Consider the following 57,671-nt stretch of genomic DNA (forward strand, 5'->3'; position numbering starts at 1 on the left):
GGTTTCGGCTGGGCCAGACCGAGTTGCTCATCTATTACGGGGAGCCTAGTCCGTCCAGCAAAGCCCAGGAAATTTATATAGACTTTTTACCCGTCGCGGATTACCTGGATGCGGGCATCTGGCGGATTCAGCTCCTGCCGAAGCGGATCGTCCAGGGCAATTATGACCTGTGGATGCCGTCTGCCGCTGCTCTGGGGGCGGACACGGGCTTTCTCTTTCCGATGCCGGAGACCACGCTTACCATTCCTTCCACTGCGGAACGCGTCATCTCTGTCAGCGCCTACAACGCTGCTACAGACGCCTATGCGGAATTCTCCGGCCGCGGTTACACCCGGGAATTACAGGGCATCAAGCCGGATCTTGCTGCTCCCGGTGTAGATGCCACCACCACAGCCGTTGGCGGCGGTTATCGCAGCGTCACCGGCACTTCCTTTGCGTCACCTTTTGTGGCCGGGGCGGCAGCCCTTCTCATGCAGTGGGGCATCGTGGACGGCAATGATCCTTATATGTACGGGGAAAAAGTCAAGGCACAGCTCATCTTCGGTGCCAGGAAGCTGCGAGGGGAAGCGGAGTATCCCAATTCCCGGGTAGGGTGGGGCGCACTGTGCGTGGAAAATAGCATCCCCTGATTTTGCGTCATTTTTATTGCAAAAAAGTCGCATATTTTTTTGCTTTTTGGTATACTGGACAGGAGAAAGGAAGCGGCGAGCATTGTTGGAACAATTACGGGAACTGGGGATCCGGGAGGATCTGATTGAGGAGATAAAGGCTTTCCGGGAGGCGTATCCGGTGGCGAAGGATGACTGGACGAGGATTCCTGAGCCGGAGCAGTTTTATTACGGAAAGGATGTGTGGGAGCAGGCGATCACGGCACTTCTGTGCGGGGAGAATCTGCTGCTGGTGGGACACAAGGCGACGGGCAAGAACCTGTTTGCGGAGAATCTGGCAGGGGTTTTTGGAAGGCCGCGCTGGGATGTGTCTTTTCATGTGAATATGGATGCGGCGTCGCTGATCGGCATGGATACGTTCCGGGGCGGCGAGGTGACGTTTCGGCCGGGGCCGGTGTATGCGGCGGCGAAGTCCGGGGGATTTACGGTGCTGGATGAGGTCAACATGGCGAAGAGCGAGGCGGTGGCGGTGCTACACGCGACGCTGGATTTCCGGCGGGTGATCGACGTGCCGGGCTATGAGCGGATCGAGCTGCATCCGGCGACCCGGTTTATCGCCACGATGAATTACGGATATTCCGGGACGAAGGAGCTGAATGAGGCGCTGGTATCGCGGTTTGCGGTGATCCAGATGCCGATGATCTCTCAGGAGAGCCTGATCCGGCTGATCCGCAAACATGCGCCGAAGATCCGGGAGGAGGCAGCCGGGGAGCTGGCGGCGGTGTTCTTGGATCTGCAGAAGAAATGCGAACATGCGGAGATTTCTTCGAAGGCGCTGGATCTGCGGGGGCTTCTGGGATCGGTGGGCCTGATGGAGAAGGGACTGGATGTCCACACGGCGCTGGATATGGGCATTACGAATAAGTCGTTTGATCCCTATGAGCAGACGCTGATCCGGGATACGATCCGGGCGAGGATCCCGCGGAAAACACAGAGGCAGGATTTTTTCGAAAAAGAATAAAGTCAGATACAGGAAATGCAATGAAAAAATAGCAGAGTAAGCGGTAGTTGCATGACACCCGGAAAAGCGACCTGCAGAGTGCAGGGATCGTAATTTTCAGGGCGTTGGGGAGAAAGATTTACAGAATGGAAGAGCAGGCGTTAAGGGAAGCGAAACGTGCACACAATTTCATATGGGCAGCAGCGGAGGATTATGGATTTGAACCGCTTTTTCTTGCATTTTCGCCGGACGGAATGGCGGATCTGTATCTGAATCTGATCATCGGGCTGGCGCACAAATGGTGCGAGCAGGAGAAGCTGGATGCGTTTTTTGAACAGCTAGGCGGAAAAGACGAGGAGCTGTATGAGGGACTGCTCTGGATCGGCCTGGAAAATGCATTGTATGAAAAGGAGCAGAAGGTGCGCCCGGCGCTGACGGCGCTCCGGCAGGAGTATGCCCGGGAGAGCCTGCAGCGATACCAGCGTTACAGGGAGTATGCCAGGATCGAGCAGCTGCGAAACGGGCACTGCCGGGAGATCCTGGGGGAGCCCTCGGGCCTGCCGGAGGAGGAAGAGCGGATTTTACACGCATTTTCCTATACGGGGGACATGACGACGGAACAGCTTCTGGAGCGCACCCGTGACAATCTGTGGCAATATTTTTCCTATCGGCCGACAGCGGGCAAAACGCAGGACGGCATTTATTTTCTGCAAAAGGTGGCAGGCGCTTTTCATTCGGTGGGCAAGGTGAGCAACACCTATGTCCGGGCGAAGCAGTATGAAGATGAGAATGCATCTACAGACGGAAAAGCGGGGACGATGGAACAGGCCAGACACTATCTGCTGCAGTTTTCTGTGCACCGGGATCCGGAGGAGACAAAGCGGTATGTGGAAGCCTGTTTTGGAAAGAGCATGTACACGGAACAGCAGCAGGAGGAAGTGGAGCGCCAGCTGTGCACGGGCAATCATAAGAACAGTCATCTATTGTTTACGCGGGGACGTACCATCATACCAAAACACACGACATCCGTGCAAAATACAATTACACCGGTATCATCAAGAACAGCAGCGGCTATGGGGGCAGAACATCCATCAGCAATGCGAAATGAGGGCCTCGAGGATGAATCGGCACACACACCGATGCCTTGGAACATGTCTAAGGCAAGTATAACGGAAGATATACAGGAATCACAGGGCGCAAAGCCCGAAACAATGCCCGAGCAGGAGTCCACCATTGCTGCGCACGGCTTTCATGAAAAAAGGGAAGCCCGCGAGATCCGGGAATTTCAGACGGAATGCGCCGAACAGTACCGGAAAAATAAAGCGCATTTCGAGCAGAACCGCGCCATTTACCAGAACAGCATCCGCAAGCTGACGGAGAGCCTGAAAGTCTGCCTGGAGACGCAGGACGAGACATTTCCGACCATGGCCACGCACGGGAGAATCCACGCCCCCAGCGTCTGGAAGGCGGTGTATCTGGACAATCCCCGGGTATTTGCACACAGGGAAGAGGTGGAGATCCCGGGATTTTCGGTGGATATTCTCATGGATGCTTCCTCCTCGCGGAAACAGATGCAGGAGCAGATCGCAGCCCAGGCGTATGTCCTGGCGGAGAGCCTGGGACAGTGCGGGATCCCGGTCCAGATTTATTCCTACTGCAGCATCCGCGGCTTCACCGTGATGCGGCTGTTCCAGAGTTACGACGAGACGGTCAGGAGCGATGCGCTGTTTCACTATGTGGCGGCCGGAAACAACCGGGACGGGCTGGCGCTGCGGGCGGCAGGCCATCTGATGGAGACGGGAAGCAAAGCCAGGAAAATCCTGCTGGTGCTGACGGATGCCAGCCCTCAGGATGACCAGGATGCCGGGGAGGGTGCTTTCTATAAAAATAAAGAATACACGGATCTGCTGGCGGTGCAGGACACGGCAAGGGAAGTGCGGGCGCTGAAGCAGAAAGGCATCCAGGTGATCGGTATTTTCATGGGAAGTCCCCGGGGCGGCCAGGTGGCCGGTGAGATTTTCGGACGGGAGCTGGTGAAGATCCGGAACATCGGTGAATTTTCCGGCGCGGTGGGAAGAATTTTGCGGGAAGTAATTCTTTCCTGAGCTTGCGCAGCGGGAGAAAACTGGTTACAATAGGGCTAAAGGAAATTTGGTCGAAAAGGCGATGAGACTGGTGAAAAATACGAAGAAAACAGACAAGAGAATGGCATATATCATGCGTGGCAGCATGTCCGTGCTGACGGCGGTACTCATTGTTTTATTTTTTGGCATTATGTCCATGGTGAGCAGCATTCAGGGTACTGCCCGGGTAGTAAACTACGCCGGTCTGGTGCGGGGCTGCACCCAGCGGATCATCAAGCTGGAGGATGCCGGACAGCCTCAGGACGGCCTGATCGAAAGTGTCACTTCTTATATTCAGGGACTGCGCTATGGCAGCGAAGATCTGAATCTGGTGCGGCTGGATGATCGCGCTTTTCAGGAAAAAATGGAGGAGCTGGATGCCTATTTCCAGGAGCTGAAGGCGGAGATCCTGCTGGTGCGGGAAAAGGGCTACGAGAGCACGCAGATCATTGAGAAAAGTGAGCATTTCTTCGGCGTCTGCGATGAGGCCACAGGCCTTGCGGAGGCGTACTCTCAGCGAAAAGCGTCTGCCCTGAGCACGCTGGAGAAAATCGTGGTGGCGGATATCATCGGCCTGGTGCTTCTGCTGGCTTTTGAGCTAGTGAAGGCGCTGCGGTATGCGGCCCAGAACCGGATTTTGCAGAGCAAGGTTTATCTGGACGAAGCCACCGGACTGCCGAATAAAAATAAATGTGAAGAAGTTCTGGAGCAGCCGGTGCCCGGCACGGACGGACCGGGTCTGGCGGTGTGCTCTTTTGACCTGAACAATCTGCGGACGATCAACAACAACTGCGGCCATGAAAAGGGAGACGAGTACATCCGTGCCTTTGCGCAGCTGCTGCGAAAAGTGGTGCCGGAGTCCTGCTTTGTGGGCCGCAATGGCGGCGATGAGTTTCTGGCGGTGCTGCGGGGCATGAACCATGTGGGCGTGCGGGAATGCCTGCGGGAGCTGCGGCATCAGGCGGATCTGTATTCCGCGGAGCACCCGGATCTGCCCATCAGCTATGCCAGCGGGTATGCCCTGTCCGGCGACCATGAGGGCAGCGATATGCGGGAGCTGTTCCGGTTTGCCGACAAAAATATGTACGTGGACAAGAACCGGGCGAAGATGGAGGAGGCTGCCAGACAGCAGCATTTTGATTCCCGTCTGCTGGAAGAGCTGCGCAGGCAGAGCTTTCATTTTTCGGACTGTATTTACTGCGACGCCCTGCTGGATCAGTACCGGGTACTGCGGGCAAGCTCGGATTTCTTTCTGGCGGAGGACGGCAGCTATTCCGGCGCGGTGGAGCAGATCGCCCAGGAGCTTGCCACCATGGACAACTGGCAGAGCCTGTGGAAAAAGCTGCAGCTGTCTTTTCTGAAGGAACATCTGTGGAAAGATGCGCGCAGGCTGGACATTCCGTTTGTGTATGAGGATGGGGCGTGCACCCATCAGGGGCGGCTGACGGTGCTGTTCCACGATGCCACTGCAGACGGGCGGCTTCATCATTTTGTCCTCGGCATGGAAGAGTATCACGAAAACGCAGGCGGCCGCGTGGATGAAAAACAGCAGCTGATCCGCTATTATGACCAGCTGAAGCAGTCGGTGCTGGAAAACAGCAACTACGTAGATGCGCTGATGGATTCGGCGGAGGCGGTGTATTCGGTGGATCTGACCAATGACCGTCTGGAAAATGTATTTTATCATGTGGCGGTCAGGTCTTTTGATCTGCAGGTGGCGACGCCCTGTTCCTATGATGCCTATTGCCGGGAGCGCAGCGCGTTTGTGACGGAGGAGACGCTGGAAAATTACCGGATCACGGATTCGGCTTACAAGCTGCTGGAACGGTTTGCCGGCGGGGACAAGCAGGTGACGGTGGAGTATCAGGAAAAAGCGGACAGCGGCGAACTGCTCTGGCTGCAGAAGACGGTACTCATGTCCCGCAATGTTTTTTATCATCAGGAAACGAAACAGGAGAGCGAGGTCATCCGGGCGATCATTCTGTTCAAAAATACTTCGGCCTTTCATGAAAAGGAAGAACGGGAAAAGGAGCGGCTGCAGGAAGCTTATGCGTCGGTGGATTCGGCCAGCAGGGCAAAGACGGAGTTCCTGCACCGGCTCAGCCACGATGTGCGCACGCCCATCAACGGCATTCTGGGCATGCTGGAGATCATCCGCAAAAACCGGGAGGACGGGCAGAAGGTGGACGAATGCCTGGACAAGATGCGGGTATCTGCCAGCCATCTGCTGGATCTGGTCAATGATGTGCTGGATATGAGCAAGATCGAAGCAGGACAGGGGCAGGCCGGGCAGGAAGCCTTTTCCCTGCCGCAGCTGATGGATGAGGTGGCGGCGCTGATGAGCGCCCAGCTGACCCAGACGGGGCTGACTCACCGGCGGCATCGGGAGGACATGCACCACACGGCTTTGCTGGGCAGTCCGGTGCTGCTGCGGCAGATCATGGTCAATCTGTTCAGTAATGCGGTGAAATATAACCGGCCGGGCGGCTGCGTGGACACCAGTGCCCGGGAGATTTTCTCGGACGGCACGACGGTATTTTATGAATTCCAGATTACAGATACGGGCATCGGCATGAGCGAAAGCTTTGTGAAAGAGCAGCTGTTCCAGCCCTTTACCCAGGAGAAAACCGATGGCGGCAAAGTGCCATATCAGGGCAGCGGCCTTGGCATGTCCATTGTGAAGGGGCTGCTGGAACAGATGCAGGGCTCCATGCAGGTACACAGTGCGCTGGGCGTGGAAACGACCTTTACCTTCCAGATCCCGTTTTTGATTGACAAGGAGGCAGAACCTCAGACGGATGAAAGTGGGGAAACGGCCGGAAAGGAACTGTCTGGTATCCGGGTTCTTCTGGAGGAGGATAACGAGATTAATATGGAGATCGCCCAGTTTTACCTGACGGATCACGGCGCCCAGGTGGCGAAAGCGACCAACGGGCGGGAGGCTGTGGCGCTGTTGGCGGCGTCTGTGCCGGATACCTACGATGTGGTGCTCATGGATCTGCAGATGCCGGTGATGGGCGGCCTGGAAGCGTCCCGCCGGATCCGGGAACTGGAGTCCGCCGATGCGAAGACATTGCCTATTCTGGCAATGACTGCCCAGGGAAGCGAAGGCACCGCGCAGCAGTGTAAGGATGCGGGAATGTGCGGGTACATTCTCAAACCGATAGAGCCCCATGATCTGATCGGACAAATTTTACGGCATCGGAAAACCATCGTTTTCCGTTAAGAAAAAGCAGGTGATATCGCCTGTTTTTTCTTTTGTAAAAGGAATTAGATTTAACGCAAATCCAGTTGATTTTTTGAAAAAAAGTGTTTAGAATAATCACAGGAATTCTAAAATAAATTTTCAAAGGCAGGTGGACAGAATGGACAGTTGTGATGCTCACGGGCGAAGTAGAGGCATAGAATGGGAAGCAAACGCACAAAAGGGGAATCACAGCCGGACATCTGTCCCTGCTTTTTTCTGATGCGCATTTCTTCCTATTCTATGATTCTATGAGAATCCCGGAAGGACCGTATTTTGCAGACGGATAGAATGGAGGGAAAACGGAATGGAAAAGGGTGTACAGGATCACAAACAGGAGATCCTCAACATTATCAGAAGCAACGTTTCACCGGCGGCCATGACGAGCCGCCTGGAAGATTTCCACGAAAACGACCTGGCGGACGTGCTGCCGGATCTGACCGTGCCGGAGCGGTGCAAGCTGTACCGGATCATGGATCTGGACATGCTGTCTGATATTTTTGAATACACAGATGAAGCGGGTGCGGCAGAGTATCTGCAGGAGATGGACATCAAGAAAGCGGCGGCGATCCTGTCCCGGATGGAGACGGATTTCCTGGTGGATGTGCTGCAGAAGATCGACAAAGGCAGACGCAAGCTGCTGATCGAGCTGATGGACGATGACGTGCGGCATGACATTGAGGTGATCGCGTCTTTTGATGAGGATGAGATCGGCAGCCGTATGACGACCAACTGTATCATCATCCGGGAAAATCTCACCGTCAAGCAGGCTATGAGCAGCCTCATCGGACAGGCGGCCAAGAATGACAATATTTCCACGCTGTTTGTGGTGACAGAGGGACAGAAGTTTTACGGTGCCATTGATCTGAAAGATCTGATCATTGCCCGGCAGGATCATTCCCTGGAGGAGCTGATCGTGACTTCCTATCCTTATGTATATGCGGAGCAGGAGATCGATGACTGTATCGAAGATCTGAAGGACTATTCCGAGGACTCCATTCCCGTGCTGGACAACGACAACCGGCTGCTGGGCGTCATCACCTCCGCCAGCATCATCGATCTGGTGGACGATGCTATGGGCGAGGACTACGCCATGCTGGCAGGTCTTACCGCGGAGGAGGATCTGAAAGAGCCCCTGCGGGAGAGCATGAAAAAACGTCTTCCCTGGCTGATCGTGCTGCTGGGACTGGGCATGGTAGTGTCCTCTGTGGTGGGCATGTTTGAGCATGTGGTGACGGAGCTGCCCATTATCATGTGCTTCCAGTCGCTGATCCTGGATATGGCCGGAAACGTGGGTACCCAGTCGCTGGCTGTGACCATCCGGGTGCTGATGGACGAGTCCCTTACCGGCAAGCAGAAGGCGGAGCTGGTCGTCAAGGAAATGAAGATCGGTTTCTGCAATGGCGGTCTGCTGGGACTGTTGTCCTTTGTATGTATCGGCTTATATATTTATCTGTTTAAAGGAAAATCGCTGCTGTTCGCTTATGCGGTGTCCGGCTGCATCGGCGCGGCTCTGCTGCTGGCCATGGTCATTTCCAGCGCCGTGGGTACGTGTATCCCGCTGTTTTTCAAGAAAGTGAACATTGACCCGGCGGTGGCTTCCGGCCCGCTGATCACCACGGTGAACGACCTGGTGGCAGTTGTCGCGTACTATGGGCTGAGCTGGATATTCCTCATTCAGATGTTACAGCTGGTGGGATAGGGTCAATATACGTCTTCACCAGATCCATGTGCAGAACGTATTCTTTCTTCAGTGCGGCCAGCTTCTGGTAGTGGGGCGTGGCGCCGTGGATCTTCTGCGCTTCGGTATCGGTCCATTCCTCAATGAGGCACATGGCGTCGGCGTCATCCTCGGGGCAGAAATAGTCGTAGCGCAGATTGCCGGGCTCTTTCCGGGAGCATGGCGCTGCTTCGATCTCCTCAAACTTTTTCAGAAATTCCTCCCGGGTGCCGGGTTTCAGCGTGTAGCGGACGTTCACCAGCAGATGGGCGTCCATGGCCTCCTCATGCACTTTTTCTGTTTTCAGTTCTTCCAGGCTGTGGGGCGCCGGAGTGGCTGCCGGCATGCCGAGAGAGAGGATGGCTTCCAGACGGAGACGCTGGGGAAAATGCAGCAGCTCCCGCAGGTATTCCTCGGAGCTGCTGCCGTCAGCGGCCTCCCGGTTTCGGCCCTGGATCCAGCAGCTGCCGATGCCCAGGCTGCTGGCCATGAGATGCATGCTTGCCATGACGATGGAGCAGTCCTCTGTCCATACGTCTGTGACGGTCTCATCGCCCAGAACGACAATGGCTGCCGCTGCGCCGGTGAGCATGTTGGCTGCGCCGGTGCGGGCTGCGGCCATCTTTTCCAGTGTCTCTTTATTTTTCGCAACGATCAGTTCCCAGGGACGGCGGTTGCAGCTGGACGGGGAAAGAAGACCCGCCTGTACGATCTTTGTCATTGCGTCTTCCGGGATCGGGGCGCCGGTATACTGTCTGATACTGCGCCGGTTCTGCATGATTTCCAGTAATTCCATAAATAATCCCTTCCTTTCTTTTGCACACATTATAACCCCGAATAATCAAAAAAGGAAATGGATTCTTAAGAATATTTAAGAATAAATTCTTTGACTTTCCCCAAAGCTTGTGGTGTACTAGTGTTAAGGTTATGTAAAATTGAGAGAGAATTTCAAAGAGGAGGATGTATTTATGAAAAAGAACAGTCACAAACGATGGTCATTTTTCCTGTGCCTGCTCATGGTGCTTTCCCTCACAGCTGTTGGATGCGAGAAGAAATGTTCTGATGACGAGATATTTGTTCCTGACCAGGAGCAGACGGAGGGCGAAGGCGACGCTGCAGATACACAGGATACAGCAAATGCAGAAGAACCGGCCGCAGAGCCGGAGACACAGACCCCGGACAGCGTGCCGGAGGCGTCCGGATATACCGCGCCGGAGGCAGATACCAATGTAAGCTATGTGGTGCTGGGCGTGGGCAGTGATCAGTCCCAGGTGGTGCTGACCTGGTATGGTCTCAGCGGCAACGCGGGCAAGGCAGTGGTAGCCAAGGCTTCCGAGATGAGCGGCAACACTTTCCCGGTGACGGCTCTTCTGGCAGATTCCACGATATATTCTGCCAATTACAACGGCTATAACGTGAACACAGCGACGGTGACCGGGCTGGAACCGGACACGACCTATCAGTATATGGTAGGAAATGAAGAAGGATGGTCCGCCATGCACAGTTTCCGCACGGCCAAGAGCGGAGAGACGAACATCCTTGTGACCGGAGATATTCAGTTGGGTACCGGTGATGATGATGCGGCCAGTATCGAGAACTGGAAGCGGATTTCCCGGGAGACGAAGGAAAAGTTTCCGGAATACAATCTGCATCTGAACATGGGCGATGTGACGACGATGCCCTTTGAGGATCATTACATCAATGTGCTGACTTCCCCTATGTTTACCGACTATCCTACGGCGGTCGTGCTGGGCAACCATGACTATGCCAATCTGTACCAGATGCATTTTTCCAGACCGAACCAGAGTGATTTCGGCGCCCGGAATGAACTGCAGAACGGCAACTTTTGGTTCCGGTACGGGGATACGCTGTTCATGGAACTGAATTATATGATCGAGACCGATGACATTCTCATTGAGCATGGTTACTTTATCAAGCAGGCGATCGAGGCCAATCCGGACTGCAAATGGAAGGTTGTGATGATGCATTATTCTCCGTACAGCAGTGTGGAGAAATATCAGAAGTATTCCAATGAGAACCGGGAATACTGGCTGAAAGTGTTTGATGAGAATGATATCGATGTGGTGCTCAATGGCCATGACCATGCATATACAAGAACGTATATCATCAAGAATGGTCAGCCTCAGGTGACAGACGCATCATCTGTGACGAACCCGGACGGCACGCTTTATCTGACATTCGGATCTGCCAGCGGCAGTCAGTATCATGACGTGAGTCCTTTGTCTGTGGCAGCCAAGTGCATTCAGAACAATCATCCGCAGATGTCTACACTGAATATCACAGACAGCAGCTTCAAGATGACTTTGTACGATGCAGATACATGGGAAGTACTGGATCAGTTTGAAATCGTGAAAAATTAATGATATACTGTAAGAGCATCCGGGCCGACAGCGGAACCGGGTGCTCTTTTGTGAATACGCGAGAGCAGAAGTATCGAAGCAGAAGAAAACAGCGAAAGTAAAAAAAATAAATAGTGAAATAGTAGAAGAATGATATAAAGGAAGATAGGAGAGACGACCGGAATGAGGAAACAGGCAGTTCTGATCGCCCTTCTGGCGGCAGCGTTGGTGCCGGGAGGATGTGCAAAAAAGAATACGGAAAGTCAGGAGCAGGCCGCGGCGACGAAAAACGAGGCAGCAGCCGACATCAGCGGCCAGACCGGAGCCGACATCAGCGGCCAGACCGGTCAGGATACCCAAAGCACCGGGGCCGACAACCAGACCGGAACGGAAACACAGAGCAGTGGAGCCGACACCCAGAGTACTGCCGCCGACAGCCAGACGGGGACAGATACTCAGAATACCGAGGCAGGAAGCCAGGCCGGAACGGACAACACTGTTGCCGCATCAGTAGCAACGGTCTCTGCGGAGGACGCCGCGGCAGCCCTGACCCAGGGGAATACCCTGCTCACCCAGGGCGAGTATGAGTCCGCCGCCACAGCTTTCAACCAGGCCATCGCAGGCAAGGCTGACCTGGAAGCAGCATACCGGGGACTGGGGATCGCCAGACTTGCCATGGGAGAGTATGAGGATGCCATCACAGCCTTTGACGCGGCACTGGCCAACGCGGGAGCGGACGCCCAGGAGATGGAGTACGATATTTCCTATTATAAAGCGTCTGCACTGGTGCGTCTGGATCGGCTCAACGATGCACTGGACGTGTACAACAATCTGGAGGCTTACAAGCCGGAGGTGAAGACGTACACTGGCCGGGGCGCGGTCTATGCCCGCATGGGCAATCTGGACATGGCCCGGGCGGATTTTGACAAGGCCGTATCCATGGACAGCAAGAACTATGAGCGTTACATGGAGATCTATCAGGTGCTGGCGGCGGCAGGCCGTGCAGATGTGGGACAGGAATATCTGAAAAAAGCGCTGGACATCGACAAGGACAAGAATAAGAACCGGCTGGAAAAAGGCAAGGTTTACTATTATATGGAGCAGTACGATAAGGCGAAGACCGAGCTGGAGCAGGCGGACAGCAGCCAGAACCCGGAGGTGACGCTGTTCCTGGCGAAAACCTACGAGGCACTGGGAGATCCGTCCTATGCCCAGAACCTGTACCGACAGTATCTGGATCAGGACGGGTCGGACGGCAGCATTTACAATCTGATCGCGGTTTCCCAGATGAAGGCCGGGGATTACGAGGGTGGTCTGGCTACGATCCAGGAGGGGCTTCAGAAGGCTTCCTCCGGCAAGCAGGAGCTGTACCGCAACGAGATCGCCGCCTACGAGTATCTGCTGAATTTTTCAGAGGCAAAGACAAAGATGGAAGCCTATCTGGCCGCTTATCCGGAGGACAGTGAGGCGGCCAGGGAATATATATTTTTAAAATCCAGGAGTAAATAATGCAGGAATTTTTTAAAACAGAGACAATCCAGGAGCGGGTGCTCCTGATCGGCGTGCGGACGGGGGAGGCAGATGATACCGACGGCTCGCTGGATGAACTGGAAGAGCTGGTGAAGACCGCCGGGGCGCTGACGGTAGGGCGGGTGATCCAGAACCGGGAAGCTGTCCACCCCACCACCTACATCGGCAAGGGCAAGATCGACGAGGTGCGGGCGCTGGCAGCAGAGACGGATGCCTCCGGCGTGGTGTGCGACGATGAGCTTTCCCCGGTGCAGCTGCGGGAGCTGGAAGACGAATTACAGATGAAGGTCATGGACCGGACGCTGGTCATTCTGGATATTTTTGCCGGGCGGGCCACCACCAGCGAGGGCAAGATCCAGGTGGAACTGGCCCAGCTGAAATACCGGCTCACCAGGCTCACCGGCCTGGGCCGTTCCCTGTCCCGTCTGGGCGGCGGCATCGGCACGAGAGGCCCGGGCGAGAAAAAGCTGGAGATGGACCGGCGGCTCATCCGCGACCGGATCGCCCAGCTGAACCGGGAGTTAAAGGAAGTGAAGCGGCACCGGGAGGTGACCCGGACGAAGCGGGAGAAGCAGTCCGTGCCGGTGGCGGCCATCGTGGGCTATACCAACGCAGGCAAATCCACCCTGCTTAATACGCTGACGGACGCCGGGGTGCTGGAGGAGGATAAGCTGTTTGCCACGCTGGATCCCACCACCAGAAGCCTGACCCTGCCGGGGCGACAGGAGATCCTGCTCACCGATACGGTGGGATTTATCCGCAAACTGCCCCACCACCTCATTGAAGCGTTCAAGAGCACGCTGGAGGAAGCCAAATATGCGGACATCATTCTGCACGTGGTGGATGCCTCCAATCCCCAGATGGACGTACACATGCATGTGGTGTACGAGACGCTGCGGGAGCTGGGGGTGAAGGACAAGAAGATCATCACCCTGTTTAACAAACAGGATGCCCGGACGGAGAACGGCATTCTGCGGGATTTCAAGGCAGACCGGACACTGCCCATTTCGGCCAGGACGGGCCAGGGGATGGACGAACTGAAGGAACTGCTGGGAGAGCTTCTGCGGGAAAACAAAGTATATGTGGAGCGGATCCTTTCTTACGCGAACGCCGGGCTGGTGAATCTGATCCGGGGAAAAGGGGAACTTCTGTCGGAAGCATATGAGGAAGACGGCATTCATGTGAAGGCGTATGTGCCCATGGAAATTTACCATCTTCTTTAGGCTGCCGCATGTTTACATTCCATGTAAAAAATGCTATGATAGTAAAAATGTTTTGGAAAAAGAAGCACTGATACAGGAGAAGCGTCGGGGAGATCCCCGGCCAGGAGGAGGATATACGAATGGTTGACAAGATGATACGAAAGATTCGCCAGACAAATGCACCGATTGTGGTTGGTCTGGATCCGATGCTGAGCTACATTCCGCACCATATCAAGCGGGAGGCTTACGAGGAGTTCGGCGAGACGCTGGAGGGGGCAGCTGAGGCAATCTGGCAGTTCAACCGGGAAATCATTGACAAGACCTACGATCTGATTCCGGCGGTGAAGCCGCAGATCGCCATGTATGAGCAGTTCGGCATTGAGGGCCTCAAGGCGTTCAAGCGGACGATCGACTATGCGAAGGCAAAGGATCTGATCGTCATCGGCGATGCCAAGCGCGGAGATATCGGTTCCACATCCGCAGCCTATGCGGTGGGACATCTGGGCCGCGTAGAAGTGGGCAGCAAGAAATATGCGGGCTTTGATGAGGATTTTGCAACGGTGAACCCGTATCTGGGAACCGATGGCATCAAGCCTTTTGTGGACGTATGCAAGGAAGAGAACAAGGGCATCTTTATTCTTGTAAAGACCTCAAATCCGTCCAGCGGAGAATTTCAGGATCGGCTCATCGACGGCAAGCCGCTGTATGAGTGGGTCGGCGAGATGGTAGACAAATGGGGTCAGGATCACATGGGCCAGGAGGGCTACAGCTATGTGGGGGCCGTAGTCGGCGCTACTTATCCCGAGATGGGTAAGATCTTACGGAAAATTATGCCGAAGTCCTATATCCTTGTGCCGGGTTACGGTGCACAGGGCGGCAAGGGCAAGGATCTTGTAAACTTCTTTAATGAGGATGGACTGGGTGCCATCGTCAATTCTTCCCGCGGCATTATCGCGGCATACCGGCAGGATCAGTACGCCAAGTTCGGACCGGAGAATTTCGGTGACGCATCGAGACAGGCCGTACTGGACATGATTGCAGATATTAATCAGGCGCTTGGCCATTAATTTCCATAGACAACGAAGGAGACATGACAATGTCAGAGAAATATAAAGAACGGGTAACCGTAGTGTACCAGAGCTGTATCGCCGCAGGCGTGTACAGCATCTGGCTGCAGACTGCCCAGATCGCAGCAGCGGCTGTGCCGGGACAGTTTGTGTCTGTATACAGCAACAACGCCAGCCGGATCCTGCCCAGACCCATCAGCATCTGTGAGATCAATAAGAATTCCGGCATGATCCGCCTTGTTTACCGGGTGGTGGGCGAAGGCACGGAAGAGTTCTCCCATCTGGTGCCGGGAGACAGCGTAGACATCATGGGCCCGCTGGGCAATGGCTTTTCCCTACAGGAGAAGTCCGCACTGCTCATCGGCGGCGGCATCGGTATTCCGCCCATGCTGGAGCTGGCAAAGCAGTGGCCGGGGGAGAAGGCTGTGGTGGCCGGTTATAAGGATGAGACATTCCTGCTGGACGATTTTGCCCAGTATGCAAAGGTATATACGGCAACAGAGGATGGCAGCAGCGGTGTGAAGGGAACGGTCATTGATGCGATCCGCGCCAACCAGCTGCAGGCAGACGTGATCTGCGCCTGCGGCCCCACCCCCATGCTGCGTGCCCTGAAAGCGTATGCCCAGGAGAACGGCATCGAGTGCTGGATTTCCATGGAAGAGCGGATGGCCTGCGGTGTCGGCGCCTGTCTGGCCTGTGTCTGTCAGTCTACAGAAGTGGACGGACACTCCCATGTGCACAACAAGCGCATCTGTAAGGACGGCCCGGTATTCCGGGCAGAGGAGGTGGAGCTGTGATGAACACGAAAGTAAATCTGGCCGGTGTGGAACTGAAGAATCCGGTGATGACCTGTTCAGGCACCTTCGGCTCCGGTATGGAATATGCGGAGTTTGTTGACTTAAGCCGTCTGGGCGCTGTGGTGACCAAGGGCGTGGCAAACGTGCCCTGGCCGGGCAATCCGACCCCGCGGGTGGCAGAGGTGTATGGCGGCATGCTCAATGCCATCGGTCTGCAGAACCCGGGTATCGATGTATTCTGTGAGCGGGATATCCCGTTTTTACAAAAATATGACACAAAGATCATTGTCAATGTGTGCGGACGCACGACGGAGGACTACTGTGAGGTGGTGGACCGTCTGGCAGAGCAGCCGGTGGATATGCTGGAGATTAACATTTCCTGCCCTAACGTGAAGCACGGCGGCATTGCCTTCGGCCAGGATCCGAAGGCGGTGGAGGCCATCACCAAAGCAGTGAAGGAACGGGCAAAACAGCCCATCATCATGAAGCTGAGCCCTAACGTGACGGATATCGCAGAGATGGCGCGGGCGGCAGAGGCCGGCGGCGCGGATGTGATCTCCCTGATCAACACCATCACCGGCATGAAGATCGATGTGAACCGGCGGAAATTCGTGCTGGCCAACAAGACCGGCGGTATGTCCGGCCCGGCAGTGAAGCCGGTGGCACTGCGCATGGTGTACCAGGTGGCCCAGGCAGTCAAAGTGCCTGTCATCGGTATGGGCGGCATTTCCACGGCGGAGGACGCGCTGGAATTCATTCTGGCAGGTGCCACAGCAGTGTCTGTGGGAACGGCCAATTTCGCAGATCCGCAGGCGACGGTGAAGATCATCGAAGGCATTGAGGCCTATATGAAAGCACAGGGGGTAGCGGATATCCACGAGCTGATCGGTGCAGTGCAGTAGACATCCGTTTTGATAAAAGGAGGAAGAGAAACAATGGAAAGTTATAAGCAGGAGTTTATTGAGTTCATGGTGGAATCTGACGTGCTCAAATTCGGTGAGTTCACGTTAAAGAGCGGAAGAAAATCTCCGTTTTTCATGAACGCAGGTGCCTATGTGACCGGTTCCCAGTTAAAGAGACTGGGCCAGTATTACGCAAAGGCCATTCACGATAAATATGGTGATGATTTTGACGTGCTGTTCGGACCCGCATACAAGGGCATTCCGCTGGGCGTTGTGACAGCCATCGCTTTCAGTGATCTGTACGGCAAGGAGATCCGTTACTGCTCCGACCGGAAGGAAGAGAAGGATCACGGCGCAGACAAGGGCAATTTCCTGGGAAGTGCTCTGAAGGACGGCGACCGCGTGGTGATGATCGAGGATGTGACCACTTCCGGCAAATCCATGGAGGAGACCGTGCCCAAGGTAAGAGGCGCAGCCAACGTGGAGATCGTGGGCCTGATGGTGTCCCTGGACCGGATGGAGGTCGGCAAGGGCGGACAGAAGTGCGCGCTGGAAGAGGTGCATGACCTGTACGGCTTCCCCACCAATGCCATCGTGACCATGGCTGACGTGGTAGAGCATCTGTACAACCGGCCGTGTCAGGGCAGAGTGCTCATCGACGACACGCTGAAAGCTGCCATTGATGCATACTATGAACAGTATGGTGTAAAATAATCTCGTCTGTCTGCAATAAGGAGGGAGTGCTTACATGAGTGAAAAAGCATATAAGACCATGGCCCAGACCGGGGCTGCCAATCTTGTGCTTGGAATTGTAGTTCTTGTTACAGGAATCACAGCAGGTGTGCTTCTGCTCGTGCAGGGCGGGCGTCTGCTGAAAAACAAGTCGGATCTGACCTTTTAAGGGTCGGTCCGACTTCCTTGGATTTAAAAGGAAGAATCATATTGGAGATCAGAACAGCAAACAAAATTCGAAAGATAGGGAAGATCCTGTTTTTGCTGTATATGCTGGCGGTCGTTTATCTGATGTTCTTTTTTGAAAAATACGACCGGACACTGGCAGACCGGCAGTACCTGTTCAATCTGGTGCCGTTCCGGGAAATCAGGAGATTTATTGTGTACAGGGATGTCCTGGGGACATCCGTCGTGATAGAGAATCTAATCGGCAATATTATTGGATTTGTGCCATTTGGCTACATCCTGCCGTTGATATACAAGAATAAGAGAAAGTTCTGGCTGATCACACTGCTGACGGCAGAGTTCAGCCTGTTCATTGAACTGACCCAGCTGATGCTCCGGGTAGGAAGCTGCGACATTGATGATATCATCTTAAATACGTGCGGCGGCATGCTGGGATACGGGCTGTTTTTTATCAGCAACAGAATAAGGAGAAAAATCGATGGATGACAGACCGATTATTTTGAATCGAGATCCGAAAGAGAAGCAGATCTATGTCGGCAACGCCAACTACAGATTTGACAATAAAACCAATGCGAGAGGCGGCATTCTGTCCATCATCCTGGGCGCGGTGTCGGCGGTGGCTTTTGGGGCCTGTATCTACGGTGCTTACCGGGTGAAGGGAGAAGGATCCCTCGTTCTGGGGGCTGCCGGGTTTATGGGGCTGCTTATTGCCCTGGCCGGTTTTATCATCGGGATCATGAGCTTCCAGGAGGAAGACCGGCATTATGTGCTGTCTCGGATCGGCGTGCTGCTGAACTTTGCCATCATGCTATTGTGGGGCAGCATGTATTTGATCGGGATCTAAAAACGGACTGGAAACGCAGGAACAAATGTCCTGGACCGGTGTGACCGGGATCAGGGCGTGTTGACAGAAATAGGAAAAATAGAGGAAGGAAACCTGGAATTGGATTATCGGAATTTGTTGCAGGAAGAAAATGAAGCGGTAAGAGAGCGGTACGTTCTGGCGGCAGAGCGGATCCGGCAGATCGCCGGGGAGCAGGAATGTGATGTTGTGGAGCCGTACCGGACATATTTTCAGCGGACGGCGGCGTTTCTCGTACAGATGCAAAAGCTGCTGCAGGACAATGACGAACATCGTTTTGACGGCATGACACTGGAAGAACTGCAGACGTATAACCGGGCGCTGTATGCGGATATTTTGCCGGAAAATTATGAGAACAGCTATGCCAACCCGGTGTATGCGGTGCAGACGCTTGGCGAGGAATATGGCCCTCTGCTGAGCTTTCTGTACACGGAGCTGCGGGGCGAGATCGTCTACGCCTACGAGTACCGGCTCACGGATCTGACCATTTTAGACGAACTGTTTATCGAAGTGTACAACTGCTTTGAGCAGCCGGTGCTGCCCACCGGAAAAGAATTAAAGGAGACGCTGTACTGGTTTGTCAGCGATTACAGCGACGTGACGGTGGAGTGGCGCACGAGAGAGCAGGTAGATCCGACGCTGTCCTTTGCGGTGGATATCATCGAGGAGGCAGATCTTTCCGACCTGCGGTATCTGTACCGTTTCGGCGAGTATATCACGGAAAATGAGCTGGAGACGGCCCGCTTCCTGAACACGCTGCCACAGGAAGAGATCGATGCCATGGCTTCCACCTATACGGAAGGGTACCGCATTGGTTTTGTCCGGGCAGGCAAGGATCTGTCCATCAAGAAGACGGTGAACATCCGGTATACCCTGGGTTTTGAGCGGATCGTGAAGCAGGCCATTGCCAATTTCCGGGCCATGGGGCTGGAGCCGGTGCTTTACCGGGCGGCGGTGAACAGCATCAACAAAAAGCAGCAGATGAAGATCGGCTATTTCGGCGGCGCGGCCAACAAGCAGTACGAGTACGACCACAAGGATGACTGTGCCATTTATCTGGATAAACCCTTCGTGGAGCGCAAGCTGGGCGTCCTGAAGGTGAGCTATGAGAAATATAAGGAGCTGGCCAAGGGGCACGCGGGCCCGGCGGTCATGGAGGTGTTCGGCGAGCAGCCTTTTGTGCCGGAGAACCGGCCGGAGGCCTTTGCCCTGAGCGAAAAGCAGCAGAAGCTTTCCGTGCAGCTTGCCAGTGAGGCGGGCAGGCTGACCAACACATACATTCCCGGAGAGGAGCGCAGCTTTACGATCATCGCCTACCCGGTGCCGGAGATCGGCCCGGATTATGCGGAGATTTTCCGGGAGACGGTGAAGGTCAACACCCTGGATTACCGGCAGTATGAGCGGATCCAGCAGACGATGATCGATGCCCTCAACGAGGCGGTCTATATGCGGGTGCTGGGAACGAACGGCAACCGGACAGACATCCGGGTGTCCCTCTATCCGCTGCGCGACCCGTCCAGAGAGGCCATTTTTGAAAACTGCGTGGCAGATGTGAACATCCCGGTGGGGGAGATTTTTACATCACCGGTGCTGGCGGGCACAGAAGGCATCCTTCATGTGAGCCAGGTATATTTAAACGAACTGAATTATGAAAGTCTGGAGCTGCATTTTACCGATGGCCGGGTCACCGACTATACGTGCAGCAATTTTGAAAAAGAAGAGGACAACCGGAAATATATCCAGGACAACGTGCTCTTCCACCACGACACCCTGCCGCTGGGCGAGTTTGCCATCGGCACCAACACCACGGCGTACCGGATGATGAAAACGTATCAGATCGGTGCCAAGATGCCCATTCTCATCGCGGAGAAGACGGGCCCCCATTTCGCCGTGGGCGATACGTGCTACAGCTGGGAAGAGGATGTGAAGGTGTATAATCCTGACGGGAAGGAGATCGTCGCCAGAGAGAACGAGATTTCCGCCTGCAGAAAAAGAAGATCCGGGCAAGGCGTATTTCAACTGCCACACAGACATCACCATTCCCTACGAGGAGCTGGGCGAGCTGTACGGCGTTCGTGCGGACGGATCGAAGATCGTGATCATCAGCAATGGAAAGTTCGTTCTTCCGGGGACGGAGGAGCTGAACCGGGCGCTGGAGAAATAATCAATCACAAACCACAAGAGAAAAGGAGAATCGCAATGGCAAAAGTAGGTATTGTAATGGGCAGTGATTCCGATATGCCGATCATGGCAAAGGCTGCCGACATTCTGGAGGAGCTGGGAATCGACTACGAGATGACAATTATTTCCGCACACCGGGAGCCGGATGTATTTTTTGAGTATGCGAAAACCGCAGAGGAAAAAGGCTTCAAGGTGATCATCGCAGGTGCGGGAATGGCAGCCCATCTTCCGGGTATGTGCGCGGCAATCTTCCCGATGCCGGTCATCGGTATCCCGATGCATACCACATCCCTTGGCGGAAGAGATTCCCTGTACTCCATCGTACAGATGCCCTCCGGCATCCCGGTGGCAACCGTGGCCATCAACGGAGGCACCAATGCGGGTCTTCTTGCGGCAAAGATCCTGGCCACCTCGGACGAGGCATTGCTGGGCCGCCTGAAAGCTTATTCTGAGAAAATGAAATCCCAGGTGGAGGCCAAGGATGCCCGCCTGAAAGAGATCGGTTACAAAGAGTACATGAAAGAAAAATAATGCAGCCGTTTCCGGTGCATAAAAACATATGGAGGAGAAACAATGGATTACAAGAATGCAGGTGTGGATATCGAGGCCGGATACCGGTCTGTAGAACTGATGAAAAAGCATGTACAGGGAACGATGCGTCCCGAGGTGCTGACAAACCTTGGCGGATTTTCCGGTGCATTTTCCATGGAAAAATTCAAAGACATGGAGAAACCGACGCTGGTATCCGGCACGGACGGTGTGGGAACGAAGCTGAAACTGGCTTTCCTGCTGGATCGTCATGATACCGTGGGAATCGACTGTGTGGCAATGTGCGTCAACGATATTGCCTGTGCAGGCGGAGAACCCCTGTTTTTCCTGGACTATATTGCCTGCGGCAAAAATGATCCGGAGAAGATCGCAACCATCGTCAGCGGTGTGGCAGAGGGCTGCAAACAGTCCGGCGCTGCCCTCATCGGCGGTGAGACCGCAGAGATGCCCGGCTTCTATCCGGTGGACGAGTACGACCTGGCCGGTTTTGCTGTGGGCATCGTGGATGAGAAAGATCTCATCACCGGCAAAGACCTGAAAGCTGGCGATACCCTCATCGGCATTGCTTCCTCCGGTGTGCACAGCAATGGATTTTCCCTTGTCCGCAAGGTGTTCAGCATGAGCAAAGAAGCACTGGATACCTACTACGACAAGCTGGGCTGCACCCTGGGCGAGGCGCTCATCGCACCTACCAAGATTTATGTGAAAGCACTGAAATCCATCAAAGAGGCAGGTGTGACCGTGAAAGCCTGCAGCCATATCACCGGCGGCGGTTTCTATGAGAATATCCCGAGAATGCTGCCCGACGGCATCCGTGCGGTGGTGAAGAAGGACAGCTACCCGATCCCGCCGATTTTTGGCATGCTGGCAGAGGACGGCGAGATCGAAGAAAAAGTGATGTACAATACGTTTAACATGGGACTTGGTATGGTCATCGGCGTGGATCCTGCCGATGCAGAGAAGACTATGGAAGCCATCCGCGCAGCCGGAGAGACCCCGTATATCGTGGGCTACACCGAGGCCGGAGAAAAGGGAGTAACCGTATGCTGAAAATAGCAGTGCTTGTGTCCGGCGGCGGCACGAATCTGCAGGCCATCATCGATGCCATTGCAGACGGCACCATCACCGACACCCAGATCGTGACGGTCATCAGCAATAATGCAGGCGCTTATGCACTGGAACGAGCAAATGCAGCCGGAATTGCAGCCAGCTGTATTTCTCCGAAAAACTATGAGAGCCGGGCGCTGTTTAACGAGGCGCTGCTGGAGGCGGTACAGGCTTCCGGGGCGGATCTCATCGTGCTGGCAGGCTTCCTTGTGGTGATCCCGGAGCAGATGATCCGGGCGTATCGCAACCGCATCATCAACATCCATCCGTCCCTTATTCCGTCCTTCTGCGGCACCGGCTATTATGGCCTGAAGGTACATGAGGGCGTGCTGGCAAGAGGGGTGAAGGTCACCGGCGCCACCGTCCATTTCGTGGACGAGGGCACGGACACAGGCCCCATCCTGCTGCAGAAGGCTGTGGAAGTGCGTCAGGATGACACCCCCCAGAGCCTGCAGCGCAGAGTCATGGAGGAGGCGGAGTGGAAGCTTCTGCCCCGGGCCATTGACCTCATCGCCCATGACCGGGTGCGGGTGGAAGGCGCGAAGACTGTCATTTTATAACACTTTTTGGTGACCGTGAAAAGGAGATTTTGCATATGAACATACTGATTGTAGGAAGCGGCGGCCGGGAGAATGCCCTGGCATGGAAGGCTGCCCAGAGTCCGAAAGCAGATAAGATTTACTGTGCGCCCGGCAATGCCGGTATCGCGCGTTACGCAGAGTGCGTGGACATTCCGGCCATGGAATTCGACCGCCTGGCTGCGTTTGCCAAAGAGAAGAGCATTGATCTGACCATCGTGGGCATGGACGACCCGCTGGTGGGCGGCATCGTGGATGTGTTTGAGGCCCAGGGCTTGCGGGTATTCGGCCCCAGAAAAAATGCGGCCATCCTGGAGGGCTCCAAGGCTTTTTCCAAGGATCTGATGAAAAAATACCACATCCCCACGGCTGCCTATGAGAATTTTGACGACCCGGAGAAAGCGCTCGCTTATTTACAGACCGCCAAATATCCCATCGTGTTAAAGGCTGACGGCCTGGCACTGGGTAAAGGCGTGCTCATCTGTAATACAAAAGAAGAGGCAGAGGCAGGCGTGAAGGAGATCATGCAGGATAAGAAGTTCGGCAGTGCCGGCAACCGGATGGTCATTGAAGAATTCATGACCGGCCGGGAGGTATCCGTGCTGTCCTTCGTGGATGGCAAGACCATCCGCACCATGACCTCCGCCCAGGATCACAAGCGGGCCCAGGACGGCGACCAGGGACTGAACACCGGCGGTATGGGAACCTTTTCTCCCAGTCCCTTCTATACAGACGCAGTGGATCATTTCTGCCGCCAGTACATTTACCAGCCTACGGTTGACGCCATGGCAGCAGAGGGCAGACCGTTCCAGGGCATTATCTTCTTCGGCCTCATGCTGACACCGGAAGGCCCCCGGGTGCTGGAATACAATGCCAGATTCGGCGATCCCGAGGCACAGGTGGTGCTGCCCCGGATGAAGAACGACATGATCGAGGTCATGGAGGCCTGTGTGGACGGCACCCTGGATCAGATCGAGCTGGAGTTCGAGGACAACGCAGCCGTCTGCGTGGTGCTGGCATCCGACGGATACCCGGTATCTTACCAGAAGGGCTTCGAGATCCACGGTCTGGAGAAGATCCAGGATAAGGATGGTTTTTTCGTATTCCACGCGGGAACCAAGTTCCAGGACGGCAAGATCGTCACCAATGGCGGCCGGGTGCTGGGCGTCACTGCCACAGGCAAGACGTTGCAGGAGGCAAGAGCCAACGCCTATGAGGCCACCGGCTGGATCGATTTCGAGAATAAGTATATGAGAAATGACATCGGTCATGCCATTGATGAGGCATAACCGGAGAAAACAGAAGCAGAGAAAGAATCCCAAATGAGAAAGAGCTGTTGTGAAGGCGGAAAATAAGCTGACACGGCGGCTCTTTTTTTGTTCAAAAAGCATCAAAAATGAGGATTACAATTATTGCGCACATAAGAAGACAACAGGTGATGTCAATAAATGCAATCAAAAGCAAAAATAGAATATATAAAATGCACAAAAGAATATCAATAAAAATATAAATACCGACGATTTGCTCAATGAGGAAAAGAAAAATGTTGATAATTTTATTGAGATATTGTACAGTATTCTCATGAAAACGATTGCGCAAACGTTTACACAGAAAATAAATCAAAAACAAAGACAAACAAAAAAGTATTAAGAGGAAAAAGAGAACAACTTTTTGGGAGGTAATGCAATGAAATTTGGGAAAAAGGTACTTTCAATGCTTCTGGCAACCGGCATGGTAATGAGCCTTGCGGCATGTGGTGGAAACAGTGATTCCGCAGCAACAACAACCGACAGCAGTGACAGCGCTTCTACAGAAGCAGCAAGCGGCGAGGTAAAGACCATCCGTATTTCTCACGGACAGCCGGAAACCCATCCGGAGCACCTGGGACTGCTGGAGTTCGAAAAATACATCGAGGAGAACCTTGGTGACAAATATCAGGTAGAGATTTACCCCAACGCAATCATGGGTGGTACACAGGCAGCTCTGGAAGCAATGAAGTCCGGCTCCCTGGATATGGTAGTTGGCGCAGCCAGCGACCTGGAGGCATTCAATCCCGAGTACAGAATCTTCGGCCTGCCTTACGTATTTGAGAGTGCTGATCACATGAAGACCGTAATGGACAACGAAGAGTTCATGGCTCCCTTCTACAACAGCACAACTGATTCCGGTATCGTAGGTGTGTCCTGGTTCTATGCCGGAACAAGAAGCTTCTATTCCAAGAATCCCATCAACTCTCCTGATGACCTGAAGGGCAAAAAGATCCGTGTCATGTCCAGTGAGACCAACGTAAAGATGGCTGAGGCTCTTGGCAGCGCAGGCGTGGTAATGGCATACAGCGAGGTTTACACAGGACTGCAGCAGGGCGTCATCGACGTAGCAGAGAGCCCGCAGATCGCACTGGTCAGCCACAAACACGGCGAGGTTGCAAAATACTATGCAAACGATGAGCACCAGATCATCCCGGATATGGTTGTAGCAAGCACAGACCTGATGAACTCCATCAGCGAAGAGGACAAGCCGGTATTCGAAGAGGCATTCAAGATGATGTCCCAGAAGGAGAGAGAGTTCTGGGATGAGTCCGAGGCAGAGGTAATCAAAGAGGCTGAGGACATGGGCGTTACCTTCGAGCATGTAGACAAGGCTCCGTTCCAGGCAATCCTGGTTCCTTTCACAGAGGAGATCATTGCTGAGGACGAGGGACTTGCAGCAAAATATGAGCAGATCAAAGCTCTGGCTCAGTAGTCAATAAGTAATAGCCTTACGCATTCCGGCAGCAATGCCGGAATGCCAAGGAAAGGAGCAGAATTTTGAATACAGTAAATATGATAAGAAAGATTTTAAACAAAATATTGTCTGCAGTTGTCATATTTCTGATGGCATTTATGACAGTACTTGTTACCTATCAGGTAGTGATGCGGTATGTGTTTGTACACCCGGTTACATGGTCCGAGGATACACTGACCTATTCCTTCGTCTGGATGTCGCTGATCGGAACGGCAGTTGTGTTTGGAGAGAGAGATCATATGATGCTGACTCTTTTCTCTGATAAGCTTGAGGGAATCCCGAAGCAGATTTTATGCATCATTTCTGAAATAGTCATTATGGTTCTGGTATATGTACTGATGGTAAAAGGCGGTATGAGCGTGTTCAATATCGGTAAAGGACAGGTTTCTCCCACACTGGGTATCCGGATGAGCAATGTGTATACGATTCTCCCGGTGAGCGGCGTGTTCATTCTTATCTATAATGTACTGAATATTATCGATTCTGTTGCAGCAATCGTGAATAACAAAAAAAGGAGGTGCGGCATGAGTTCAACAGCAGTTGCAGGATTAACGATTTTTATTGTTCTTGTTGTGATTCTGGTTTCAGGAATGCCCATTGCCGTGGCACTGGCAGCATCCTCCATGATCGCCATTGTGCAGCTTCTTGACAGTGCGGCAGCCATCACCACCGCATCCCAGAAGCTTTTCCAGGGAATCTCCATTTTCACCCTGCTGGCCATTCCTTTCTTTGTACTGGCGGGCAACATTATGAATAAGGGCGGAATTGCCGTCCGCCTGATTAACTTCGCAAAGGTTGTCATCGGCTGGCTTCCCGGATCTCTTGTTCACGTAAACATTCTGGCAAACATGCTGTTTGGTGCAGTTTCCGGTTCTGGTGCAGCTGCAGCATCTGCCATGGGTTCCGTCATCGGCCCCATCGAGGAAAAAGAAGGCATGGATATGGACTTCTGTACGGCGGTCAACGTGGCGACAGCGCCCACAGGACTGCTCATTCCTCCCAGTAACGTACTGATCACATACGCCCTGGCCAGCGGCGGTACCTCCGTTGCAGCACTTTTCATGGGCGGTTACATCCCTGGTATTCTCTGGGGCGTAGGATGTATGGTGGTTGCAGGTATCTGGATGCACAAGCATGGATATCACTCCACCACAAAATATTCCTTTAAAGAAGCGTTAATTACCATCTGGAAAGCCATCCCCAGCCTGCTGCTGATTCTGATCATTGTAGGCGGTATCTGCTCCGGTATTTTCACCGCAACAGAGGCTTCCGGCATCGCCGTTGTGTACAGCCTGTTCCTGTCCCTGATCGTGTATCACACCATCACCGTAAGAGAACTAAAACAGATTCTCCTGGACAGCGGCAAAATGACCGCAACCATCATGTTCCTGGTAGGAACCTCGAACATCATGGCATGGGTAATGGCATTTGCGGGAATCCCGGCAGCCATCTCCAACGTACTGCTGTCTATCTCCAGCAGCAAGGTTGTCATCCTGCTCATCATCAACATATTCCTGCTGTTTGTGGGAACGTTCATGGACATCACACCGGCCGTGCTGATCTTTACACCGATCTTTCTTCCGATTTGCCAGAGCTTCGGCATGTCCGCTCTGCATTTCGGTATTATGATCACTTTCAACCTGTGTATCGGCTGCATCACCCCTCCGGTGGGCAACATCCTTTTCGTGGGACTGAAAGTGTCCAAGCGCAGACTGGAAGCAGTCATGAAACCGCTGGTTCTGTTCTACGCAGCCATCTTCGTGGTACTGATGCTGGTAACCTTTGTACCGGCCGTATCCACAGCCATCCCGTCCATGCTGGGATATTAAACTTTGAATATAACATTTGAAAAAATGATAAAAATTGAAATTCAGGAGGATATAACAATGAAAGAATATAAAGGCGGAAGACCGTATTATGGATATTCTGTAGGCGTGCTCATGTTGGACATGGAGGCACCCCTCATCCCCGGAAACGTAGGAAATGCCATGTCTTATGATTTCCCGGTTCTTTACAAGGTGCTGGAGGGACTGCCGGCTGACTGGTGGTGCGACGAGATCGGCCCGGACGAGAGCCGCTGCCAGATATTCATCGACGCAGCAAAAGAGCTGGAGGCCAAGGGCTGTAAGGCAATCACCTCCGGATGCGGCTTCTTCGCCATCTACCAGAAGCGCGTGGCTGAGGCTGTGAATATCCCGGTATTCTTATCTCCGCTGCTCATGGTTCCCATGCTGTCCCGCATGCTGGGCGGCAACCGCGTAGGCATTCTCACTGCCGGTGGTGCACATCTGAAGGGAGATTTCCTGAAGACAGTCGGCATTGATGAAACCGTAAACTATGCAGTCGGCGGCCTGGAGAACACCGAAGAGTTCTACAATGTACACGTTACCTGCAAGAAGAAAACCATCAACCCGGAGAAGATGGAGGGAGAGGTAGTGGCTGCAGCCAAAGCGCTGGTGGCAAAATACCCGGATATCAAGGCATTTGTATTCGAGTGCAGCGATATCCCGCCGTTTGCAAGAGCCGTGGTACGGGAAACCGGCATTCCGGTATTTGACTTCATCGGTCTGGCACATATGGTGGCACGGGCAATCGTTCCGCCGGTATACCCGGAATTCATGGGCTGATCGCTGCTCATGGTGCATGATGATACATATAATATGAAAGCCATAATTTGATACTCCAACAGGATGCACAGGATGAAAAATTTCTCCTGTGCATTTTGAATAGGAGAATAAAACATTAATTTTTTTGCTGTGAAAGATTTAAGTACATATGATGACAAAATATGTAATAAAAAGCAAGAAATATACATTCATAATGCACAAAAACAAATTGAAAAAATAGAGAAAATGCTGATTCCTATATAGAATCCGTAAAAAATATTGATAAATTATTGATAATGAAGTACAGTATGTACAAGAAAACGATTGCGCAAACGTTTACGCAAAAACAAGAAAGCTGCACGGAAAACATGCAGCAGGAATTCCTGACCATCAGGACAATGATAAGAAAGAAGGAAGCAGTGAAATGGGAGCAAATGAACATTCTGGGGAATCCAGAGACGTTTTTAAGAACAGATTCGGTATGATCCTGTCTATGGCAGGATTGGCAATCGGTCTGGGAAACTGTTGGAGATTTCCCTACCTGTGTGCAAAGTGGGGCGGCGGTGCTTTTGTATTCGCGTATCTGGTTGGTGTCGTAGGGCTTGTGGCACCGCTGGCAATCGTAGAGGTTGCTATGGGTAAAGGAACACAAAAAGGTCTTGTAGATACATATGCACTGACGTTTAAAAATAAGCCGGCCGGTTATGTGTTGGGCTCCGTCAGCGCATTCGGACAGTGGGCGCAGAACTTTTACTATGTGGCGATCATGTCAGCCATTGTTTATTTTGCAGTGGGTTGTGGCACATCCATCTGGAACCGGGTGGCCCCGGATCAGATTTATGACAGCCTGAGAGGGAATAAACCATTGAGCATTGGCCTTTATGTAGTGCTGCTGGGTATTCTTCTTTACACCGGTGTCAAAGGTATTAGCAAAGGAATTGAAAAAATCAGCAATATCATGGTTCCGGCCCTGTTTATTCTGTTTATTATCACTTTTGTTGTTACGGTGGCAACGACACCGGGTATTGTAGACGGCCTGAACTATTATCTGAATCCGGATTTCAGCCAGCTGGCCAATCCGGGACTTTGGGTGGCAGCCGTGGGACAGGCGTTGTTCTCCATCGGTGTGGGCCCCGGTGCGCTGCTGGTATATGGAAGCCATATCAAGGAGCATGGTGAGATTACGGTATCTGTTCTGACCATCTGTGCCATGGATACATGCGCAGGATTGCTCGCAGGACTGTGTATTATTCCGGCCTGTATCGCTTTTGGCATTGATCCCCAGTCAGGTTCCAGTCTGATCTTCAAAGTTCTTCCGGTTGTATTCCAGAAAATGCCGGCAGGTACGATTGTAGGTTTATTACTCTTTGTGGGCATGTTCTTTGCGGCATTTACCAGTGCCTGCAGTAACCAGGAGACGGCTGTTACCTCTTATTCAGATGCGTTCCACATGTCCCGTGCAAAGGTGGTAGCCATTATGGGCGTTATCAACCTGGCATTTGGTATTCCGTGTCTGTTTTCCAACGGATGGGAATCCGCATGGCAGCTGATCACCAGCGATTTCTTCTTCATGCCGGCAACGGTATTGGGCGGAATTGCCTATGCGTGGGTATTCGGCGTCAAGAAGATCAGAGAGAATCAGATCGATCCGGATTCCGATATCAAGCTGGGCAGCTGGTTTGATACGTGGGTAAAATTCATCGCAGTACCGATCATGGTACTTCTGGCAGCATACACATTTATTCAGGCATTCTAAAATACCTGATCAAATCAAACGGAGGTGTGAAATATGGAAGCAGGAACCATTGGGATGTTGATCGTCATTGGCGTTCTGGTTGCCGTAACGATCTGGTTGTTAAGATTGAATATGAAAAATGATAAATAATTGACTTCTCCCGTCACAGAGCGTATTGTTAATAGTAAAGTGACAAAATCTCCGGAAAATTTTCGGGGGGGGTATGAAGAAGAAGGAGTAACGTATGCGGAATAAAGGAAATACAGGGGCAACGATCAAAGATGTGGCGGCCATGGCCGGTGTCTCCATCAGTACAGTTTCCAGAGCGCTTTCTGGAAAAACTTATGTCGAGGAAGAGACGAAGGCAAGGGTATTGGATGCAGTAGAGAAGCTCCATTATAAACCAAATCTCATCGCCAAAGGGCTGAAGGAAAAGAAGACGAACATGATCGCGGTGATGATCCCGGCCCTGGACAGCCTTTATTATGCGGCCCTGACCCGAAGTATTGAGCAGCGGGCTACGGAGGCAGGATACTCTGTTATGTTCTGTAACAGCCAGAATGATCCGGAAAAAGAGAGAAAATCACTGGAAATGCTGAAAACCAGACTGGTGGATGGCATTATTTGCCTGACCATCAATGATCAGGTAGAACATGTTTTAAAAATGCGGAGAAGTGAGAATCTTCCGATTGTATTGCTGAACCGTGATCTGAAGGAGGACATTAGCTGTGTCAGCATTGATATGGAATATGGATCCTATCTGATGACGGAATATCTGTTAAAACGAGGGCATCGGAAAATTGCCGGTGTATTCGAAAATCTGGAAAAACAGCGGCATCGAAGAAGGTATAGAGGATATGTGAATGCACTGCGGGATTACCATGTGGGGATCAATGAATCGTATGTGCTGAGCAATGCCACGGAGGTGGAGGATGCTTATCACAAGGCAAAAGAACTCTTTTCCAGAGAAGATCATCCGACAGCGGTATTTGTCAGTGAAGAAATGATGGTGTTGGGTGTCTATCGTGCCCTGACAGAATGCGGTCTTTCCATTCCGCAGGATGTTTCAGTGGTTGGATTCGATAATATTTATACCGCAGAGTATATGTATCCGGCGCTTACTACCTATAATTCCATGGTAGAAGAAGTCTCCAGAAAAAGTGTGGAAATTCTTCTGGAGGAGATTGAGGAAGGCAGTGCACCTCAGAAAATTGTCATGCGCGGCGATGTGATCGAGAGAGAGTCCGTGAGAAGTCTGGATGTATAATCCTATGGGGCTGTAATAAGGCAAATTATTTTTTGTTGACATATTTTCATTGCAACCATATAATAATGATAGAGACAGGATTTCTGTCATCGAAAATATTGTTCGCCCACCGTTGGCGGCTTATAAGTGATCGGCTCGAAAATATTGTTCGCTCACCGGAAGCGTCTAATAAATATCCGGCTCGAAAATTTCGGCCCTGCCGCATGGCAGGGCTTATTTTGTAGGTGATGAATATGATATATCAAGAAGGATACGTTTACCATATTAAAGAGGAATATTTTGAAAAAGTACAGGATTCCAACTTAATGCAGAATAAAGAAGGCGGTACATATCGTCCTACCTTTTACTGTCTGCGTGACAGTAAAACTTCTCTGCTATGGATGGTTCCACTAAGTTCTCGTGTTAAAAAATTTAAAGCAATACACGATAAACAGGTAACTAAATATGGAAAGTGCCTAACAATAGTTTTAGGTGAATTTGATGGAAAAGAAGCTGCTTTTCTTCTCCAGAATATGTTTCCAATCAGAGATTATTATCTTGACCATATACATACTCGAAATAATAATCCGGTTCCTGTTAAACATTCTATTCACAAAGAAGTGACAACCTGTATGAAGAAAATTCGTCAGCTTCATTCCAGAGGCAAAAAAGTTGTATTTCCAGATATTGACCGACTTGAGCAGATTATGCTTGCAGAAGTAAAAGATAACACAGCCGATTAATTTCACGAAAATCTTCCTCCAATTTCCGGAGGACTTCATTGCCGTACTTATCAATTATTCTTTGGTTTAGCATATATTTTGTTAAAATGCACAGTCGTTGACGCTCCAAAATTTCTGTAGTATAATAACCACATCTAGTTTCAATGTCGTTTCAGACGAGATTCCCAGATTAATGAACAGATATCGTTAGCAAGGAAAAGGAAAGGATCATTTCTCTTTTAGTAGAATAAAAGAAAGGAATATGTATGAGAGAAAAATATGAATCGTTATCAGTGAGTGTATTAAAGGAGCTGGCGAAGGCGCGGGGAATTAAGTCCGTGTCTGCCATGAAGAAAAGTCAGGTGATCGAGGCCATGCTTGCCCTGGATGAGAAGGAGGGGGCTCCGGCACAGGAGATGATCGCTGCGCCGGAGAAAAAGGTGCAGGAGGCACCGGCTGCGTCTGCGGAGGCAGATGTTCCGGAGCGCACAGCAGCAAACCAGGAACCGATGGAGCAGGAGACACCGGCAGAGCAGCAGGAACGGGGATACGAACATCCGCAAGGCCGAAGCTACGAGCGGCAGTATGACCGCAGTCAGCCGGAACGCAGTGGACAGGCAGAGCGCGGCCGCACCGGTGACCGGACAGAGCGCCCGGCGGGACGCTATGTGCAGAACCGAACCCGCCGATATCAGCCAGACCGCAGCCAGAGTGATGACAGAACGTCGGAACGGAATTACGAGCGTCCATCAGAGCGCAGCTACGATCGTCCGGCAGAGCGAAATTATGAACGCCAGACCGAGCGCAGTTATGGTTCATCAGAACGGACTGAGCGTGTCTACGACCGTCAGCCAGAGCGCAGCTATGAGCGGCAGCCGGACCGCGTGGCAGAACGGCAGAACCCTTACATGGAGGGCAGTGGGGATCATCAGGAGAGAAGCCAGCAGGAGCGGGAAGAATCTGCCCGTCCGCCCATGTGGGAGAGTGATCTGGACAGCGGCATCATCGCAGACGGCATTCTGGAAGTGATGCAGGATGGCTATGGCTTTATCCGCTGTGAGAACTTTATGCCCGGTGAGAATGACGTGTATGTTTCGCCGTCCCAGATCCGCAAGTTTAATCTGAAAACCGGCGATATCCTGCGGGGCAACACCAGGATCAAGACCCAGGGAGAGAAGTTCAGTGCCCTGCTGTATCTGAAGTCTGTCAACGGCCTGCCCCCCTATGAGGCATCCCGGCGGGCAAATTTTGAGGACATGACGCCGATCTTCCCGAACCAGCGCATCCGGCTGGAGCGGAACCAGAGCAGTGTGGCCATGCGGATCACCGATCTGATCGCGCCCATCGGTAAGGGCCAGCGAGGCATGATCGTATCCCAGCCCAAGGCAGGTAAGACGACATTATTGAAAGACATTGCAAAATCGATCCTGGCAAACTGCCCGCAGATGCATCTGATGATCCTGCTCATCGATGAGCGGCCGGAGGAAGTAACGGATATCAAAGAAGCCATCCAGGGAGATAATGTGGAAGTCATCTATTCCACCTTTGATGAGCTGCCGGAGCACCACAAACGGGTGTCTGAGATGGTGATCGAGCGTGCTAAGCGTCTGGTAGAGCACAAGCGGGACGTGGTGATCCTGCTGGACAGCATCACCCGACTGGCCCGGGCCTACAACCTGACTGTGCCGCCCAGCGGAAGAACGTTGTCCGGCGGTCTGGATCCTGCGGCGCTGCATATGCCCAAGCGGTTCTTCGGTGCGGCCAGAAATATGCGGGAGGGCGGCAGCCTGACCATTCTGGCGACGGCTCTTGTGGAGACCGGCAGCAAGATGGACGATGTGGTGTTCGAGGAGTTCAAGGGAACCGGCAACATGGAGCTGGTGCTTGACCGGAAGCTTTCCGAGAAGCGGGTATTCCCGGCCATCGATATCGCAAGATCAGGAACGAGGCGGGAGGATCTGCTCCTTGACCGGGAAGAGCAGGAGGCCGTGGATATCATGCGCAAGGCATTAAACGGCATGCGCCAGGATGAAGCGGTGGAAAATATCCTGAATCTGTTTGCAAGGACAAGAAATAACCGGGAATTCATCCAGATGGTGAAAAAGACCCGGCTGGTATAAAGAGACAAAAGACGGATTTGTGAGGCGAAGAGGGGAATGGATAAGAGAGAACAGATGTCGGAATCCTTCCGTCTGGGCGTGCTGCTGGCCATCACAGGAGGTTTCCTGGATGCCTACAGCTATGTGGCGCGGGGAAAAGTATTTGCCACTGCCGAGACGGGCAATATGGTGCTGATGGGACTGAACATCGCCCAGGGAAACTGGCAGAAGGTGCCGCATTATCTGATCCCGATCGTCTGCTATGCGCTGGGCGTGCTGGTGGCAGAGCAGATCAAGGGACGGTATAAGAATAATACGGACATCAATATGCACTGGCGGCAGATCGTGGTGCTGGCGGAGATCCTGGTGGTGGCTGTGGCAGCTTTTATTCCGCAGGGCGAATTGGATATCATTGCCAATTCTTCCATTGCGTTTGTTTGCTCCATGCAGGTGGAGAGCTTTCGCAAGGTGAACGGCAATGCCTATGCCACGACCATGTGTACCGGCAATTTACGAAGCGGGATGGAACATATTCACAAAATGCTGTTCCAGAACAACCGGGAATCAAGGAAAGCGGCGCTGGAATACTTTGGCATCATTGCTTCGTTTATCTTCGGCGCCATGGTCGGCGTGTGGACGGCAGACCGGTGGCAGGGGGCGCGCAGCCCTTGTCTGCTGCGGTTTTCTGGTGGCGGTATTTGCCATTATGTTTGTCCGGGAAGAGAAAACCCAGGAAGAGGAACAGAGAGAAGCAAAAAAATATCAATAAAATAACGATTATCAAAACGCAAGATCTGCAATGCAGACCTTGCGTTTTTTAATGTACATTTTCACGATTGGGCACGATAATATGCATAGGAAAAGGATTGGAAGAGCAGGATTTGAAATGTCAAAAAGCAAGTAATAGGAGGAAATAAAGGATGATATCCTGGATTGTTGCAATCGGTGTGCTGGTGGGGATGGCAGATTCCCTGACAGGAAATCACTTTAAAATTGGAGAAACGTTTCAGAGAGGATTTCGTCTGATCGGTTCTATGATGATATCGATGGCGGGCATTATGGCGCTGGCGCCGGTCATTGCAGGGTGGATCGCGCCGCTGATTTTACCGCTGTTCCGGCAGCTGCAGATGGATCCGTCGATTGTTTCTATATTAATGGGAAATGATATGGGCGGATACCAGATGGCAAAATCTCTGGCAGAAGACCACCAGGTGGGGATGATGCTGGGGGGCATCACCGCGGGCATGTTTGGTGGAACACTGACATTTAGTATTCCGCTGGGATTTTCTCTGATTCAGGGGGATGCGAGAAAGTCTTTTTCCAAAGGAATGCTTATTGGCATTGGCTGTATTCCGGTAGGCAGCATTGCAGGTGGGTTAGTGCTTGGAATTGCACCATCCAAAGTGTTGTGGAATAATATTCCGGTATTATTTTTGACCGTCCTGATTGTTTTGGGATTTGTGTGTATGCAGGATCGGCTGGTAAAAATCATGGAAATATTTGGGAAAATTATTGAGTGGACAGGTACCATTGGCATTGGAATCGGTGCGTTTACCTATCTGACCGGAATTGTGGTGATTCCGGGAATGCTGCCTATTATGGATACGATGCAGACTGTGTGCGGAATGACCGTTACGATGATCGGAATGTTTCCTGTGCTGGAAATATTCCGAAGGGTTTTCCAGTCTCTGCTGGATCATATTGGCAATCTGGTAGGCATGGGGGCAGACGGATGCAGTGGGATCATCTTTACGCTGGCCAGTGCTGCACCGGTATTTCCTATGTTAAATGACATGAATGAGACCGGAGCAATTCTCAATGCAGCCTGGATTGTGGGCTGTGCAGCTACGTTTGGAAGTCAGATGGGATTGATCATGAGTATTGGGTCAGAATATATACCGGCATTTTTGATGGCAAAATTTGCCTGCGGGTTTACAGCTCTTGCTGCGGCAATTTTTTATACTTGGCACGCAAACAAAAATAAAGCAGAAAATTAAATAAGAGCAAGATATTTAATGATAAAAGCAAACAAAGCATCAAATAATCGAGTATAATCCAATCTGCAAGAAGAAAGTAGATCAAAAGAGGCAGCAAGGTATCAAAAAGGGTACCGAAGAAGAGATGCTGCAGAAAGGGCAAAAATATGGATAAGATCATTACGGTATTGATTGCAGTTGGTATTTTAATTGGCGTAACAGATACGCTGCGGGGCAATAAATGGAAGCTGGGGGAGAAATTCCAGCAGGGCTTCCGTCTGATTGGTTCCATGATGATTTCCATGGCAGGCATTATGACCATGGCACCGGTCATTGCACTGGTGTTAAAGCCGGTGGCAGTGCCGCTGTTCACCAGACTTCATATGGATCCTTCCATTTTGAGTATTCTGCTGAGCTGTGATATGGGAGGCTATCCGCTGGCTATGTCGCTGGCGCAGAACGAGAAGATCGGTCTGATGCTCGGTGTAGTGACAGCCGGTATGTTTGGCGGCACTTTGACGTTCACCATTCCGCTGGGCTTTGGCCTGATTGAGAAAGAGGATGTGCCGTGGTTTTCCAGGGGAATCCTCATCGGCGTGGGGTGTATCCCGGTGGGCAGCATTGTCAGCGGTCTGCTTTTACAAATTCCGGTAAGAGAAGTGCTTTGGAACAGTCTTCCGGTGCTTTTGATGTCTGTGCTGATCGTATATGGCATGTGCAGAATTCCAGAGAAGATGATCTCCATCATGGAGAAGCTGGGACGAGCCATTGAGTGCCTGGGGCTCATCGGTATCGCAGCAGGCAGTATGGAATATCTGACCGGATGGGAGATCATCCCGGGTATGGAGCCGTTGATGGATTCCATGCAGGTGGTCTGCCAGATCACCATTACCCTTATCGGCATGTTTCCGGTGCTGGAGCTGTTTACCCGGATTCTGAAGAATCCGCTGAACCGGCTGGGGGATAAGGTGGGACTGGATGTTACCAGTGTGTCCGGTATGATTTTTTCCCTGGCAAGCTCCGTTCCGGTGTTCTCTCTCATGAAGAATATGACCAAGAAGGGCATCATCGTGAACACCGCCTGGATCGTTCTGGTATCCGGCATGTTTGGCAGTCAGCTGGGACTGGTACTGGGAATTGGCGATGGCCTGCTGATGCCTTATATGATTGGAAAGCTTGCGGCAGCAGCGGTTGGCGTTGCGGTATCCCTGGTGGCAGCGAGAGCTTATGAGAGGGAGACAGTTGCGGATGAGAAACCATACCTGGATGTTGCACCGTTTAGCTACAGCAGATACGACAACAGATAAAAAATTGCGGAGATAAGAATAAAAGATCCCCTGATTTCTATCCTGGTTGACTATGATAGAGGTCAGGGGATTGTTGTTTTATTGTATAACAATCATGATTTATAAAATCTGCAAGCCAACACCACACCCAGCAGTCCCCCGGCAATCTTCCCTACCGACACAGCCAGCAGGTAATCGGGCTGCACGCTGGCGGTGAAAGCCAGATGATCGCCCAGGGCCGCGGTGGCGCACACCAGCCAGGCGGTGTTGAGCACAATCCCCTTTTTGGACATGTTTTTCATATTTTTATACACCGGCACGGAGTTGGCCAGAGAAAACACCAGACCGGAGACACTTTCCTCATCGATGGACAGCAGTCGGGCCAACTGCCCCAGGGGCCGTTTTAAAAGGGCGATCAGCAGATGCAGGAAGGGGAAGGTTCCAAGCAATGTGATGCCGCAGGCGGACACGGTGGCCATGGCATCCATGATGGGGGACATGCCGGGGATCAGGGTGACGCCGGTGAGATATTCAAAGGCTGCTGCAATGAGGCCGATATACGTCAGGGCGGTGATCAGTTTGCCCACAAACAGGCAGCAGCGGATGGTCTGGTGATAGAAAAATTTCAGGCAGATCACCAGCAGCAGGGACAGCAGAAGCACCGGCACGGAGTTGCGAAGGAGCATGCCCATGGGAAAACCGGCCAGCAGGCCGCCCACCAGGCTTCCGAAGGGAATGGTGATGAACCCGATCAGCAATCCGAAGGAGAATACCTCTTTATCTTCCTCGCGCAAAATATGAAAGGCCACAGGAATGGTGAAAACCAGCGTGCAGCCCAGCATGGATGCCACGAAAAGGCCGGAATACAGACCGGCGGCCTCGGACTCGCACAGCTCCATGGCCAGGGCATAGCCGCCCATGTCGTTGGCGATGAGGATCCCCACCAGAGACGGATCCAGACCGAACAGATGAAAGACAGGACGCAGTGCCGGGGCCAGAAATCCGGCCAGCACCGGTGCCAGGCAGAGCATGCCGGTCATGCCCAGCGCCAGCTCGCCTAGTGCCTGAAAGCCCTCATCGAAGGCACTTCCCAGCTTCAGATGATTTCCGGTGATACGGTCGATGCCGCCGATCAGCGCGGAAATCCCCATGATCCATAACAATATCTGATTTGCACCCATTGGCAATCCCTCCCTGTATTTCTCTATGATTACTGTAGCATTTTTGGACGGCCCGTGACAAGGAAAATAAAAAGGAAAAGCAAGTAATGTAATCCTACACGCAAACGTAAAGAATGTAAGGTGATGAGCAAAAAATATGATTTACACACAAAAGCAAAAAAGGTATGCTAAAAACAACATATGATAATCAATTACAGAATTACAGGAGGTAATTTGGGATGGAGTTTACACAGAAATATTTCGAGGGTAACAGCGCAGCCCACGCAAGAGCGGTATACAAGGGCAGCGGCTATGATCCCACAGAGCTGAACCGGCGTCCGCACATCGGCATTGCCAATACATTCAGTGAGAATTCTCCGGGACACGCACACCTGCGTCAGCTGGCCAATGCCATCAAGGAGGGCATCTGGCAGGCAGGCGGTATTCCCTTTGAGTTCGGTGTTCCCTCTACGTGCGCGGAGGTTGCCATCGGCAGCGAGACCATGTGTATGGACCTTGCCATGAGAGATCTGGTGGCAGGCGGCATCGAGGTGGTCAGCAGCATTCAGCATTTTGACGGCCTGGTTCTGTTGTCCGGCTGTGATAACATCGTTCCGGGAACTTTGCTGGCAGCTGCCAGACTGAACATTCCCACCATCTGCTGTACCGGCGGCCCCATGCTGGCAGGATGCCTGAATTCTCAGCAGTTCATGCTCTGTGATGTGACCGAGTTCTGCTACGGCAAGGCTTCCAAGGGAGAGGCAACACCGGAAGAGGTGCTGGCAGCAGAGACAAGCGCATGTCCCACCATGGGTGCCTGCCCGAATATGGGAACGGCCAACACCATGCAGATCCTGACAGAGGCACTGGGCATGACCTTCCCCGGCGCAGCGACGATCCCGGCTGTTTACACCGATAAGATCCTGAGCTGTCGTGCTATGGGACGCAGAATCGTACAGATGGTATTTGAGGATCTGAAGCCCTCCGATATCATCACCAAAGAGGCACTGGAAAATGCAGTCTGCATGGATCTGGCCATCGGCGGAAGCACCAACGCTCCCATGCATCTGATCGCCCTTGCCAACGAGCTGGGTATCGAACTGTCCCTGGATGATTTTGAACGGTTCAACCGAATCACACCCTGTATCGTCAATATCAAGCCCAGCGGCAAATATACTGTGGATACGCTGCATTATCTGGGCGGCGTGCCTGCCATCTTCAAGCAGATGGAGCATCAGATCCACACCGAGTGCCTGAACGTATCCGGCCAGACACTGGCGGAGATTCTGGAAAAAGCACCTTCCAAGTCCAATGATATCATCAGAAGCCAGAAGAACCCCATCTCTCCGGACGGCGGTCTGGCGATCCTGAAAGGAAATCTGTCTCCGGTGGGCGCCGTGATCCGTTCTTCGACGGTTCTGCCGCAGATGCATCACTTCATCGGTAAGGCAAAGGTATACCAGAGCGACAGAGAGGCTCATCAGGCTATTATCCGCGAGGAAGTAAAACCGGGCGACGTAGTCGTTGTCCGCTATGTGGGACCGGTAGGCGCACCTGGTATGGTTGAGGTTATGGAAGCTACCGAGGGTATTGTAAATTTAGGCCTGGACGACAGCGTGGCACTGATCACAGACGGCCGTTTCTCCGGATTCTGCCATGGCCCTATCGTCGGACATGTATCCCCGGAGGCTGCTGTGGGCGGACCCATCGCACTCATCGAAGAGGGAGACCTGATCGAGATCGACATCGACAACCGGAAGCTGGAGCTGAAAGTGCCGGAGGAAGTGCTGGAAGAGAGAAGAAAACATCTGGTACTGCCGGAACCCCGCATCAAGAAAGGCTTCATGCGTACATACGCAGACAACTGCCTGCCGCCGGAAAGAGGCGCAGCAATGCAGAACTGGCTGAAAGAGAAGAAATAAAAATATATCAGGATGCGTTGAAGAAGCTTCAACTGCATGAAAACGTTTTCAGAAAGGGAGGGTAAAATATGCCCCATATTACCGTAGAGATGCTTCCGGGACGCACCCCGGAGGTGAAGAAAGCCATTGCAAAAGAAGTGATGGAGCGGGTAGCACCCCTGGCGAAAGTGCCTGCGGACAGCATTACCGTGACCATCCACGACATTGCGAAGGAAGACTGGAATCAGGTAGTGGAAGAACGGAACCATAAGGATGAGGAACATCTTTACACCTACGAGTCCGTCAAGTAAAAAAACAGAGTTATAAAAAATAAGAAAAGCGCCTGTTCTGTGGCTGGTCAGATGATTATGTCGCGGGATGGGCGCTTTATTGATATATGCTTATATGGAACCATGAGAATTGCTGCGATAGTTTGAAAAACTTGGAAAGAATGTCTTTCATGGCTTGAAAATTGACCGCAAGAAAAGAGCCTTTTACAGAAATATAAACATTCTGCAAAGGGCTCTCTTAGTTGTCATTTTAGGGCTCATCATCCAAATTCTCGTCTCCGAAATCTTCATCCTCCTCATTGAGGACATCGGTATCCGCAGGCCGCTTGATGACGCCGGTGGCCTGGAGCTGGATGAGCGCTTCGTCGCCCTGGGTCAGCAGAATCTCCCGGTAGTCTGCTGGGTTGATACCGACGATCTGGCGGAAGCAGCGGTAGAAATGGTTGTAGTTGTTGAAACCGACTTCCTTGCTGATGGTCTGGATGGAAGCATCCCCGGCCAGCAGCAGCTTGGCATTCTCAATCCGCTTGGAAACGATATATTTGTTCAGCGTCGTACCGGTATTTTTCTTGAAGATCCGGCACAGATGGTACGTGCTGAAATTGGTCACCTCGGACAGCTGTTTCAGCGACAGATCCTCGGCAATGTGCTCGTCGATGTAGCGGACAAGCGTTGTCAGCGTGGACATGTGCAGAGAATCGGTGGGCGCGATCTGCGTCTCCGTATAATAGATGTCATACAGCTGAGCGATGATGCCGAACAGCAGAGACTGCTCCAGGAAGCGCTTGCCGTGCTCCATATCCTTTAAACGCACCTCGAAATCATGGTACATCTGCAGGAATAGCTGCTGCTGGTGCTCGGTCATGTGCATCAGCGGATAGTTCCGATTGCTCTTATTATAAATATTGAACAGATTGGAATGCTCCGAGCAGATGAACAGCATCAGCGTCGGGGAGATGGAAACGCAGTAACGGTCATAATGTTTTTTGTTGTCCATCTGAATATAATGCGAGTCGAACATGTTGATCAGGAAGACATCCCCGTTCTTGGGCTTGTACATCTCGTCTCCCAGCATGATGGTGCCCAGAGGCTCGTCCTTTGTTTCCGGGTCGTTATTAAAATAGAACTGTGCTTCATAAAAGTCGTGATAATGATACCCTTCGGTAAATTCTTTATGTGGTGTTCTTCTGACGATGGAATAGTCACCTACATAGCTGTTGGCGTGTGACCAGAATATCGCTGCCATGAATATCCCTCCTCAATAACAAGATGAGCAATAAGTAAGCAATATATGTAATGCTTCGACCTGTATATTATTTACGATAATATGAAGCGCATGAAATGTCAAGTAAAAGTGTGAAAAAAACAAAATATGGGGTATAGATTTCACAATAAATACAGGAAAACAAGGGAAGACAGATAGAATGCAAATGGCGGAAGCAAGATATGTGAAGGTAAACACAAAGTACTTCATCGACGGATGGCCATCTTGGTGATAGTATACAGTTAAACAATAAATGCAGACTTAATCAAGTCTGACGGGGGAGAAGGGAGAGGTGTTGAGGAATGTCTGAGCTGATCGTCATGCTGACACACAACGATGTGACAGTGCCGAACGCACTGGAAGTATTTACAAGCTGTAGAGACCTTCCGGTGAAGTATTGGGGCTTCAAGGATCATGGACTGGAACCTGCCGCGATGAAGCAGCTGGTGGACGTGATGAAGGCCAATGGGAAGACTACATTTCTTGAGGTAGTAAGTTACACAGAAGAGGAATGCATGAGAGGTGCAAGACTTGGCGTGGAATGCGGATTTGATTATCTGCTGGGCACCCTGTATTTCGACAGTGTATATGAATATGTAAAGAAAACGGATCTGAAGTATTGCCCGTTTGTTGGAAAGGTATCCCAGACACCGAGTATTCTGGAGGGAACGGTAGAAGAGATGCTTGCCCAGGAAGCAGCATTTGCGGACAAGGGCATTTACGGCACCGATCTTCTGGGCTACCGCTACACAGGGGAGAACGTGGACGAGTTCTGCGCCGACTTTGTAAAGGGAGCGAAGCATCCGGTCTGTCTGGCAGGAAGCATCGGATCGGAAGAGAGAATCGAGAAGGTCAAGAAGATGAACCCCTGGACATTTACCATGGGAAGCGCACTGTTCGCCAAGAACTTTGTGAAAAACGGCACTTTCCGGGAAAACCTGGAATATGTCATCAACCTTTTATAAAAAGAAGCGTTTCCGTATTTTAAACAAGTGAGTCATTAAAATTCAAATATCAAAAACAACAATGGAGGTAGAAAGAAATGAAGAAATCAATCGTATTTAAGGGAGTATATCCTGCACTGATCACACCTTTCAAGGCTGACGGCAGCATGGATCTGGAAGGCTTAAAGGCTAACGTAAAATACTACATGAGCGTTGGCTGCGCAGGTGTTGCATTCAGTGGTTCTTCAGGAGAGCATGCATTCCTGACAAGAGAAGAGCGTATCGCTGGTATCAAGGCTTGTAAGGAAGTCATCGGCGACGGCAAGATCATTGCTGGTGCCGGCGCACAGACAACAGCAGCTACCAAGGAGCTCGTTCAGGATGCAAAGGATGCAGGCGCAGATGCAGCACTGGTTCTTTCCCCGATCGGCAACACAGACAACGATGGTATGGTTGCTCACTTTACAGAGCTGGCAAAGGTTGGTATCCCGATGGTTCTTTACAATCATCCGGCTGCAACAGGCATCAACATTGACTTAGAGCTGTTTGAGCGCCTGATCGCTATCCCTGAGGTAGTTGGTATGAAGGAGACATCCGGAAGCCTTCCGCTTGCAGCAAGCATCTTAAGAAAATACAGCGCAGATGACATCACCCTGTTCACAGGCTGCGACGACCTGACACTTCCTGCATTCTGCGTAGGATTCCAGGCAATCATCCTTGCAACCGCTAACGTTGCACCGAAGCAGGTAATCGAGATGATGAACCTTGTAAACGAGGGCAAGATCAAAGAAGCACAGAAGATCTACTGGAACCTGGCTCCTCTGACAGCTACCATCGGCGACGAGAACAAGTTCCCGGCACTTCTGAAGAAGGCTGTTGAGCTGCTCGGCATGCCTGCTGGCGATCCGAGAATGCCTGTTCTTCCGGCTACCGCTGAGGAGACCGCAAGAGTAGAAGAGGGTCTCAAGATCGCAGGCCTGAAATAAGTCAGACATCCTATAGAAGTTTCACATAAGAGATTTCATAGTTATTCATTTCCTTCCTGAAGGTGCTCACAGGCGTGGGCACCTTCTTTGACGGGATGAGCAAGATAGGAAAACTAAGATCAATATATGTAATATTACAGACAAAGTATATCATAGAAAAACACAACAGACTATAGTAAAATGAGGGGAAGATTGGAAGCAGTGTGTCCACTGCGGAGAGGAGAAGACCATGGGAAAAGATTATATGAATGCGATCACACAGGGGGTTTATGTGATCGGAGCGAAAAACGGTGAGAAGAAGAACCTGATGACAGCTGCATGGCTGACACAGATTTCCTCCAGACCGAACCAGATCCTGGTGGCTGTCAGCGCCGGACACTATACAGCAGAGATGCTGCAGAACAATGCACATTTCACCATTTCCGTTCTGGCAAAGGGCCAGGAGGAGGTTGCCAAGGCCTGCGGTTTTGTATCTGGAAGAAATGCAGAGAAGACAGAGCTGGTAGCGTGCATCTATGACGAGAAGGACTGCCCGATCGTGAAGGATTCCGCTGCATACATGATCTGCGAAGTGAACAAGGTTTACCAGCTGGGTGATCACGTACTGTTTGCGGCAGAGGTGCTGGACGGCGAGAACAGCGGCAAGGAGCCGATGGTATATCACAAGGCAGACTTTTTCGGTTAATTAAGATGAAAATGCGCACGGACAGACGCTGTATGGGAAGATATCCTGCCATGAGCCGAAATGATTGGCGGCACAGCGGCGATCTGTGCCGTGTGCAAAAATGGATATAATATGCTATGATAAAAGGAGGGTTCATTTATGAAAGTAATCAGAAAACTGGACAGCAGAGTGTTCCTGGACGGCCCTGAGGTATGCAGAGAATATGTGGTGACACCGAAGATTACCTTTGGTTCCTCTACCCTGCAGCCGGGACAGACCGGCGGCATTGACCCGGGACATCCCAACGGCCATGAAGTATTTTTCGTCAGCCGCGGCACCGTGCTCATGCACAACACGGCAACCGATGAATACTATGAGCTGCATGAGCAGGATATCATTCTCGTATATGAGGGAGAGCCTCATGAGCTGACCAACATCGGCACAGAGCCGGCAGTCATCACATGGAGCTGCGCACCGAGAACCGACTGATCCGGCAGGGTCTGATTCGATCCCGGTTTTTATATGATAGGAAAGTTCGTCCTATCATAATATAGGAAGGAGTAAGAAAAGATGAAAGTATTGCTGATTAACGGAAGCCCGAATGAAAAGGGATGTACATGGAGAGCACTGAAGGAAGTGGCTGACACACTGGAAAAAGAAGGCGTGGAGTCTGAGATCCTTCATATTGGAAAGAAGCCCATCGGCGGATGTATTGGCTGCGGCGGATGTTCCAAGAACAACGGACGCTGCGTATTTAACAACGATCCGGTCAATGAGGTGCTGGACAAGATGGAGACTGCGGACGGCCTCATCGTCGGCTCTCCGGTTTACTTTGCATCTCCCAACGGCGCCCTGATCTCTCTCATGGACAGAATCTTTATGGCAGGCGGCAATTTCCGCTTCAAACCCGCAGCCTGTGTTGCTTCTGCAAGAAGAGGAGGAACGACAGCAACACTTGAAGTCATGAACAAGTACTTCCTGATGTCTGAGATGCCCATCGTTTCTGCCAACTATTGCAACATGGTACACGGCCATGAGGCAGCAGAGGTAGAGAAGGACGAGGAAGGCTTACAGATCATGCGCACCCTTGGAAGAAACATGGCATTTATGCTCAAATGTCTCAAGGCAGGCGCAGATGCAGGCGTTGCAAAACCGGAGAAAGAGGCAAAGATCAAGACCAGCTATATCAGATAAGCGACAGCTATTTATAATAGGTAACGATTTTTTGGAAAAAGGATTTCCCATCAGGCAGTGTCAGAGGACAGATATTGCCGCGGGGAATCCTTTTTTTTTTTTTACAGAAAACATTCATGCAAAGAAATGCAATGTGTCAGCCAAGTTAGCTAATGTACTTCCATGACAGAAAAAGGTAAAGTAATATCAACGGGATATGAGAATATCCGAAAATATGCAAACATGCTTTAAAGAGAAGGAGAGAGCAAAAATGGAAAACAGACCTGAATTAATTGTCATGCTGACACATAATGATGTAACAGTGAAAAATGCAAAGGAAGTATTTGAGGAGTGCAAGAACTCCAAAGCAAACTTCTGGGGCTTCAAAGAAGTAGGTATTCCGCTTGACGAGATGAAAGAGCTTTACAGCTACATGAAGCAGTGCGGCAAGACCACATTCCTTGAGGTTGTTGCATACACAGAGGAAGAGTGCATGGAAGGTGCCAAGATGGGTGTTGCTTGTGGCGTAGATTACCTGCTGGGAACCCTGTACTTTGATTCCATCAACGACTACTGCAAAGAGAACGGCATGAAGTACCTTCCTTTCGTAGGAACCATCGAGGGCAGACCTTCCGTTCTGAAGGGAACCATGGAAGAGATCATCGAGCAGGGCAAACAGTGCCTGGCTAAGGGCGTTGCAGGTTTCGACCTTCTTGGATATCGTTATGTAGGCGATGCTGTAGAGCTGAACCGTCGTTTTGTTGCTGAGACTCCCGCTCCGGTTGTTCTGGCAGGCAGCGTAAACAGCTACCAGAGACTTGACGAGGTAAAGGCAGCTAACCCGTGGGCATTCACCATCGGCGGCGCATTCTTCGAGAACAAGTTCGACGGCACATTCGCTGAGCAGATCGACAAGGTTGTTGACTACATCAACAAATAATCGCATACGCAAAGGAGACGAAAAGATGGGCTTAATTTTAAAATCCGATGCATTTGTAAACGGCGCGATCGCCGGAAAATACGGCAAGGAATCTTCTGACGTGCAGGAGGGCATCCCGCAGCTGTCCTTCCCCATCAGCTGGGAAGGTGCGCCGGAAGGAACCAAATCCTACGCACTGGTATTCATTGATTATGACAACGTCATCGGCGAGGGCTTTATCTGGCTCCACTGGCTGGCAGCAAACATCCCGGCATCCGCAAACGGACTGGCTGAGGATGCTTCCAGAAATGACAAATCCTTTATCCAGGGCAAGAATACCTGGGCATTCCAGCTGGGACTGGACAATCCGGTATGCAACCGTTTCGGCGGCCCGGCTCCGGAGGATCGTCCGCACGAGTATGAGCTGCAGCTGTTCGCGCTGAGCGAGGTGCTGGACTTAAAGGATGGCTATTACTATAACGAATTCTTAAAAGAGATCCGCGGTAAGGTTCTGGATACCGCAGTGATCCGCGGCGTATACAACAACTAATCCATTTGGAGAGCAGGAGGGAAACCATGGGTAAATACATATTAGGAATTGATCTGGGGACAACTTCCCTGAAAGCCGCTGTTTATGACCATTCCGGTACCAAACAGGCGGATGCGGTGATCGAGTATTCCCTGCTCACACCTCAGGCAAATTTTGTCGAGGTTCCCTGTGAGGTTTACATGGATACGATCAAGGAAAGCATGCAGAAGCTGCGCGACAAGGGCGTAGACACGACAGAGATCTCTGTTGTGGGCTTCTCCGTACAGGGAGAGACACTGATGTTGCTGGACGAGGCTGGCAAACCGCTGGACAACGCAGTCGTATGGATGGACAACAGAGGAGGCAAGCAGGCAGAGGAACTCAGAGCAAAATTCGGAGATGAGCTTTGCTATCAGATTACGGGACAGGTAAGCTTCGAGGCAAACTGGCCGGCAGCCAAGCTGCTCTGGTACAAGCAGAACCGCCCGGACATTTTCGAGAAGACGAGACATTTCCTTCTTCTGGAAGACTATGTGATTTATCTGCTGACCGGAAAGTTCGTGGCAGAAGGTTCCCTTCTGACCTCTACGGAGTACTGGGATATCCGGACCAAGAAATACTGGCCGGAGATGCTGGAATATATTGGAATCAAGGAAGAATATCTTCCGGAAGTGCGTGAATCCGGCGAAGCCATCGGTACCGTACTGCCCGAGATGGCAGAGGCACTGGGCATTGCAAAGGATGCCGTGATCACCACAGGCTGCCTGGATCAGGCAGCAGGAGCCATCGGTGTCGGAAACATCCGTCCGGGTATTTTCTCTGAAAATATCGGTTCTGCGCTGGCCATCTGTGTGCCGACGAAGAAGCTCACCTACGATCCCAACCGACAGATGCCGGTGCACTATTTTGCAACACCGGACACCTACATGATGCATACCTTCACCACCGGCGGCATGTGCCTGCGCTGGTTCAGGGATGTGTTCTGCCAGGATGAGATCAGCATGCAGGAGTTGACGGATATTGACGCTTACGATCTGCTGAACAAAGAAGTAGACCGCACACCCGCAGGCGCAGACGGCCTCATCATGCTGCCGCATCTGCAGGGATCTCTGGCACCTGATGTAAACTTGAATGCAAAGGGCGTTTTCTATGGAATGACCCTTCAGCATAAAAAACCGCACTTTGCCCGTGCGATCATGGAGAGCCTTGGCTACCTGATCTGCCGGAACCTGGAAGCCATCGAGGCAATGGGACTGGAAGTGAAGGAGATCCGTACCATGGGCGGCGGTTCCAAGTCCGATACATGGAATCAGATCAAAGCAGACATCACAGGAAAGACACTGAACGTGACTTATTCCTCTCAGGATACCGCATGCCTGGGCGCTGCGATCCTGGCCGGAAAGGCTGCCGGAATCTTCGACGATATCACATCTGCCGTAGATTCTATGGTAAAGATCAGAAAGAGCTTTGTTCCGAATCCGGACAACCGTCATGTATATGACAGACAGTATCTGAAATTCAAGATGCTCTTCAATTCTCTCACCGAGCTGTTCGATGAGGATGCGAAGGACAATGAGTAAAATAAAAGTATAAAAACAGGAGGATATGACAATGGCAAAACCGAAAATGGGTCTTGTAGGACTGTGCAGCCACTTCGAGAGCGGCGGACAGAGACATGATGAGTTAATTTCTTCAGCAGCAAAGGCAATGGAAGCTGCAGGTATTGATGTAGTAGTAGCAAACCGTTCCGTTTGGGATCCGGTAGACGCTATGGATGTGTGTGATCAGTTCAAGGAAGCCGGCATCGAGTCCGTTGCGATCATGTTTGTGACATGGGCTACCGATGATATGCCTTACCTGTTCATCAACGAGCTGAAAGTTCCCGTTCTGTTCTGGGCAGTTCCGTATCCGGAGACCTTCTCCATCGGCTGTGTACAGGAGGCAGGCGGCGTATTAAAGGCTGAGGGCATCCATTTTGAGTATGTATACGGCCTGGCAGACGATGCAGCCCTGATCGCAAAGGTGAAAATGGCAGCAGAGGCAGCACAGATCGTAAAGAAAGTAAAATCCATGCGTATCTGCCTGATGGGACCCCGTCAGACATGGCGTGCAGCTGGCCCGCAGGATATGACCACAGAGGAGTGGGAGTTCTCCGAGAAATTCGGCTCCACCATCATCCATACAAGAATCGACGACGTAGAGGATGCTGCAAGAAATATTCCCGATGCAGATGCAAAGGAAGTATTCGAGAAAGAGCTGAAAGCCATCACCGGTAAGCAGGTCAATGTCAGCGAAGAGTGCCTGCTCTGGATGACCAAGATGTACATGGCTACCAAGTCCCTGGTAGACGCTATGCATCTGGATGCTGTGGCAGCTGAGTGCTATCCGGCATACAGCGGACTGATGAACCAGACAGCTTCCTGGCTGTGCGAGCAGGGCATCATCTGCGATACCGAGGGTGATATCGCTCACGTAGTAGTACAGCAGATGCTCAACATGGCTGCAAACGGCGGCGCTTGCGCACTGGGTGAGATCGGCGCCTTCGACGACAAGGCTGGCTATGTAACCATCTGCCACGAGGGCAGCACCGCTCCGTCTCTGGCAGAGAGCCTTGACAAGGTTGCAGTAAACGCATCCGGCGATATGGGCGCATTTATCGGTGTGCCGATGAAGGCTATGGATAAAGTAACCTACTGCGATATGCAGGGCTTCGCAGGCAACTACCAGCTCTTCGCTGCTAAGGGATCCACCCTTCCGGTAAGTCATGACGAGTGGGTAGAGGCTGGTTCCAAGCTGGTTGTAAAACTCAAAGATGAGAAGGCTGCACCGAGCGAGATCGTTGACAGCATGATCCGTTCCGGCCTGCATCATCACATCATCATCAAAGAGGGCGACTACGTTGCACTTCTGCAGATGGTGGCAAAATATATGAATGTAAAGGTAACAGAGGTTTAAAAACAGACCATTACGGGATACGAAAGGGGAAGAGCGCGGGCTCTTCCCCTTTTCATATTTTATGATAGTTCACACGCGCCATTCGCAAAACCGCATCTTCGATGCTCTCCGCTGCGTTGCAGCTCATTTTTGCTCATAAACTGGCGCTCCCTTCGTAGATTTCTGTATCCAGCCTTTCATGCGAGCATGAAGTCTGGATACATGAATCTACGAGTGAACTATATTCCTTATATTTTTCTTAAAACGGTGCTTTTGGTTGACAGCGCCCCGTAAAACTCACTATAATAGACAATTAGTGAGAAAGAAATAAAGACGACTTAGAAATAAGAAGACACAAAAGCAAATGAGAAAGAAAAATGAAGGAATGTAAATGGAAGGAGCCGAGTACAAGGTGAGAAAGAATACAGCATGGAAGAGAGTGCTCTGCGCAGCCTGTGCAGTGCTGACGGCGGGCGTGATGACTCTTCAGACGGGATTTGTCAGTCTGGCATATCCCAGCAGCGGAACGATCAATGATACAGGAGTGAATATCCGGTCCACATCGGATTCCAGCAGCTCAGATAACGTGATGAAGAAGTCTGAGACGGGCATGGAGGTGTCCGTTCTGGGAGAGGAGACCGGCAGCGACGGCAATACGTGGCTGAAGGTATCCTACAACGACAACGGCACGGAGCGGATCGGCTATATCCGTTCAGATTATGTGGATATTGCCGGGGATACCAATGGCGGTGACGGGCAGGAGGTGCCTGCAGATGGTACCGACGGAGCAGATGGCACACAGGCGGAGACGACTACTTCTGTCACCAACGGCGATAAGAATCCCGACGGTCTGACACCCATTGAGGGGCTGGACGACGGCCTGTCCTGCTATCTGGACGTTGACCAGGCACATTTTTATATCAATCAGAGCTTTACCGATGATATGATCCCGGACGGCTTCTACCGCACGGAGGTAGACTACCGGAACAACCAGATCCAGGTGGTGAAGTCTTATGATATCGAGCTTTATCTCGTGTATCTGACCAGCTATGATGACCAGACCACCTCTGACTGGTATGTGTATGACGCAGAGGCTCAGGGCTTCTCCTACTGCATCAAACTGCAGACCATGCAGGGCAAATACCTGTATATGCTGGATACCTTCGGTGCCGGCCAGATGGATTTCGGCTACGAGGAGACCACACTGGAGATCGACGGCAAGAAGGTACAGGCATGGCAGCTGACCCTGTCCGCCGAGGAAGACCTGACCGGAGAAAACCATAACTTCTATTATGTATTCGGTATCAACCAGGACGGCGACAAGGGGCTGTACTCCTACTATGCCAAGGACGGCACTTACCAGAGAAATATTCTCACCGGCCTGGAGATCGTGGATGACCAGTACCTTTCCACAGAGGAGAACACGAAGCTGCTGGAGTCTCAGGTAAAGGAGCTCAAGCAGAAATACACCGATGATATGTCCAAGCGCTTCACCATCATCTGTGTGCTTATCGTTGTTTGCGTGCTGCTGCTGTTTGTTTCCATTCATATGGCACTGAAAGCCCGCAGACTGTCCGCAGATGTGGATGACGACGAGGACGATGAGGACGACGAGATCGCTGTGAGCCGGGAGGAGAAGAAAGAAAAAGGCCGCGGCCGGAAGCTGTTTGGCAGAAAACGCGACGAAGACGACGAGGATGAGGAAGATGACGACGACATTCTCGCCAGAACCGTATCCGGACAGCAGAATCCGGCTGCTGCAGAAAATACCCGGAAGCCTGCAGAAAATGCCGCTTACGGCCAGCAGCCCGAGGCTGCGACAGCGCGTGGCGGTTATGCCCAGACAGAGACGGTTGTCTATGGACAGCCTGCAGCGCAGGCGGATATGGATGCCGCAGGTGTACAGCAGACCGCTGCAGAGAGCCAGGATATTGATATTACCCCGGAAGATATTGAAGAGTTCAACAACGACCGGATTCCGGTGACATCCTTTGAGGAAACTGCTTCCCACAGCTATGAAGATGATGAGGAAGAGGATGATTACGATTATGAAGAGGACGACGAAGAAGAGGATGAGGATGACGAGGAAGAAGTAAGACCGAGACGCCGCGGATTTTTCTTTGGCCGCCATCGTGATGATGAAGACGATGAGGATGAAGACGACGAGGACGAAGACGAAGATGATGACGAGGACGATGAGGAAGAAGTAAGACCGAGACGCCGCGGATTTTTCTTTGGCCGCCGCCGTGATGATGACGATGAAGATGATGAGGATGAAGACGAAGAGGAAGATGACGAGGACGATTACGACGAGGACGAAGACGAAGATGATGACGAGGACGATGAGGAAGAAGTAAGACCGAGACGCCGCGGATTTTTCTTTGGCCGCCGCCGTGATGACGACGATGAAGATGATGAGGATGAAGACGAAGACGACGAGGATGACGAGGACGACGAGGACGACGAAGAAGAGGAAAAGATGAGCTGGTCCCGTTCCCGGCAGGCAGCTCGCGCAAGAGAGCGTCAGACATCCAGAGAGGAAAAGGCGAATAAGCAGTCCAGAGCTGCGGATTACGCCGAGAAGACCGTTGCAGCCAAGCGCAGCTCCCGGGCACCGGAGCCGGTCTATGGCGCGGATGACGACTTTGATCTGGAGTTCATCGACCTGGACGATGACGATCTGTAAAACGTGCGTCTGACGGGAAAGCAGTGTGTCCTGCGTAAGCGGGAGGCATTCTGAAAACGGATTTTCATGAATTCTTATAAAGAAAGAGAAACGGAGATGGGAGACTGTCTCCGTTTCTTAATTTTATGGGAAATTGGTTGTACCACAAATAAGGCAATGTTTGGATTGGGAATGAATGTGAGAACAGTAGAACTATGGCAGGTGTGGACAATGGATGTGGCAGGAAGCTGGGGGGAATAAAGGAGAAGTACAGGTTTGGGCTTGTCAGTACGTGCGATTTGTGCTATCCTGTGTATAACAAAAGATGGAAGTGATGATATGGTTATTAAGATTGACTTTAACAGTGACGAAGCGCTGTATATGCAGCTGCGGAATCAGATTATCGTGGGGATCGCGACTTCCCAGATTCAGGAGGGGGAATCCCTCCCTTCTGTGCGCCAGCTGGCGGATACGGTGGGCATCAACATGCATACCGTGAATAAGGCGTATACGCTGCTGAAGCAGGAAGGCTTCATCAAGCTTGACCGCCGCAAGGGCGCTGTCATCTCGCTGGATGTACATAAGCTGGAGGCGCTGGTGGAGCTGGAGCAGGATCTGCGGATCGTGCTGGCCAGAGGCCGCTGCCACAACATTACCAAAGAAGAGGTACATCAGCTCATTGATGATATTTATATGGAGTATGAATAAGCAGGAGGATCAGACCAGATGGATTTATATACATCAAAAGCTGCAAATGCATTAAAATATGCAGGAAAAGTTGCAAAAAAAGCTCCATCACAGCTACATAGGATCGGAGCATATCCTGTTGGGACTGCTGCGGGAGACCGACAGCATGGCGGGAACGATCCTGGACGGATACGGCGTCTATGAGGAGAAGATCCGGGAGCTGATCAGCCAGCTCATCGCGCCGGAGGCGACGCAGGCGGTGATGGACCCGGATGGATATACGCCCCGGGCACGTCGGGTGCTGGAACGGGCGGCGCAGGAAGCACAGGCGCTGTCTTCTGCCCAGATTGGCACGGAGCATCTGCTGCTGGCCATCCTGAAGGAACAGGACAGCGTGGCGGCCAGACTGCTGAATACCGCAGGCATCGATGCCCAGAAAATGTACATTGACCTGCTGACGGCCATGGGGCAGGAGGTGCGGGTCACCAGAGAAGATCTGCGGGGCGGCAAGTTTTTGCGGGATGCCGCTGCAGGCGGTGCCACTGCCACACCCACCCTGGATGCTTACAGCAGGGATATCACGGAACTGGCCCGGGACGGGAAGCTTGACCCGGTCATCGGGAGAGAGAATGAGATCCAGCGGGTGGTACAGATCTTGAGCCGCCGGACGAAGAACAACCCCTGTCTCATCGGAGAGCCTGGCGTGGGCAAGACGGCCATCGTGGAAGGACTGGCTGCCAGGATCGTATCCGGCGATATCCCGGACAGCGTGCGGGACAAACGGCTCGTCAGCCTGGATCTGTCCGGCGTGGTGGCGGGCAGCAAATACCGGGGTGAGTTTGAGGAACGGATCAAGAATATCATTTCCGAGGTCACTGCTGCGGGCAATGTATTGCTGTTTATCGACGAGATCCACACCCTCATCGGCGCCGGCGGTGCCGAGGGTGCCATTGATGCCTCGAATATCTTAAAACCGTCTCTGGCCCGGGGAGAATTGCAGCTCATCGGTGCGACGACGGTGGAGGAATACCGGAAATATATTGAAAAAGATGCAGCCCTGGAGCGCAGGTTCCAGCCGGTGAATGTGGAAGAGCCCTCCGAGGCCCAGGCCATCCTGATCCTGAAGGGGCTGCGGAGCCGTTATGAGGCGCACCATCACGTGAAGATCACGGATGGTGCGGTGGAGGCAGCTGTGCGCCTTTCCGGCCGGTATATCAATGACCGGTTCCTGCCGGACAAGGCCATCGACCTGATGGACGAGGCGGCTTCCAAGGTGTGCCTGTACGGTTTTTCCAGACCGGACAGCCTGAAAAAAATAGAGCAGCAGATCAAAGATGCCAGAGAAGCCAAGGAGCAGGCCATCATCGCGGAAGACTTTGCACAGGCCGGGGAACTGCGCCGGGAGCAGCAGGAGCTGGAAGCGAAGAAAGAGAAGCTGGAACGCCGGTATGCCAGAGACAGCCGGAAGAAAGAGCGGATCGTGGATGAGAATGAGATCGCAGCTGTGGTTTCCGAGTGGACGAAGATCCCGGCCCAGCGTCTGTCTGAACGGGAAGGGGAGAAGCTGCGCCGTCTGGAAAGTGCCCTGCACAAGCGGGTCATCGGACAGGAGGAAGCAGTCAGTGCCCTGGCCCGGGCGGTAAAGCGGGGCCGGGTAGGCTTAAAAGACCCCAACCGGCCCATCGGTTCCTTCTTATTCCTGGGGCCTACCGGCGTGGGCAAGACCGAACTGTCCAAAGCACTGGCAGAGGTGCTGTTTGGAAGAGAGCAGGCCATGATCCGGGTTGATATGTCGGAGTATATGGAGAAACACAGTGTGTCCAAGCTCATCGGTTCTCCTCCGGGCTACGTGGGCCATGAGGAGGGCGGTCAGTTGTCCGAGAAGGTGCGCCGCAATCCCTATTCTGTCATTCTGTTTGACGAGATCGAGAAAGCCCACCCGGATGTGTTCAACATCTTACTGCAGGTACTGGATGACGGCCATATCACCGACTCTCAGGGACGGCAGGTCAGCTTTAAGAATACGGTCATCATCATGACGTCCAACGTGGGCGCCCAGGAGATCATGGCGCCGAAGAATCTGGGCTTCATGTCCCAGTCCGATGAGAAGAAGGACTACGAGAAGATGAAGGGCCGCGTCATGGAAGAGGTGCGCCGCATGTTCAAACCGGAGTTCCTGAACCGGATCGACGAGATCATGGTATTCCATCCGCTGAACCGGGACAACGTGCGCAAGATCGCCGGGCTCATGCTCACCGAGCTGACGAAACGCTGCCAGGAGCAGATGAACATCACGCTGCTCATCCGGGATTCTGTGAAAAACGAGATCGCGGACAAGGGCTTCGATGAAAAATACGGGGCAAGACCGCTGCGGCGGGCCATCCAGAACCGGATCGAGGATCCGCTGGCAGAAGAAATCCTGGCCGGGCGTGTCAAAGGCGGGGATACTGTGGCAGCAGGCATGGCCAAAGGTGCTGTGAAATTTTATGTCCAGCCCTGATGATTTTTGTGGATTCCTGACGAATTTATGGTATAATAAAGAAAAAAAACAACCATAGGCAGAAATGGGAGGATTGACGAAATGTCAGTAATTAAGGAACTTATCCGCACAGAGAACAACGGCACGATCAGCTTTGGCAACTATGAACTGGCGGAGAAAGCAAAGCTCGGCAATTATGAGTACGAGGGAGATTTGTATAAGATCAAGACTTTCCGCGAGATGACCAAGCTGGAGAGAAATGGATTATTTGTATATGAGTCCGTGCCGGGAACGACTGTGGAGAATTTCACGGAGACCGAGGCCGGTGTGGAGTTTATCGTAGAGAGCTGGGAGGATGCACAGATTACCTTAGGTCTGGAGGCAGATACCGAATACGAGGTATTTGTGGCCGGTGAGAGTGCAGGCAAGATGAGCACGAACCTGGGCGGCAAGCTCAGCGTTGGCGTGGAATTGTCCAGCACATCCCGGGTGGACGTGAAGGTTGTCCGGGTATAAACAGCAGGCGAGATATTTCTAAGAATAGAAATTGATGAAAAGTATGAGGAAGGGCGGATCAGACAAGGGTTCGTCCTTCTTTTCAATTAAAGGAGAAATTATGGCGAAAAGCAGAGCAAGTGTTTATTTTTGTCAGAACTGCGGGTATGAATCGTCCAAATGGATGGGCCAGTGCCCGGGGTGCAGGGAATGGAATACTTTTGTGGAGGAGAAGGCACCGGAACTGCCGGGAGGCAGCTATGGCAGTGCAGACCCGAAAGCCCGTCCGGTGAAGCTGGAGGATATTGAGATCCGGGAGGAAGACCGGATCAGCACCGGTATGAAGGAGCTGGACCGGGTGCTGGGCGGCGGCATCGTGCCGGGCTCCCTTGTACTGGTGGGCGGCGACCCGGGCATCGGCAAATCCACCCTGCTTTTGCAGGTGTGCTGCAATCTTTCTCATAAAGAAGGAAAGATCCTCTATATTTCCGGTGAGGAATCGTTAAAGCAGATCCGCATGCGGGCAGACCGGATCGGTAAGTTCGGCGACAGCCTTTCTTTATTATGTGAAACGAATCTGGACACGGTGGAGCAGGTGATCCGCAGGGAAAATCCCCAGATCGTTATCATCGACTCCATCCAGACCATGTTCCGGGAGACGGTGAGCTCGGCGCCGGGCAGCGTATCCCAGGTGCGGGAATCCACGGGCATCCTGCTGCGCATCGCCAAGGGGCTGGGCATTGCCGTGTTCATTGTGGGCCATGTGACGAAAGAGGGCGTGGTAGCAGGCCCCCGGGTGCTGGAACATATGGTGGACACTGTGCTCTATTTCGAGGGCGACCGCCATGCCTCCTACCGGATTTTACGGGCGGTAAAGAACCGTTTCGGCTCCACCAATGAGATCGGCGTCTTTGAAATGCAGGGCAGCGGTCTGGCGGAGGTGGAAAATCCTTCGGAATATATGTTGTCGGGCAAGCCGGAGGGCGCGTCTGGCTCGGTGGTGGCCTGCTCCATGGAGGGTACAAGACCGATCCTGCTGGAGATCCAGGCGCTGGTCTGCCAGACCTTTTTCAATATTCCCAGAAGAACGGCGGCGGGCACCGATTTTAACCGGGTGAATCTGCTGATGGCGGTGCTGGAGAAACGGGCGGGGCTGGCGCTTTCGGCCTGTGATGCCTACATCAACATCGCAGGAGGCGTGAAAATGAACGAGCCTGCCGTGGATCTGGCCATCGTCCTGGCCATCGTGTCCAGCTTTCAGGATCGACCCATTGACGAGAAGACGGTAGTGTTCGGAGAAGTGGGATTAAGCGGCGAGGTCCGGGCGGTGAACATGGCGCTGGCCCGGGTACAGGAGGCGAAGAAGTTGGGATTTACCC

Annotated in this window: 47 protein-coding genes and 3 pseudogenes (2 of these 50 only partly in view); 47 read left to right on the forward strand and 3 right to left on the reverse strand. The window is 52.2% G+C overall.

The genetic code is table 11. The features are described from left to right. The 5 genes from RJD28_04925 to mgtE all read left to right on the forward strand — a co-directional run. Positions 1–629 carry the 3' end of a S8 family peptidase gene (locus RJD28_04925; GenBank protein ID WNV58859.1) on the forward strand. The gene continues 1,150 nt to the left of window position 1, outside the view, so only the last 629 of its 1,779 coding nucleotides appear in the window; the start codon falls outside the window, past its left edge; it ends in the stop codon at positions 627–629. An 82-nt stretch (positions 630–711) separates the two neighbouring features. Next, positions 712–1,629 carry a MoxR family ATPase gene (locus RJD28_04930; GenBank protein ID WNV58860.1) on the forward strand — a complete coding sequence of 306 codons (918 nt, stop codon included), beginning with the start codon at positions 712–714 and terminating at the stop codon, positions 1,627–1,629. Positions 1,630–1,754: 125 nt separating this feature from the next. Further along, entirely contained in the window at positions 1,755–3,713 is a 1,959-nt protein-coding gene (locus tag RJD28_04935; protein WNV58861.1) for a hypothetical protein, read from the forward strand. A gap of 70 nt (positions 3,714–3,783) precedes the next feature. Continuing rightward, the gene (locus RJD28_04940; GenBank protein ID WNV58862.1) at positions 3,784–6,957 is read left to right on the forward strand and encodes a response regulator; all 3,174 of its coding nucleotides are present in this window, start codon (positions 3,784–3,786) and stop codon (positions 6,955–6,957) included. A gap of 325 nt (positions 6,958–7,282) precedes the next feature. Continuing rightward, a complete protein-coding gene (mgtE, locus tag RJD28_04945) occupies positions 7,283–8,677 on the forward strand; it encodes a magnesium transporter (protein WNV58863.1) in 1,395 nt (464 codons plus the stop codon). On the opposite strand, the gene RJD28_04950 is transcribed toward mgtE, so the two are convergent. Further along, entirely contained in the window at positions 8,649–9,491 is an 843-nt protein-coding gene (locus RJD28_04950; protein WNV58864.1) for a nitroreductase family protein, read from the reverse strand. The two genes, mgtE and RJD28_04950, sit on opposite strands and share 29 nt — an antisense overlap. Positions 9,492–9,663: 172 nt before the next feature. Between RJD28_04950 and RJD28_04955 the strand changes: the two genes are divergently transcribed. From RJD28_04955 to RJD28_05080, 26 genes and pseudogenes are all read left to right on the forward strand, one after another. Further along, the gene (locus RJD28_04955; protein ID WNV58865.1) at positions 9,664–11,076 is read left to right on the forward strand and encodes a metallophosphoesterase family protein; all 1,413 of its coding nucleotides are present in this window, start codon (positions 9,664–9,666) and stop codon (positions 11,074–11,076) included. Between the two features lie 162 nt (positions 11,077–11,238). Then, positions 11,239–12,564 (forward strand): tetratricopeptide repeat protein, encoded by a 1,326-nt coding sequence (locus RJD28_04960; GenBank protein WNV58866.1) that lies wholly within the window; start codon positions 11,239–11,241, stop codon positions 12,562–12,564. Further along, positions 12,564–13,808: a GTPase HflX gene (gene hflX / locus RJD28_04965; protein WNV58867.1), complete on the forward strand. Its 1,245-nt coding sequence runs from the start codon at positions 12,564–12,566 to the stop codon at positions 13,806–13,808. The genes RJD28_04960 and hflX overlap by 1 nt, the downstream gene beginning before the upstream one ends. 119 nt (positions 13,809–13,927) lie before the next feature. Beyond that, positions 13,928–14,854: an orotidine-5'-phosphate decarboxylase gene (gene pyrF / locus RJD28_04970; GenBank protein WNV58868.1), complete on the forward strand. Its 927-nt coding sequence runs from the start codon at positions 13,928–13,930 to the stop codon at positions 14,852–14,854. A 29-nt stretch (positions 14,855–14,883) separates the two neighbouring features. After that, positions 14,884–15,651 carry a dihydroorotate dehydrogenase electron transfer subunit gene (locus RJD28_04975; GenBank protein ID WNV58869.1) on the forward strand — a complete coding sequence of 256 codons (768 nt, stop codon included), beginning with the start codon at positions 14,884–14,886 and terminating at the stop codon, positions 15,649–15,651. Next, entirely contained in the window at positions 15,651–16,553 is a 903-nt protein-coding gene (locus RJD28_04980; protein WNV58870.1) for a dihydroorotate dehydrogenase, read from the forward strand. Before RJD28_04975 ends, RJD28_04980 begins: the two co-directional genes overlap by 1 nt. 33 nt (positions 16,554–16,586) lie before the next feature. Beyond that, the gene (pyrE, locus tag RJD28_04985; protein WNV58871.1) at positions 16,587–17,267 is read left to right on the forward strand and encodes an orotate phosphoribosyltransferase; all 681 of its coding nucleotides are present in this window, start codon (positions 16,587–16,589) and stop codon (positions 17,265–17,267) included. A 34-nt stretch (positions 17,268–17,301) separates the two neighbouring features. Beyond that, a complete protein-coding gene (locus RJD28_04990; GenBank protein ID WNV58872.1) occupies positions 17,302–17,454 on the forward strand; it encodes a hypothetical protein in 153 nt (50 codons plus the stop codon). A gap of 41 nt (positions 17,455–17,495) precedes the next feature. Next, the gene (locus RJD28_04995; GenBank protein WNV58873.1) at positions 17,496–17,957 is read left to right on the forward strand and encodes a VanZ family protein; all 462 of its coding nucleotides are present in this window, start codon (positions 17,496–17,498) and stop codon (positions 17,955–17,957) included. Next, entirely contained in the window at positions 17,950–18,315 is a 366-nt protein-coding gene (locus RJD28_05000) for a DUF6142 family protein (GenBank protein WNV58874.1), read from the forward strand. Before RJD28_04995 ends, RJD28_05000 begins: the two co-directional genes overlap by 8 nt. Positions 18,316–18,414: 99 nt before the next feature. After that, a pseudogene (locus RJD28_05005) lies at positions 18,415–20,497 on the forward strand (aminopeptidase). Between the two features lie 83 nt (positions 20,498–20,580). Next, positions 20,581–21,045, forward strand: coding sequence for a 5-(carboxyamino)imidazole ribonucleotide mutase (purE, locus tag RJD28_05010; GenBank protein ID WNV59564.1), 465 nt, complete (start codon positions 20,581–20,583; stop codon positions 21,043–21,045). Positions 21,046–21,087: 42 nt separating this feature from the next. Then, positions 21,088–22,113 carry a phosphoribosylformylglycinamidine cyclo-ligase gene (purM, locus tag RJD28_05015; protein ID WNV58875.1) on the forward strand — a complete coding sequence of 342 codons (1,026 nt, stop codon included), beginning with the start codon at positions 21,088–21,090 and terminating at the stop codon, positions 22,111–22,113. Then, positions 22,107–22,730, forward strand: a complete 624-nt coding sequence (gene purN / locus RJD28_05020) for a phosphoribosylglycinamide formyltransferase (protein WNV58876.1) — start codon at positions 22,107–22,109, stop codon at positions 22,728–22,730. The genes purM and purN overlap by 7 nt, the downstream gene beginning before the upstream one ends. 35 nt (positions 22,731–22,765) lie before the next feature. Next, complete coding sequence (gene purD / locus RJD28_05025; protein WNV58877.1) at positions 22,766–24,037, forward strand: phosphoribosylamine--glycine ligase; 1,272 nt, start codon at positions 22,766–22,768, stop codon at positions 24,035–24,037. Between the two features lie 397 nt (positions 24,038–24,434). After that, entirely contained in the window at positions 24,435–25,490 is a 1,056-nt protein-coding gene (locus RJD28_05030; protein ID WNV58878.1) for a TRAP transporter substrate-binding protein, read from the forward strand. 170 nt (positions 25,491–25,660) lie between these two features. Next, a pseudogene (locus tag RJD28_05035) lies at positions 25,661–25,960 on the forward strand (TRAP transporter small permease). 96 nt (positions 25,961–26,056) lie between these two features. Then, positions 26,057–27,361: a TRAP transporter large permease gene (locus tag RJD28_05040; protein ID WNV59565.1), complete on the forward strand. Its 1,305-nt coding sequence runs from the start codon at positions 26,057–26,059 to the stop codon at positions 27,359–27,361. A gap of 57 nt (positions 27,362–27,418) precedes the next feature. Continuing rightward, on the forward strand, positions 27,419–28,159 hold the full coding sequence (locus RJD28_05045) for an aspartate/glutamate racemase family protein (GenBank protein ID WNV58879.1): 741 nt from the start codon (positions 27,419–27,421) through the stop codon (positions 28,157–28,159). Between the two features lie 403 nt (positions 28,160–28,562). Beyond that, positions 28,563–29,894: a sodium-dependent transporter gene (locus RJD28_05050; GenBank protein WNV58880.1), complete on the forward strand. Its 1,332-nt coding sequence runs from the start codon at positions 28,563–28,565 to the stop codon at positions 29,892–29,894. A 223-nt stretch (positions 29,895–30,117) separates the two neighbouring features. Continuing rightward, entirely contained in the window at positions 30,118–31,140 is a 1,023-nt protein-coding gene (locus RJD28_05055; protein WNV58881.1) for a LacI family DNA-binding transcriptional regulator, read from the forward strand. Positions 31,141–31,373: 233 nt separating this feature from the next. Further along, entirely contained in the window at positions 31,374–31,862 is a 489-nt protein-coding gene (locus RJD28_05060; GenBank protein ID WNV58882.1) for a type III toxin-antitoxin system ToxN/AbiQ family toxin, read from the forward strand. A gap of 245 nt (positions 31,863–32,107) precedes the next feature. Next, positions 32,108–33,961, forward strand: a complete 1,854-nt coding sequence (rho, locus tag RJD28_05065) for a transcription termination factor Rho (GenBank protein ID WNV58883.1) — start codon at positions 32,108–32,110, stop codon at positions 33,959–33,961. Positions 33,962–33,997: 36 nt separating this feature from the next. Then, entirely contained in the window at positions 33,998–34,714 is a 717-nt protein-coding gene (locus tag RJD28_05070; protein WNV58884.1) for a YoaK family protein, read from the forward strand. A 146-nt stretch (positions 34,715–34,860) separates the two neighbouring features. Next, entirely contained in the window at positions 34,861–35,937 is a 1,077-nt protein-coding gene (gene eutH / locus RJD28_05075; protein ID WNV58885.1) for an ethanolamine utilization protein EutH, read from the forward strand. Positions 35,938–36,083: 146 nt separating this feature from the next. After that, positions 36,084–37,223: an ethanolamine utilization protein EutH gene (locus RJD28_05080; protein WNV58886.1), complete on the forward strand. Its 1,140-nt coding sequence runs from the start codon at positions 36,084–36,086 to the stop codon at positions 37,221–37,223. A gap of 92 nt (positions 37,224–37,315) precedes the next feature. On the opposite strand, the gene RJD28_05085 is transcribed toward RJD28_05080, so the two are convergent. Then, on the reverse strand, positions 37,316–38,383 hold the full coding sequence (locus tag RJD28_05085) for an ethanolamine utilization protein EutH (protein ID WNV58887.1): 1,068 nt from the start codon (positions 38,381–38,383) through the stop codon (positions 37,316–37,318). Between the two features lie 218 nt (positions 38,384–38,601). On the opposite strand from RJD28_05085, the gene ilvD reads away from it, so the two are divergent. Both ilvD and RJD28_05095 read left to right on the forward strand, forming a co-directional pair. Continuing rightward, positions 38,602–40,284 carry a dihydroxy-acid dehydratase gene (ilvD, locus tag RJD28_05090; protein ID WNV58888.1) on the forward strand — a complete coding sequence of 561 codons (1,683 nt, stop codon included), beginning with the start codon at positions 38,602–38,604 and terminating at the stop codon, positions 40,282–40,284. Positions 40,285–40,352: 68 nt separating this feature from the next. Beyond that, the gene (locus tag RJD28_05095; GenBank protein WNV58889.1) at positions 40,353–40,574 is read left to right on the forward strand and encodes a tautomerase family protein; all 222 of its coding nucleotides are present in this window, start codon (positions 40,353–40,355) and stop codon (positions 40,572–40,574) included. Between the two features lie 229 nt (positions 40,575–40,803). Here RJD28_05095 and RJD28_05100 read toward each other — a convergent pair whose 3' ends face one another. Continuing rightward, positions 40,804–41,799, reverse strand: coding sequence for an AraC family transcriptional regulator (locus RJD28_05100; GenBank protein WNV58890.1), 996 nt, complete (start codon positions 41,797–41,799; stop codon positions 40,804–40,806). A 320-nt stretch (positions 41,800–42,119) separates the two neighbouring features. Between RJD28_05100 and RJD28_05105 the strand changes: the two genes are divergently transcribed. From RJD28_05105 to radA, 14 genes and pseudogenes are all read left to right on the forward strand, one after another. Beyond that, complete coding sequence (locus tag RJD28_05105; protein ID WNV58891.1) at positions 42,120–42,782, forward strand: hypothetical protein; 663 nt, start codon at positions 42,120–42,122, stop codon at positions 42,780–42,782. A gap of 77 nt (positions 42,783–42,859) precedes the next feature. Continuing rightward, positions 42,860–43,747 (forward strand): dihydrodipicolinate synthase family protein, encoded by an 888-nt coding sequence (locus tag RJD28_05110; protein WNV58892.1) that lies wholly within the window; start codon positions 42,860–42,862, stop codon positions 43,745–43,747. Positions 43,748–43,976: 229 nt separating this feature from the next. Then, entirely contained in the window at positions 43,977–44,432 is a 456-nt protein-coding gene (locus RJD28_05115) for a flavin reductase family protein (protein ID WNV58893.1), read from the forward strand. A gap of 138 nt (positions 44,433–44,570) precedes the next feature. Further along, the gene (locus RJD28_05120) at positions 44,571–44,900 is read left to right on the forward strand and encodes a cupin domain-containing protein (GenBank protein WNV58894.1); all 330 of its coding nucleotides are present in this window, start codon (positions 44,571–44,573) and stop codon (positions 44,898–44,900) included. Positions 44,901–44,981: 81 nt separating this feature from the next. Beyond that, positions 44,982–45,605 (forward strand): flavodoxin family protein, encoded by a 624-nt coding sequence (locus RJD28_05125; protein WNV58895.1) that lies wholly within the window; start codon positions 44,982–44,984, stop codon positions 45,603–45,605. A gap of 250 nt (positions 45,606–45,855) precedes the next feature. Beyond that, positions 45,856–46,524 carry a hypothetical protein gene (locus RJD28_05130; GenBank protein ID WNV58896.1) on the forward strand — a complete coding sequence of 223 codons (669 nt, stop codon included), beginning with the start codon at positions 45,856–45,858 and terminating at the stop codon, positions 46,522–46,524. Between the two features lie 25 nt (positions 46,525–46,549). After that, on the forward strand, positions 46,550–47,053 hold the full coding sequence (locus RJD28_05135; GenBank protein WNV58897.1) for a YbhB/YbcL family Raf kinase inhibitor-like protein: 504 nt from the start codon (positions 46,550–46,552) through the stop codon (positions 47,051–47,053). Positions 47,054–47,079: 26 nt separating this feature from the next. Then, positions 47,080–48,612 (forward strand): FGGY family carbohydrate kinase, encoded by a 1,533-nt coding sequence (locus RJD28_05140; GenBank protein WNV58898.1) that lies wholly within the window; start codon positions 47,080–47,082, stop codon positions 48,610–48,612. Positions 48,613–48,643: 31 nt separating this feature from the next. After that, positions 48,644–49,987, forward strand: coding sequence for a hypothetical protein (locus tag RJD28_05145; GenBank protein WNV58899.1), 1,344 nt, complete (start codon positions 48,644–48,646; stop codon positions 49,985–49,987). A 391-nt stretch (positions 49,988–50,378) separates the two neighbouring features. After that, on the forward strand, positions 50,379–52,652 hold the full coding sequence (locus RJD28_05150; GenBank protein WNV58900.1) for an SH3 domain-containing protein: 2,274 nt from the start codon (positions 50,379–50,381) through the stop codon (positions 52,650–52,652). A 318-nt stretch (positions 52,653–52,970) separates the two neighbouring features. Then, positions 52,971–53,339, forward strand: coding sequence for a GntR family transcriptional regulator (locus tag RJD28_05155; protein WNV58901.1), 369 nt, complete (start codon positions 52,971–52,973; stop codon positions 53,337–53,339). Between the two features lie 18 nt (positions 53,340–53,357). Continuing rightward, positions 53,358–55,818, forward strand: a pseudogene (locus tag RJD28_05160) (ATP-dependent Clp protease ATP-binding subunit). 81 nt (positions 55,819–55,899) lie between these two features. After that, positions 55,900–56,313 carry an endosialidase gene (locus tag RJD28_05165; GenBank protein WNV58902.1) on the forward strand — a complete coding sequence of 138 codons (414 nt, stop codon included), beginning with the start codon at positions 55,900–55,902 and terminating at the stop codon, positions 56,311–56,313. A gap of 100 nt (positions 56,314–56,413) precedes the next feature. Further along, on the forward strand, positions 56,414–57,671 hold the 5' portion of the coding sequence (gene radA / locus RJD28_05170; GenBank protein WNV58903.1) for a DNA repair protein RadA. 110 nt of this gene lie beyond the right edge of the window; the window shows 1,258 of its 1,368 coding nt (coding positions 1–1,258); its start codon is at positions 56,414–56,416; its stop codon lies beyond the right edge, outside the window.

The sequence above is a fragment of the Oscillospiraceae bacterium NTUH-002-81 genome, from assembly GCA_032620915.1.
Taxonomy (GTDB): domain Bacteria; phylum Bacillota; class Clostridia; order Lachnospirales; family Lachnospiraceae; genus JAGTTR01.

Excerpts from the sequence above, each read along its gene's own strand:
- RJD28_04935 (WNV58861.1), top strand. The coding sequence starts at position 1,755 with ATGGAAGAGCAGGCGTTAAGGGAAGCGAAACGTGCACACAATTTCATA.
- mgtE (WNV58863.1), top strand. The coding sequence starts at position 7,283 with ATGGAAAAGGGTGTACAGGATCACAAACAGGAGATCCTCAACATTATC.
- RJD28_04950 (WNV58864.1), bottom strand. The coding sequence starts at position 9,491 with ATGGAATTACTGGAAATCATGCAGAACCGGCGCAGTATCAGACAGTAT.
- RJD28_04955 (WNV58865.1), top strand. The coding sequence starts at position 9,664 with ATGAAAAAGAACAGTCACAAACGATGGTCATTTTTCCTGTGCCTGCTC.
- RJD28_04960 (WNV58866.1), top strand. The coding sequence starts at position 11,239 with ATGAGGAAACAGGCAGTTCTGATCGCCCTTCTGGCGGCAGCGTTGGTG.
- hflX (WNV58867.1), top strand. The coding sequence starts at position 12,564 with ATGCAGGAATTTTTTAAAACAGAGACAATCCAGGAGCGGGTGCTCCTG.
- pyrF (WNV58868.1), top strand. The coding sequence starts at position 13,928 with ATGGTTGACAAGATGATACGAAAGATTCGCCAGACAAATGCACCGATT.
- RJD28_04975 (WNV58869.1), top strand. The coding sequence starts at position 14,884 with ATGTCAGAGAAATATAAAGAACGGGTAACCGTAGTGTACCAGAGCTGT.
- RJD28_04980 (WNV58870.1), top strand. The coding sequence starts at position 15,651 with ATGAACACGAAAGTAAATCTGGCCGGTGTGGAACTGAAGAATCCGGTG.
- pyrE (WNV58871.1), top strand. The coding sequence starts at position 16,587 with ATGGAAAGTTATAAGCAGGAGTTTATTGAGTTCATGGTGGAATCTGAC.
- RJD28_04990 (WNV58872.1), top strand. The coding sequence starts at position 17,302 with ATGAGTGAAAAAGCATATAAGACCATGGCCCAGACCGGGGCTGCCAAT.
- RJD28_05000 (WNV58874.1), top strand. The coding sequence starts at position 17,950 with ATGGATGACAGACCGATTATTTTGAATCGAGATCCGAAAGAGAAGCAG.
- purE (WNV59564.1), top strand. The coding sequence starts at position 20,581 with ATGGCAAAGGCTGCCGACATTCTGGAGGAGCTGGGAATCGACTACGAG.
- purM (WNV58875.1), top strand. The coding sequence starts at position 21,088 with ATGGATTACAAGAATGCAGGTGTGGATATCGAGGCCGGATACCGGTCT.
- purN (WNV58876.1), top strand. The coding sequence starts at position 22,107 with ATGCTGAAAATAGCAGTGCTTGTGTCCGGCGGCGGCACGAATCTGCAG.
- purD (WNV58877.1), top strand. The coding sequence starts at position 22,766 with ATGAACATACTGATTGTAGGAAGCGGCGGCCGGGAGAATGCCCTGGCA.
- RJD28_05030 (WNV58878.1), top strand. The coding sequence starts at position 24,435 with ATGAAATTTGGGAAAAAGGTACTTTCAATGCTTCTGGCAACCGGCATG.
- RJD28_05040 (WNV59565.1), top strand. The coding sequence starts at position 26,057 with ATGAGTTCAACAGCAGTTGCAGGATTAACGATTTTTATTGTTCTTGTT.
- RJD28_05045 (WNV58879.1), top strand. The coding sequence starts at position 27,419 with ATGAAAGAATATAAAGGCGGAAGACCGTATTATGGATATTCTGTAGGC.
- RJD28_05050 (WNV58880.1), top strand. The coding sequence starts at position 28,563 with ATGGGAGCAAATGAACATTCTGGGGAATCCAGAGACGTTTTTAAGAAC.
- RJD28_05055 (WNV58881.1), top strand. The coding sequence starts at position 30,118 with ATGCGGAATAAAGGAAATACAGGGGCAACGATCAAAGATGTGGCGGCC.
- RJD28_05060 (WNV58882.1), top strand. The coding sequence starts at position 31,374 with ATGATATATCAAGAAGGATACGTTTACCATATTAAAGAGGAATATTTT.
- rho (WNV58883.1), top strand. The coding sequence starts at position 32,108 with ATGAGAGAAAAATATGAATCGTTATCAGTGAGTGTATTAAAGGAGCTG.
- RJD28_05070 (WNV58884.1), top strand. The coding sequence starts at position 33,998 with ATGGATAAGAGAGAACAGATGTCGGAATCCTTCCGTCTGGGCGTGCTG.
- eutH (WNV58885.1), top strand. The coding sequence starts at position 34,861 with ATGATATCCTGGATTGTTGCAATCGGTGTGCTGGTGGGGATGGCAGAT.
- RJD28_05080 (WNV58886.1), top strand. The coding sequence starts at position 36,084 with ATGGATAAGATCATTACGGTATTGATTGCAGTTGGTATTTTAATTGGC.
- RJD28_05085 (WNV58887.1), bottom strand. The coding sequence starts at position 38,383 with ATGGGTGCAAATCAGATATTGTTATGGATCATGGGGATTTCCGCGCTG.
- ilvD (WNV58888.1), top strand. The coding sequence starts at position 38,602 with ATGGAGTTTACACAGAAATATTTCGAGGGTAACAGCGCAGCCCACGCA.
- RJD28_05095 (WNV58889.1), top strand. The coding sequence starts at position 40,353 with ATGCCCCATATTACCGTAGAGATGCTTCCGGGACGCACCCCGGAGGTG.
- RJD28_05100 (WNV58890.1), bottom strand. The coding sequence starts at position 41,799 with ATGGCAGCGATATTCTGGTCACACGCCAACAGCTATGTAGGTGACTAT.
- RJD28_05105 (WNV58891.1), top strand. The coding sequence starts at position 42,120 with ATGTCTGAGCTGATCGTCATGCTGACACACAACGATGTGACAGTGCCG.
- RJD28_05110 (WNV58892.1), top strand. The coding sequence starts at position 42,860 with ATGAAGAAATCAATCGTATTTAAGGGAGTATATCCTGCACTGATCACA.
- RJD28_05115 (WNV58893.1), top strand. The coding sequence starts at position 43,977 with ATGGGAAAAGATTATATGAATGCGATCACACAGGGGGTTTATGTGATC.
- RJD28_05120 (WNV58894.1), top strand. The coding sequence starts at position 44,571 with ATGAAAGTAATCAGAAAACTGGACAGCAGAGTGTTCCTGGACGGCCCT.
- RJD28_05125 (WNV58895.1), top strand. The coding sequence starts at position 44,982 with ATGAAAGTATTGCTGATTAACGGAAGCCCGAATGAAAAGGGATGTACA.
- RJD28_05130 (WNV58896.1), top strand. The coding sequence starts at position 45,856 with ATGGAAAACAGACCTGAATTAATTGTCATGCTGACACATAATGATGTA.
- RJD28_05135 (WNV58897.1), top strand. The coding sequence starts at position 46,550 with ATGGGCTTAATTTTAAAATCCGATGCATTTGTAAACGGCGCGATCGCC.
- RJD28_05140 (WNV58898.1), top strand. The coding sequence starts at position 47,080 with ATGGGTAAATACATATTAGGAATTGATCTGGGGACAACTTCCCTGAAA.
- RJD28_05145 (WNV58899.1), top strand. The coding sequence starts at position 48,644 with ATGGCAAAACCGAAAATGGGTCTTGTAGGACTGTGCAGCCACTTCGAG.
- RJD28_05155 (WNV58901.1), top strand. The coding sequence starts at position 52,971 with ATGGTTATTAAGATTGACTTTAACAGTGACGAAGCGCTGTATATGCAG.
- RJD28_05165 (WNV58902.1), top strand. The coding sequence starts at position 55,900 with ATGTCAGTAATTAAGGAACTTATCCGCACAGAGAACAACGGCACGATC.